The 53068-nt window shown below is 69.4% G+C and carries 61 protein-coding genes (1 of these 61 running past the window's edge); 40 read left to right on the forward strand and 21 right to left on the reverse strand.

From position 1 onward, the window contains the following. Together ACYVF6_RS38620 and ACYVF6_RS38625 are read right to left on the reverse strand one after the other, a co-directional pair. On the reverse strand, positions 1-381 hold a 381-nt coding region (locus tag ACYVF6_RS38620), incomplete at its 3' end, for an alcohol dehydrogenase catalytic domain-containing protein (RefSeq protein ID WP_460529159.1). A 71-nt stretch (positions 382-452) separates the two neighbouring features. Continuing rightward, entirely contained in the window at positions 453-1439 is a 987-nt protein-coding gene (locus tag ACYVF6_RS38625) for a nitroreductase family protein (protein ID WP_460529162.1), read from the reverse strand. Between the two features lie 501 nt (positions 1440-1940). Here ACYVF6_RS38625 and ACYVF6_RS38630 point away from each other — a divergent pair. Continuing rightward, positions 1941-2144, forward strand: a complete 204-nt coding sequence (locus tag ACYVF6_RS38630) for a hypothetical protein (RefSeq protein ID WP_460529165.1) — start codon at positions 1941-1943, stop codon at positions 2142-2144. 21 nt (positions 2145-2165) lie between these two features. Here ACYVF6_RS38630 and ACYVF6_RS38635 read toward each other — a convergent pair whose 3' ends face one another. From ACYVF6_RS38635 to sqr, 3 genes are read right to left on the reverse strand one after another with little or no spacing between them, the layout of a single operon-like run. Beyond that, positions 2166-2690 carry a DsrE/DsrF/DrsH-like family protein gene (locus ACYVF6_RS38635; RefSeq protein ID WP_460529168.1) on the reverse strand — a complete coding sequence of 175 codons (525 nt, stop codon included), beginning with the start codon at positions 2688-2690 and terminating at the stop codon, positions 2166-2168. 28 nt (positions 2691-2718) lie between these two features. Further along, positions 2719-3033 (reverse strand): TusE/DsrC/DsvC family sulfur relay protein, encoded by a 315-nt coding sequence (locus tag ACYVF6_RS38640; protein WP_460529171.1) that lies wholly within the window; start codon positions 3031-3033, stop codon positions 2719-2721. 1 nt (position 3034) lies between these two features. Next, a complete protein-coding gene (gene sqr, locus ACYVF6_RS38645; RefSeq protein WP_460529175.1) occupies positions 3035-4282 on the reverse strand; it encodes a type III sulfide quinone reductase, selenoprotein subtype in 1248 nt (415 codons plus the stop codon). A gap of 232 nt (positions 4283-4514) precedes the next feature. Here sqr and ACYVF6_RS38650 point away from each other — a divergent pair, with 232 nt between their 5' ends. Beyond that, the gene (locus tag ACYVF6_RS38650) at positions 4515-5396 is read left to right on the forward strand and encodes a universal stress protein (RefSeq protein ID WP_460529178.1); all 882 of its coding nucleotides are present in this window, start codon (positions 4515-4517) and stop codon (positions 5394-5396) included. Between the two features lie 6 nt (positions 5397-5402). After that, the gene (locus ACYVF6_RS38655; protein ID WP_460529181.1) at positions 5403-6374 is read left to right on the forward strand and encodes an Acg family FMN-binding oxidoreductase; all 972 of its coding nucleotides are present in this window, start codon (positions 5403-5405) and stop codon (positions 6372-6374) included. Positions 6375-6404: 30 nt separating this feature from the next. Here ACYVF6_RS38655 and ACYVF6_RS38660 read toward each other — a convergent pair whose 3' ends face one another. From ACYVF6_RS38660 to ACYVF6_RS38670, 3 genes are all read right to left on the reverse strand, one after another. Next, positions 6405-6632 (reverse strand): hypothetical protein, encoded by a 228-nt coding sequence (locus tag ACYVF6_RS38660; RefSeq protein ID WP_460529184.1) that lies wholly within the window; start codon positions 6630-6632, stop codon positions 6405-6407. A 110-nt stretch (positions 6633-6742) separates the two neighbouring features. Continuing rightward, positions 6743-7519: a 2-oxo acid dehydrogenase subunit E2 gene (locus ACYVF6_RS38665; protein WP_460529187.1), complete on the reverse strand. Its 777-nt coding sequence runs from the start codon at positions 7517-7519 to the stop codon at positions 6743-6745. After that, positions 7516-8103, reverse strand: coding sequence for an Rv1733c family protein (locus tag ACYVF6_RS38670; protein WP_460529190.1), 588 nt, complete (start codon positions 8101-8103; stop codon positions 7516-7518). The genes ACYVF6_RS38665 and ACYVF6_RS38670 overlap by 4 nt, the downstream gene beginning before the upstream one ends. Before the next feature lie 227 nt (positions 8104-8330). Here ACYVF6_RS38670 and ACYVF6_RS38675 point away from each other — a divergent pair, with 227 nt between their 5' ends. The 4 genes from ACYVF6_RS38675 to ACYVF6_RS38690 are packed head-to-tail and all read left to right on the forward strand — an operon-like array spanning position 8331 to position 12817. Next, positions 8331-8921: a 2-oxoacid:acceptor oxidoreductase family protein gene (locus ACYVF6_RS38675; protein ID WP_460529193.1), complete on the forward strand. Its 591-nt coding sequence runs from the start codon at positions 8331-8333 to the stop codon at positions 8919-8921. After that, positions 8905-10173 (forward strand): transketolase C-terminal domain-containing protein, encoded by a 1269-nt coding sequence (locus ACYVF6_RS38680; RefSeq protein ID WP_460529196.1) that lies wholly within the window; start codon positions 8905-8907, stop codon positions 10171-10173. The genes ACYVF6_RS38675 and ACYVF6_RS38680 overlap by 17 nt, the downstream gene beginning before the upstream one ends. A gap of 11 nt (positions 10174-10184) precedes the next feature. Next, complete coding sequence (locus tag ACYVF6_RS38685; protein ID WP_460529199.1) at positions 10185-11192, forward strand: thiamine pyrophosphate-dependent enzyme; 1008 nt, start codon at positions 10185-10187, stop codon at positions 11190-11192. After that, positions 11189-12817, forward strand: a complete 1629-nt coding sequence (locus ACYVF6_RS38690) for an NAD(P)-binding protein (RefSeq protein WP_460529202.1) — start codon at positions 11189-11191, stop codon at positions 12815-12817. The genes ACYVF6_RS38685 and ACYVF6_RS38690 overlap by 4 nt, the downstream gene beginning before the upstream one ends. A gap of 55 nt (positions 12818-12872) precedes the next feature. On the opposite strand, the gene ACYVF6_RS38695 is transcribed toward ACYVF6_RS38690, so the two are convergent. Beyond that, positions 12873-13208, reverse strand: a complete 336-nt coding sequence (locus ACYVF6_RS38695; protein WP_460529205.1) for a Rieske (2Fe-2S) protein — start codon at positions 13206-13208, stop codon at positions 12873-12875. Here ACYVF6_RS38695 and ACYVF6_RS38700 point away from each other — a divergent pair. Further along, positions 13183-14031 carry a hypothetical protein gene (locus ACYVF6_RS38700; RefSeq protein ID WP_460529208.1) on the forward strand — a complete coding sequence of 283 codons (849 nt, stop codon included), beginning with the start codon at positions 13183-13185 and terminating at the stop codon, positions 14029-14031. The two genes, ACYVF6_RS38695 and ACYVF6_RS38700, sit on opposite strands and share 26 nt — an antisense overlap. 15 nt (positions 14032-14046) lie before the next feature. Here ACYVF6_RS38700 and ACYVF6_RS38705 read toward each other — a convergent pair whose 3' ends face one another. Then, entirely contained in the window at positions 14047-14739 is a 693-nt protein-coding gene (locus tag ACYVF6_RS38705; RefSeq protein WP_460529211.1) for a DUF2207 domain-containing protein, read from the reverse strand. Then, complete coding sequence (locus ACYVF6_RS38710; RefSeq protein ID WP_460529214.1) at positions 14736-15623, reverse strand: universal stress protein; 888 nt, start codon at positions 15621-15623, stop codon at positions 14736-14738. The genes ACYVF6_RS38705 and ACYVF6_RS38710 overlap by 4 nt, the downstream gene beginning before the upstream one ends. Before the next feature lie 214 nt (positions 15624-15837). Between ACYVF6_RS38710 and ACYVF6_RS38715 the strand changes: the two genes are divergently transcribed. From ACYVF6_RS38715 to ACYVF6_RS38785, 15 genes are all read left to right on the forward strand, one after another. Continuing rightward, positions 15838-16728 carry a universal stress protein gene (locus tag ACYVF6_RS38715; protein ID WP_460529217.1) on the forward strand — a complete coding sequence of 297 codons (891 nt, stop codon included), beginning with the start codon at positions 15838-15840 and terminating at the stop codon, positions 16726-16728. 7 nt (positions 16729-16735) lie between these two features. Next, the gene (gene hypF, locus ACYVF6_RS38720; protein ID WP_460529220.1) at positions 16736-19069 is read left to right on the forward strand and encodes a carbamoyltransferase HypF; all 2334 of its coding nucleotides are present in this window, start codon (positions 16736-16738) and stop codon (positions 19067-19069) included. A 2-nt stretch (positions 19070-19071) separates the two neighbouring features. Then, positions 19072-19347, forward strand: a complete 276-nt coding sequence (locus ACYVF6_RS38725) for a HypC/HybG/HupF family hydrogenase formation chaperone (protein WP_460529223.1) — start codon at positions 19072-19074, stop codon at positions 19345-19347. Then, positions 19344-20432 (forward strand): HypD family hydrogenase formation protein, encoded by a 1089-nt coding sequence (gene hypD, locus ACYVF6_RS38730; protein ID WP_460529225.1) that lies wholly within the window; start codon positions 19344-19346, stop codon positions 20430-20432. The genes ACYVF6_RS38725 and hypD overlap by 4 nt, the downstream gene beginning before the upstream one ends. After that, the gene (hypE, locus tag ACYVF6_RS38735) at positions 20429-21496 is read left to right on the forward strand and encodes a HypE family hydrogenase expression/formation protein (RefSeq protein ID WP_460529228.1); all 1068 of its coding nucleotides are present in this window, start codon (positions 20429-20431) and stop codon (positions 21494-21496) included. The genes hypD and hypE overlap by 4 nt, the downstream gene beginning before the upstream one ends. 92 nt (positions 21497-21588) lie before the next feature. Next, complete coding sequence (locus ACYVF6_RS38740) at positions 21589-22713, forward strand: NAD(P)/FAD-dependent oxidoreductase (protein ID WP_460529231.1); 1125 nt, start codon at positions 21589-21591, stop codon at positions 22711-22713. A gap of 5 nt (positions 22714-22718) precedes the next feature. Next, positions 22719-23174, forward strand: coding sequence for an OsmC family protein (locus ACYVF6_RS38745; protein ID WP_460529234.1), 456 nt, complete (start codon positions 22719-22721; stop codon positions 23172-23174). A gap of 10 nt (positions 23175-23184) precedes the next feature. Continuing rightward, on the forward strand, positions 23185-24084 hold the full coding sequence (locus ACYVF6_RS38750) for a universal stress protein (RefSeq protein ID WP_460529237.1): 900 nt from the start codon (positions 23185-23187) through the stop codon (positions 24082-24084). Beyond that, positions 24084-24557, forward strand: coding sequence for a PNPOx family protein (locus tag ACYVF6_RS38755; RefSeq protein ID WP_460529240.1), 474 nt, complete (start codon positions 24084-24086; stop codon positions 24555-24557). The genes ACYVF6_RS38750 and ACYVF6_RS38755 overlap by 1 nt, the downstream gene beginning before the upstream one ends. After that, positions 24554-25684: a 4Fe-4S dicluster domain-containing protein gene (locus ACYVF6_RS38760; RefSeq protein ID WP_460529243.1), complete on the forward strand. Its 1131-nt coding sequence runs from the start codon at positions 24554-24556 to the stop codon at positions 25682-25684. Before ACYVF6_RS38755 ends, ACYVF6_RS38760 begins: the two co-directional genes overlap by 4 nt. Beyond that, positions 25681-26154 (forward strand): cyclic nucleotide-binding domain-containing protein, encoded by a 474-nt coding sequence (locus tag ACYVF6_RS38765; RefSeq protein WP_460529246.1) that lies wholly within the window; start codon positions 25681-25683, stop codon positions 26152-26154. Before ACYVF6_RS38760 ends, ACYVF6_RS38765 begins: the two co-directional genes overlap by 4 nt. A gap of 29 nt (positions 26155-26183) precedes the next feature. Continuing rightward, on the forward strand, positions 26184-26999 hold the full coding sequence (locus ACYVF6_RS38770; RefSeq protein ID WP_460529249.1) for an FAD/NAD(P)-binding protein: 816 nt from the start codon (positions 26184-26186) through the stop codon (positions 26997-26999). Then, entirely contained in the window at positions 26999-27787 is a 789-nt protein-coding gene (locus ACYVF6_RS38775) for an NADH-quinone oxidoreductase subunit B family protein (protein WP_460529252.1), read from the forward strand. The genes ACYVF6_RS38770 and ACYVF6_RS38775 overlap by 1 nt, the downstream gene beginning before the upstream one ends. Then, positions 27784-29082: a Ni/Fe hydrogenase subunit alpha gene (locus tag ACYVF6_RS38780; RefSeq protein ID WP_460529255.1), complete on the forward strand. Its 1299-nt coding sequence runs from the start codon at positions 27784-27786 to the stop codon at positions 29080-29082. The genes ACYVF6_RS38775 and ACYVF6_RS38780 overlap by 4 nt, the downstream gene beginning before the upstream one ends. After that, complete coding sequence (locus ACYVF6_RS38785) at positions 29079-29528, forward strand: hydrogenase maturation protease (protein ID WP_460529258.1); 450 nt, start codon at positions 29079-29081, stop codon at positions 29526-29528. Before ACYVF6_RS38780 ends, ACYVF6_RS38785 begins: the two co-directional genes overlap by 4 nt. On the opposite strand, the gene sulP is transcribed toward ACYVF6_RS38785, so the two are convergent. The 3 genes from sulP to ACYVF6_RS38800 all read right to left on the reverse strand — a co-directional run bounded on the left by sulP (position 29525) and on the right by ACYVF6_RS38800 (position 33031). Then, positions 29525-31204: a sulfate permease gene (gene sulP, locus ACYVF6_RS38790; RefSeq protein WP_460529261.1), complete on the reverse strand. Its 1680-nt coding sequence runs from the start codon at positions 31202-31204 to the stop codon at positions 29525-29527. The two genes, ACYVF6_RS38785 and sulP, sit on opposite strands and share 4 nt — an antisense overlap. A 121-nt stretch (positions 31205-31325) precedes the next feature. Beyond that, positions 31326-32213, reverse strand: a complete 888-nt coding sequence (locus ACYVF6_RS38795; protein ID WP_460529264.1) for a universal stress protein — start codon at positions 32211-32213, stop codon at positions 31326-31328. Further along, positions 32210-33031 carry a universal stress protein gene (locus ACYVF6_RS38800; protein ID WP_460529267.1) on the reverse strand — a complete coding sequence of 274 codons (822 nt, stop codon included), beginning with the start codon at positions 33029-33031 and terminating at the stop codon, positions 32210-32212. Before ACYVF6_RS38800 ends, ACYVF6_RS38795 begins: the two co-directional genes overlap by 4 nt. A gap of 176 nt (positions 33032-33207) precedes the next feature. Between ACYVF6_RS38800 and ACYVF6_RS38805 the strand changes: the two genes are divergently transcribed. Genes ACYVF6_RS38805 through ACYVF6_RS38820 form a run of 4 tightly spaced genes read left to right on the forward strand, consistent with a single transcriptional unit; the run spans position 33208 to position 36469 of the window. Next, entirely contained in the window at positions 33208-34122 is a 915-nt protein-coding gene (locus tag ACYVF6_RS38805; RefSeq protein ID WP_460529270.1) for a nitroreductase family protein, read from the forward strand. Between the two features lie 46 nt (positions 34123-34168). After that, complete coding sequence (locus tag ACYVF6_RS38810; protein WP_460529273.1) at positions 34169-34861, forward strand: CBS domain-containing protein; 693 nt, start codon at positions 34169-34171, stop codon at positions 34859-34861. After that, positions 34858-35550 (forward strand): CBS domain-containing protein, encoded by a 693-nt coding sequence (locus tag ACYVF6_RS38815; RefSeq protein WP_460529276.1) that lies wholly within the window; start codon positions 34858-34860, stop codon positions 35548-35550. Before ACYVF6_RS38810 ends, ACYVF6_RS38815 begins: the two co-directional genes overlap by 4 nt. 40 nt (positions 35551-35590) lie before the next feature. Next, positions 35591-36469, forward strand: coding sequence for a hypothetical protein (locus ACYVF6_RS38820; RefSeq protein WP_460529279.1), 879 nt, complete (start codon positions 35591-35593; stop codon positions 36467-36469). A gap of 45 nt (positions 36470-36514) precedes the next feature. Here the strand turns inward: ACYVF6_RS38820 and ACYVF6_RS38825 are convergent, their stop codons facing one another. Continuing rightward, a complete protein-coding gene (locus tag ACYVF6_RS38825) occupies positions 36515-37126 on the reverse strand; it encodes a TetR/AcrR family transcriptional regulator (protein ID WP_460529282.1) in 612 nt (203 codons plus the stop codon). A 60-nt stretch (positions 37127-37186) separates the two neighbouring features. Here ACYVF6_RS38825 and ACYVF6_RS38830 point away from each other — a divergent pair, with 60 nt between their 5' ends. From ACYVF6_RS38830 to ACYVF6_RS38855, 6 genes are all read left to right on the forward strand, one after another. Next, positions 37187-38053, forward strand: a complete 867-nt coding sequence (locus ACYVF6_RS38830; RefSeq protein ID WP_460530499.1) for an ABC transporter ATP-binding protein — start codon at positions 37187-37189, stop codon at positions 38051-38053. Beyond that, positions 38050-39486 (forward strand): fluoroquinolone export ABC transporter permease subunit, encoded by a 1437-nt coding sequence (locus ACYVF6_RS38835; RefSeq protein ID WP_460529285.1) that lies wholly within the window; start codon positions 38050-38052, stop codon positions 39484-39486. The genes ACYVF6_RS38830 and ACYVF6_RS38835 overlap by 4 nt, the downstream gene beginning before the upstream one ends. Positions 39487-39572: 86 nt before the next feature. Then, positions 39573-39764, forward strand: a complete 192-nt coding sequence (locus ACYVF6_RS38840) for a Sec-independent protein translocase family protein (RefSeq protein WP_460529288.1) — start codon at positions 39573-39575, stop codon at positions 39762-39764. Positions 39765-39892: 128 nt separating this feature from the next. Next, a complete protein-coding gene (locus ACYVF6_RS38845) occupies positions 39893-40594 on the forward strand; it encodes a DUF998 domain-containing protein (protein ID WP_460529291.1) in 702 nt (233 codons plus the stop codon). After that, positions 40569-41060, forward strand: coding sequence for a GbsR/MarR family transcriptional regulator (locus tag ACYVF6_RS38850; RefSeq protein ID WP_460529294.1), 492 nt, complete (start codon positions 40569-40571; stop codon positions 41058-41060). The genes ACYVF6_RS38845 and ACYVF6_RS38850 overlap by 26 nt, the downstream gene beginning before the upstream one ends. Continuing rightward, the gene (locus ACYVF6_RS38855; RefSeq protein WP_460529297.1) at positions 41057-41938 is read left to right on the forward strand and encodes a class I SAM-dependent methyltransferase; all 882 of its coding nucleotides are present in this window, start codon (positions 41057-41059) and stop codon (positions 41936-41938) included. Before ACYVF6_RS38850 ends, ACYVF6_RS38855 begins: the two co-directional genes overlap by 4 nt. A 180-nt stretch (positions 41939-42118) precedes the next feature. On the opposite strand, the gene ACYVF6_RS38860 is transcribed toward ACYVF6_RS38855, so the two are convergent. Further along, positions 42119-42250 carry a hypothetical protein gene (locus ACYVF6_RS38860; protein WP_460529300.1) on the reverse strand — a complete coding sequence of 44 codons (132 nt, stop codon included), beginning with the start codon at positions 42248-42250 and terminating at the stop codon, positions 42119-42121. Positions 42251-42472: 222 nt separating this feature from the next. Between ACYVF6_RS38860 and ACYVF6_RS38865 the strand changes: the two genes are divergently transcribed. Beyond that, positions 42473-43765: an ArsB/NhaD family transporter gene (locus ACYVF6_RS38865; protein WP_460529303.1), complete on the forward strand. Its 1293-nt coding sequence runs from the start codon at positions 42473-42475 to the stop codon at positions 43763-43765. A gap of 158 nt (positions 43766-43923) precedes the next feature. Here the strand turns inward: ACYVF6_RS38865 and ACYVF6_RS38870 are convergent, their stop codons facing one another. The 4 genes from ACYVF6_RS38870 to ACYVF6_RS38885 are packed head-to-tail and all read right to left on the reverse strand — an operon-like array spanning position 43924 to position 46794. Next, positions 43924-44673, reverse strand: a complete 750-nt coding sequence (locus ACYVF6_RS38870; protein ID WP_460529306.1) for a hypothetical protein — start codon at positions 44671-44673, stop codon at positions 43924-43926. Beyond that, positions 44670-45422, reverse strand: a complete 753-nt coding sequence (locus ACYVF6_RS38875) for an ABC transporter permease family protein (RefSeq protein ID WP_460529309.1) — start codon at positions 45420-45422, stop codon at positions 44670-44672. Before ACYVF6_RS38875 ends, ACYVF6_RS38870 begins: the two co-directional genes overlap by 4 nt. Then, positions 45419-46327: an ABC transporter ATP-binding protein gene (locus ACYVF6_RS38880; RefSeq protein WP_460529312.1), complete on the reverse strand. Its 909-nt coding sequence runs from the start codon at positions 46325-46327 to the stop codon at positions 45419-45421. Before ACYVF6_RS38880 ends, ACYVF6_RS38875 begins: the two co-directional genes overlap by 4 nt. After that, complete coding sequence (locus tag ACYVF6_RS38885) at positions 46324-46794, reverse strand: GbsR/MarR family transcriptional regulator (protein ID WP_460529314.1); 471 nt, start codon at positions 46792-46794, stop codon at positions 46324-46326. Before ACYVF6_RS38885 ends, ACYVF6_RS38880 begins: the two co-directional genes overlap by 4 nt. Positions 46795-46974: 180 nt before the next feature. Between ACYVF6_RS38885 and ACYVF6_RS38890 the strand changes: the two genes are divergently transcribed. Genes ACYVF6_RS38890 through ACYVF6_RS38900 form a run of 3 tightly spaced genes read left to right on the forward strand, consistent with a single transcriptional unit; the run spans position 46975 to position 49521 of the window. Further along, positions 46975-47658, forward strand: coding sequence for a response regulator transcription factor (locus ACYVF6_RS38890; RefSeq protein WP_460529317.1), 684 nt, complete (start codon positions 46975-46977; stop codon positions 47656-47658). Further along, positions 47651-48793 (forward strand): sensor histidine kinase, encoded by a 1143-nt coding sequence (locus tag ACYVF6_RS38895; protein ID WP_460529320.1) that lies wholly within the window; start codon positions 47651-47653, stop codon positions 48791-48793. The genes ACYVF6_RS38890 and ACYVF6_RS38895 overlap by 8 nt, the downstream gene beginning before the upstream one ends. A gap of 32 nt (positions 48794-48825) precedes the next feature. Continuing rightward, positions 48826-49521 carry a hypothetical protein gene (locus ACYVF6_RS38900; RefSeq protein ID WP_460529323.1) on the forward strand — a complete coding sequence of 232 codons (696 nt, stop codon included), beginning with the start codon at positions 48826-48828 and terminating at the stop codon, positions 49519-49521. Positions 49522-49548: 27 nt separating this feature from the next. Here the strand turns inward: ACYVF6_RS38900 and ACYVF6_RS38905 are convergent, their stop codons facing one another. Beyond that, the gene (locus ACYVF6_RS38905; RefSeq protein WP_460529326.1) at positions 49549-50115 is read right to left on the reverse strand and encodes a cupin domain-containing protein; all 567 of its coding nucleotides are present in this window, start codon (positions 50113-50115) and stop codon (positions 49549-49551) included. Positions 50116-50218: 103 nt separating this feature from the next. On the opposite strand from ACYVF6_RS38905, the gene ACYVF6_RS38910 reads away from it, so the two are divergent. The 3 genes from ACYVF6_RS38910 to ACYVF6_RS38920 all read left to right on the forward strand — a co-directional run. Next, positions 50219-50779: a TetR/AcrR family transcriptional regulator gene (locus tag ACYVF6_RS38910; protein ID WP_460529329.1), complete on the forward strand. Its 561-nt coding sequence runs from the start codon at positions 50219-50221 to the stop codon at positions 50777-50779. Positions 50780-50863: 84 nt separating this feature from the next. Then, complete coding sequence (locus tag ACYVF6_RS38915) at positions 50864-51988, forward strand: lipid II:glycine glycyltransferase FemX (RefSeq protein WP_460529332.1); 1125 nt, start codon at positions 50864-50866, stop codon at positions 51986-51988. 107 nt (positions 51989-52095) lie between these two features. Continuing rightward, on the forward strand, positions 52096-53068 hold the 5' portion of the coding sequence (locus ACYVF6_RS38920) for a D-isomer specific 2-hydroxyacid dehydrogenase family protein (RefSeq protein WP_460529335.1). Its footprint extends 11 nt past the window's final position; only the first 973 of its 984 coding nucleotides appear in the window; the start codon lies at positions 52096-52098; its stop codon lies off the right edge, out of view.

Below are 53068 nucleotides of genomic sequence, written 5' to 3' on the forward strand. Positions count from 1 at the left end.
ATAGGCGACGGCGTACTCGGCATAGGAACCATCCACCGAGTAACCGGTGTTGAGCTGGCTCTCGCACAACGTCTCCCAGCCGGTGAGGCAGTACCGGCAGCGACCGCACGAGGTGGCGAGCCAGGGGATCGCCACTCGCTTGCCGAGCAGGCGTTCCGGCGTGCCCGTGCCAACGGACTCGACGACGCCCACGCCCTCGTGGCCGGGCACCAGCGGCAGCTTCGGCTTGACGGGCCAGTCACCGTGAGCGGCGTGGATGTCGGTGTGGCAGAGGCCGGAGGCCTCGATCCGGACGAGCAACTGGCCCGGACCAGGAGAGGGGAGGGGAACGTCCTCGAGGTGCAGGGGTTCCCTGAAGGCTCTGACGACTGCTGCTCTCATGGTGTCCTCACTGTTGTCTGTGCTGTCGTGACGAGGTGCGGGCCGTCTCCGGTCGCCGCGGGTAAGGGGAGTCACTGCCGCATCGCCTCGGTAGGCTGCCTGCGCGGCGGTCCGTTCACCAGGCGCCCATAGCCGAGCCGGAACAGCAGTTGCGGATACCCAGCGACGCCGGCCGCGTGCCTCATCCGGGAGCGCAGGACGTCGACTTGGAACGGCTGGTAGAAGTACGACACGCTCAGCCGGCAGATCGTCGCCACGAGCAGCGTCCGTTGCAGGGCTTCCCCGGCGTGCAGCCAGTCGGCCGGCAGATCGCCGTCAGTAGCGACGACGAGCAGCCGCGGCTCGGACTCGAACGGCGCGGTCCAGACCGCCGCTCCAGGCGTTCCCAGTGCGAAGTCGCGCATCGGCAGCGTTCCCTGCTCCGGCCGGCGCCCGAATGCCGAGACCGGGACGCCGTCGGCTCGGGCGTCGTGGCGGCGGGTCCAATAGGTCAACTCGGCCACGTAAAGGGGATCGGACTCCAGGACACGGTTGGCCTGCCGGACCAGCGCCAGTGCTGCCTCTGCCTCGGCCGCACTCAGCGACTTGAGCGAGACACCGTTCACGGCGGTGGCGGACTCCTCCAGCTGCCGCATGACCTTCGCGGGAATCGGCGCCTTACGGAAGGGGAACCGGTTGGTGTGCCGGCGCGTGATCGCGTGGTACAGCACGGCATCGGCGTAAGCGAAGGACACATCGCGGTCGGGGATCAGCCGGATGTCGGCCAGCACGGAAGAGTCGCCCGGCTCGGGCAGCGGCGAGACCTCCGTCGAGTAACCGAGCCGGCGGGCCGCCAGACAGATGTTGTGGACGGCCGCGCCCGTGGCGATGTACAGCGCTCGCCCACCGGGGTCGCTGATCGGCAACAACCGGTTCTGGTCGGCGTAGATGCGCAACCGGTCGTCCGGCAGCATGGCGAACTGCCAGGGCTGCGTGTTGTGCATGGATGGCGCCGCGAGTGCGGCGGCAACGAGTTCTTGCGTCGATGCTGCCGTCAGGACCGAGACTGTAGGACCCATAGCTACTCCCTACCTGTGAGCTCACCTCAAGGCTGCTCGTGGCGGTTGCACGGAACGAGTGCCCATCGTCCTGGTCACCCCGGTCCCATCGAAGGAACCGCGGTTGGGCCGCATGACTCATGTGCCGGCTGCGACCGTCGTGAGACTGTGAAGCTGAACCATCGTGACCAGCACCATCGAGGAGGTAGGCCATGTCGGCGAAGATTGGTCTGCGAGCGCTTCCCGAACTGACGAGCGCGCAGGTCTGGCGCGCGATCGCCAAGGCGTCGTTCGCGATCGTCAGCCATGTCACGCCCGCGGGCGAACCACGATCCAGCGCTGTGGTCTACCGCGCGGCCGGAAGGCGGCTGTACGTCGCCGTCGCGACGGACAGCTGGAAGGCGAGGCACATTGCCGCGACCGGCCGGGTCGCGGTGACCGTGCCTGTACGCCGAGGTGGGATCCTGGCTCTCCTGTTGCCGATCCCACCCCGCCGCCATCAGCTTCCACGGCAGGGCGTTCGTGCACCATGCCGGTTCCGCGGAGGCCCTCGCCCGCCTCGGCGAGCTGGCGAGCCTGCTGCCCGAAGAGCGGCGGACGACCGCTTCGATCGTCGAGATCATCCCGGAAGGTTCCTTCGTGACGTACGGCCTGAACGTGCCGCTCCTCGCGATGCGCGACCCGAGCGTCGCTCGTGGACGCGTGCCGGTCTCGGAGATCACGTGAGGCGGCCGGGAGCCACGCCGGTCAGATGAAGAGGAGCTGGGCTCCCGCGGTCTTCTCGATGAAGTCGGTCGCGCTGATGATGCCTTCGACCTCCTCGTAGAGGTCGGACTCGTCGAGGTGCATCATGTCCGCCGACATCCGGCAGGCCCACAGGTGCCCACCTGATGCGACGATCTGCTCGAGGAACTCCGGAACCTCCGGCACTCCGATGTCGGAGATCTGCTTCTTCATCATGTGTGTGGCCATCGCCGTCATACCGGGCAGACCCCCGAGTCCTTGCGGCATGTGCGTGGCCGTGTTGCCGAGCATGGTGAACTTGAGCTCGCCCATCCTCGACTTGGTGATCATGTCGAAACCCCAGAACGTGAAGAACAGATGGGTTTCGATGCCTTCGCCGAGTGCGGCGTTGGCGAGCACGAGGCCGGGGTAGGCCATGTCGAGGTTGCCCTTGGAACAGATGATGGCGAGCTTGCGGCCGGTCGTCTGGTCGGTGTCGTCGCCGAAGTCAGGCACGAGCGCGGTTTCGCCCGCGAAATCGGTGGTCATCGTCTTCTCCTTCGTCAGGTCTGTCGCGCTACACACAGCCGCGAGGCTTGGGCAGTCCCGCGATGTACGCGAGCTTCTTGGCCGGCTTCTTGGGGAACAGCTGGAAGAGCTGCTTCGTGGGTACGCCACCGACCACCGAAACCCTGCGAAGGGTGGCGGTCTCGCCCTGGGTGCGGAAGTCGTCGCGCAGGAAGCGGATCGCCTTCCAGTGGTCTTCGGTCAGTTTGATGTCGATCCGGGCGGCCAGCTGCTCGGCGAGTGCCTCGCTCCATTCGTCGTACTCCGTGAGGAAGCCCTCGTCGTCGACGTGGATCTGATGGCCCTCGATCGTCGTGGTCGGCATGTCAGCGCTCCTTGCCTTGCTCTTTGCCTTTGAGGGACAGCTTCGCCGGCAACGGGATCGGCCGGCCGGGAAGGAGAACGTTCCAGTAGAGCCAGCGGAACGCCAGCTTTCCCCAGTGGTTCAACGTGGACTCGCGCAGCAGCCTGAACGGCCCGAGTCCGGGCAGCGGATACGTTCCGGGCAGGGGCTCGACGTCGTAGTTGAAGTCGATGAGCAGCGCCTTGCCGTGACCGGACTCGACGAAGCAGTTCGCGTGGCCGTCGAAGCTGGCGGTCATGGGCTGCCCTTGGACGTGCCGCAGGAAGTTCTCGGTGAAGACCTCGACGGAGAAGTGTGCGACGGAACCGGCCTTGGACGCGGGGATGTCGTTGGCGTCGCCGATGGCGAAGATGTTCGCGTGCGCCTTGGACAGGAACGTGTGCCGATCGACCGGTACGTAGTTCAGCTCGTCGCCGAGTCCAGAACGGGCGACGTATTCCGCACCCATGTTGAGTGGCACGGTGACCAGGAGGTCGAACGGAATCTCCCGCTCGTCGTAGGAGACCAGGCGTTTGCCGTCGGCGTCGATGCGCTCCACCACGAAGTCGGGCTCGACCTCGATCTTGCGCTCGTCGAGCATGTCGCCCAACCGCGCGGAGGCGATCGGCTTGGTGAAGGCACCCGACAGCGGCGTGACGTACACGATCTCGGTCCGGTCGCGCAGTCCGCGGTCGCGCAGGTATGCCTCGGCCAGGAACGCGAACTCCAGTGGCGCGACCGGGCACTTGATCGGCATCTCCGTGACATGAACGACCAGGCGCCCGTGGTCGAAGGCGGCCAGCGCGTCGTGGAGCGCGACGGCGCCCTCGAAGCTGTAGAACTCGTGGACGCTCCTGCGCCACTCCGTCCCCAGCATCCCCGGCGTCTGGTCGGGACGCGGGTGCGTTCCGGTGGCGATCACGAGGTAGTCGTAGCCGAGACGACTGTCGTCGGCGAGGATCACCTTGCACTGCTCGGTGTCGACCCGGTCGATCTCTCCCAGCACCAGCTCCACTCCAGGGTGGAGATATCGCCGGCGCGGCTTGGACACCTCTTCCGGCCGGTAGTACCCGAACGGAATGAACAGGAAGCCCGGCTGGTAGAGATGCCGGTCGTCCTGGTCGATGACCGTGATGTGCCAGCGGCGAGGGCTGAGACGCTTGCGGAGCCTGTTCGCCACCATCGTGCCGGCCGTCCCGGCGCCGAGTACCAGCAATCTCTTCTTGTTCACACCTGTGACGCTATTGCGCGGAAAGGCCGGGTTGGAGTGCCTGAGGTCAGGACCTGTCCCTGCCCATGGTGACCGCGTCGGCTGGGCCGATGGCCTCGGTCTCCAGGGCCGGTTGTCAGACCGGCCCTGGCCAAACGAGGGCCGTGCTCCTCCAGCGGTGGGTGACCTCTGCTGGTGCTCAGTTCCGGCCCGTCAGCGAGACCGTGGAGGTACCGACGGCAAGGAGCCCACCATGAGAACCCCGAATTCCTCCGCGATCGTCGTAGGCGTGGACACCGGTCCCGAGAGCCAGCTCGCCCTGCGCTGGGCGACCGACGAGGCGGCTCGCCGTGAGCTCCCGGTGCACGTGGTGACCGCCTACGAGTGGCCGGTCGCGTCGTTGAACGCGAACGCTCCGGTCTACTTCGAGTCGCCAGACGAGGCCCGCCGGGTGTTCGACGAGGCCGTCGCGTTCGTACGCGATCGACTGGGCGCCGATCGGGTCACCGGGAGCTCCCCGGTCTCCGCGCGGCCCGCCGAAGTGCTGGTCCGGGAGTCGGTCGGCGCCGAGCTCCTCGTCGTCGGGTCCAGGTGCAGGTCCACGATGGCGTCGGTCGTCCTCGGCTCGGTGAGCTGTGCGGTGGCCGCCCACGCCAAGTGCCCGGTCGTCGTGGTGCGGAACGTCCGCGGCACCGACCCGCAGGATCGCGTGGTGGTCGGTGCCGACGGTTCCGAGCGGTCGGAGCTCGCGCTGGAGTTCGGGTTCGAGGTGGCCGCGCTGCATGGATGGAAACTGGACGTCGTCTACGCGTGGCAGCCGGTCGAGGCGCTCGACCCCGCCACCTGGACGTTGGAGAAGGCGGAGGCCGGACGCGCCGCCCGGCGTAAGAACCTCAGGGAACGCATCGAGCCGTACCTCGCGAAGTACCCCGCGGTGGACGCCACGACGTACGTCATCGAGGGCCGTCCGAACACCGTGTTGTACGGGCAGTCGCGGACGGCGCGGCTGATCGTTGTCGGCACCAGGGGGCACGGTGGGGTTGCCGGCCTGCTGCTCGGCTCGGTCAGCCAGGGCCTGCTCCACCACGCGCACTGCAGTGTCGCCGTTGTGCGACCCGACGGCAGGAGGGAGTGAGTCAGGATGATCCTCCAACTGCACGGCGAGGAGCTGGAAGCGACGTTGCTTCGCGCCGCGATCAGCGCGCCGTCGATGCACAACACCCAGCCATGGTTGTTCCACGTTCAGGGCTCCGAGGTCGAGGTGTACCGCGATCTGAGCCGCGAGCTGCCGATCGAGGATCCCGAGGGTCGAGCGGTGCTGATCTCCCACGGCGCGGTGTGCCTCAACCTGCGGGTCGCCGCGGCGTACGCCGGCTACGGCGTGTCCGTGCGGACCTTCCCAGACTCCACGCTGCCGACGTTGGTCGCCCGGCTGTCCCTGGAGCAGGCGCTGACAGAGGACACGGCCGCGCTCGCCGCCCTGTACCCGTCGATCCCGCTGCGGAGAACCAACCGCATGCCGTACGCCGACGTCAGGCTGGCCGAGCAGGTGCGAGCCGACCTCCGCGCGGCCGCTCGTTCCGAAGGCGCCGAACTGGAATGGGTTCGGGATCGTTCCCGGGTCAAGTGGCTGCTGCGGCTGGCGTCGGATGCCGAGCTCGAGGATGCGTACGACCCGCTCCGGATCTCCGAACGCAGCCGGTGGATCGGCGGTGAACGCGACATCGAAGGGATTCCGTCGGAGTCGCTGCCCCTGCGCCCCTCCGAGCCGGGCGCCCCTGTCCGCGACTTCCTGACCGGCGCGGGCGAGCACCAGGACATCGGCGAGTACGAGCACGATCCCGCCATCGCCGTGCTCACGACCCGGGCCGACGGTCCGGACGACCGGATCCAGGCCGGCATGGCCTTGCAGCGGATCTGGCTGACCGCGACGACGCTCGGCGTCGCGGTGTCGCCGCTCACCGGAGCGCTCGAGCATCGCAGCCTGCGCTGGCTGATCCGCGACCCGGTGGCGGGCTGGTCGGAACCGCAGTCGATTCTCCGGTTCGGGTACGGCCCGGCCGTGAAGCCGACACCGCGCCGGCCGATCTCGGATTTTCTGCTCGACGGCTGACGACCTGCTGGTCGACCAAGCTGGGAGTCGTCAGGGCACCAAGCGGGGAACACGCTCGCGGACCTGGAGGGCATCGGCGCTGCGGGCCCTGAGCTCGTCAGCTGTGATCTCGTGCTCGGCGAGCATGTGCTGGAGTTCGTTCTCCGCTGGGATCTCGCCCGCACCGTGCCGGCGCGACGTGGTTCTGCTCGCGGCCCAGGCGGCCAGCCCTACCAAGACCAGGGCAACGGCGAGTAGAACCAGCGACAGGACGGTCATCTTCGTCCTCCACCTTTCTTTCCGAGGCTCCGACTCCAGCCTCCTCCGTGTTCGGGCTCCGGTGCAGTGCCGACGAGCCTCTCGCTCGGCGGCAGTTCGACCCGGCTCGATCAGAGCAGCTTGGCGCTCTCGAGCAGCTCGCGCAACGACGCGGCGAACCTCGCCGCCGGCGCGCCGTCGACCAGATCGTGGTCGACGCTGATCGTCAGGTCCAGGACGGTCCTCACCTGAATCGTGCCGTCCACGACCCATGGCCGTTCGCTCATGCCTCCGACGGTGACGGCGACCGTGTGCACGGTGGGGATGCCGATCGCGAGGCCACCACCGCGTCCGAACATGCCGATCGAGCTCACGCCCACTGTTCCGGTCACGGCGTGCAGACGCCGCGTGCCGCGGATCAGCCGGGAGAAGAGCGGCACGACACCGGGGATCCGCGCCAGCGCGTCGGCCTGCCAGAACTTCCGTGCTCCGCTGATCCTGGCCGAGTCCGCTTGTACGAAACGGATCTCGGCGCTCAGGTCGGCCACCTGGCGAACGTCGGCATCGTGGAGGAGATGCCCGACCGGCACGGGACCCGTCGGGGCCGAGGTCTCGAGCAGGATGCCGACGTCGACGTAGCTGGGCGTCGCCAGCCGGCCGCGCTTGTCCTTGTACGCGTGTACCTCGGGGTGGGCAGCCGCTGCCCTCGCCACGCAGGCGACCACGTAGGCAGTAAACGACAGCCTGGGATCGTGCGCGCGGAGCAGGCGCCGGGCTTCGGTGACGTCGACCTGGAGCAGCCCGTGCACGACAGGTCGTCGCCGTCCGAGCCGCATCGCCGCGGACATCATGCGCCGCCCGCCCGGAAGTCGTCTGCTCTCGGTGTGCCTGGGCCTCACTGCGTTCATGGCCAGAGCTCCCCTCGGCGGCGCCAGGCGGGTTCGACCCGCTCCCACTCGTCATGCCACTGCGCCATCCGGGCCCGATCGAGCAGGGCCCGGATCAGCGCGTAGGCCAGGCAGAGGCACACCTCGACCATCACCAGGACGAACACGGCGGTCAGGACCGCGGACAGCGCGATGTCGCCGGGCCGCATCGGCGGCTGGGTGGGAGCGCCCGACTCGTTCAGCCAGACGACCACACGGTCCCCGGCCTTGGCACCCGGTGTCGCGGTGATCGGAGCTGTTCGCGGCGTTCCGTCCGGCTGCGTCCAGGTCGCCTTGACGGCGGGCTGTGGTTCGACGAAGCCGGTCGGGCCGATCTGCTGCTTGGGTACGTCTTCGAGCAGCACCGCGGTGGCGCGTAGGCCGTTGGCCTGCTGCTCGAGTGCGGCCAGCTCGTGCCGGGTCTGGGTCGCGGTTCCGACAGCCGCCGAGACCGGGACCGCGAGGAGCGAGAGCAGGACGATCGTCAGCGCGGCGGCCCATTCGAGGCGGTCGCCGGGACGGCACATCGGGTTCCGTCCCCAGGTCAGGCGCCGGAGTACCCACACGGATCCCACCTCCACAGGTGACCGAGCTCGATGTGTCGACAGCGGTTACGAACACGCTAAGCGGGTTGCCGGAGCGGCCGGCAGGGGCGGCCGTACCCCATGGCAACGGCACTTGGCTCCGATCGGCCCACGGCCTTGCGGACGGTGGCTGTCGGGCCGTTGGGCACTGGGGCTCGCCTGGTAGTCGCGGCACGATGAGGCTGAGCTTCTGAGGAGGTAGGCCGACGATGTTCCAGATCCGGATACATGGCCGTGGCGGCCAGGGCGTGGTGACCGCCGCCGAGCTGCTATCGGTGGCGGCCTTCCTCGAGGGCAAGCACGCGCAGGCCTTTCCGAGCTTCGGATCGGAGCGAACGGGCGCACCCGTCGTCGCGTTCTGCCGGATCGCGGACGTGCCCATCCGTACACACGAACCGATCACCGAACCCGATGCGCTGATCGTGCAGGACGCCACGTTGATGCACCAGGTCGACGTCTTCGACGGGCTGGCGGCAAACGGATATCTCCTGCTCAACTCGCCACGCAGCTTCGAAGAGCTCGGCCTGGGGGAGTACGTCCGCCGGTTTCGCGCGGACCGGCTGACGACGGTTCCGGCGACCCAGCTGGCGATGGCGCATCTGGGCCGTCCCGTCCCGAACGCGGTGCTCCTGGGCGGGTTCGCGGCGCTCAGCGGGCTGATCACGCTGGAGTCGGTGACCAAGGCCATCCACGAACGGTTCGCGGGACCGCTGGCGGAACGAAACGCCGCGGCTGCCGCCGAGGCGTTCCAGCTGATCCACGACCTGAAGTCGGAGTTGGCTCATGTACAAGCAGATTGAGGGCTCCAGGGCAGTCGCCGAGACCGTTGCGATGTGCCGGCCCGAAGTCATCTGCGCGTACCCGATCTCGCCGCAGACGCACATCGTCGAGGCGCTCAGCGCGCTGGTGAAGTCGGGCTCGCTCGCACGATGTGAGTTCGTCAACGTGGAGTCGGAGTTCGCGGCCATGTCCGTGGCCATCGGCGCGTCCGCGGCGGGTGCCCGTTCGTACACCGCCACGGCCAGCCAGGGCCTGCTGTACATGGTCGAGGCGGTCTACAACGCCGCCGGTCTCGGACTTCCGATCGTGATGACCGTGGCGAACCGCGCGATCGGTGCGCCCATCAACATCTGGAACGACCAGAGCGACTCGATGTCGCAGCGCGACTCGGGCTGGATCCAGCTCTATGCCGAGAGCAACCAGGACGCTGTGGACCTGCACATCCAGGCGTTCCGGCTCGCGGAGGAGCTGTCGCTGCCGGTGATGGTCTGCATGGACGGCTTCGTGCTCACGCACGCCGTCGAACGGATCGAGATCCCCGAACAGGCACAGGTTGACACCTATCTTCCGGGCTACGAGCCGCGGCAGGTTCTCGACCCCGCCGAGCCGATCTCTATCGGCGCCATGGTCGGGCCGGAGGCGTTCACCGAGGTGCGTTACCTCTCGCATCTGCGGCAGTTGGAGGCGCTCGACCTGATCCCGGACCTGGCGGACGACTTCGGACGGGTGTTCACCCGGTCCTCGAGCGGGTTGGTCTCGACCTATCGCACCGAGGACGCCGAGACGATCGTGATCGCGATGGGATCGGTGCTGGGCACGCTCAAGGACGCGGTCGACGAGCTGCGCGGTGACGGGCTGAAGCTAGGCGTCGCCGGGATCACGACCTACCGGCCGTTCCCCGCCAACGCGATCCGCGACGTGCTCGCCCGGGCCTCCCGCGTCGTCGTACTCGAGCGTGCCTTCGCGCCCGGGCTGGGTGGAGTCGTCACCTCGGACGTACGCATGGCGCTGTCGGTGCGGACCGGCGAGCACGGGCACCTACACGGCCATACGGTCGTCGCGGGCCTGGGTGGGCGCCCCGTCACCAAGGCGTCGCTGCGCCGGATGCTGCTCGACGCCGTGGCAGGCCGCCTGCAGGCGTTGACGTTCCTGGACCTCGACAACGACCTGATCGAGCGCGAACGCGCGAGGATCAAGGCCACCCGCCGCAGCGGGCCGACCGCGGAGAACCTCCTGCGCGATCTCGGCGCGACCAGCACGCGGATCGGATGAGGGAGTCTGCCATGCCCGTGCAGCGGATCAAGTTCTACCAGACCGGAAGCTTCGCGGTCGGCAACCGGCTGCTGGACCCGGACCAGCGGTCGGTGCAGGCCGACACCGAACGTACGAACGCACTGACGTCTGGGCACCGGGCCTGTCAGGGCTGTGGTGAGGCACTGGGCGCGCGCTACGCACTCGACGCGGCGATGCGTGCGACCGGGCGGCAGCTCCTGGTGGTCAATGCCACAGGTTGCCTCGAGGTGTTCTCGACGCCGTATCCCGAGACGTCGTGGCGGCTCCCGTGGCTCCACTCGCTGTTCGGCAACGCGCCGGCCGTGGCGAGTGGGGTCGCGGCCGCGCTGAAGGCCAAGCGCCGCGACGACGTGCGCGTGGTCGCCCAGGGCGGCGACGGAGGCACTGTCGACATCGGCTTCGCCTGCCTGTCGGGGATGTTCGAGCGCAACGACGACGTGCTCTACATCTGTTACGACAACGAGGCCTACATGAACACCGGTGTGCAGCGTTCGGGCGCCACACCACCTGCCGCGCGGACCGCGACCACGCAGGCGGTGGGGGACGAGCCCGGCAACGTCTTCGGACAGGGCAAGGACGTGCCCCGGATCGCGATGGCCCACGAGATCCCCTACGTCGCGACCGCGACCGTGGCGGAGCTCCGCGACCTGGAATACAAGGTCGAACGGGCGATGGCCGTTCGCGGCGCGCGGTATCTCCACGTACTGGTGCCCTGCCCCCTCGGCTGGGGCTCGGAGTCGTGCGACACGATCCGGATCGCGCGGCTGGCGAAGGAGACCGGGCTGTTCCCCGTCTTCGAGGCCGAGCACGGCGAGGTCGTCAGCGTCTCGAAGATCCGCCGGCGCGCACCGGTCGAGGAGTATCTGAAGCTACAGAAGCGTTTCGCGCATCTCTTCGGTGCCAACCCACGCCCGGACGTGGTGGGGCGGATCCAGGCGATGGCTGACCGCAACATCGAACGCTACGGCCTGCTGGAGGAGTCGGAGGGACAGTCGTGAAGGAGAAGCCTTTCGCTATCACGCTCGACGTGGGTTCGAGCCTCGCGAACAAGACGGGCGCCTGGCGTACCGAACGGCCGGTGTACGTCGACCTGCTGCCGCCGTGCAACCGGGCCTGCCCGGCCGGCGAGAACATCCAGCAGTGGCTGTATCACGCCGAGGCCGGCGACTACGAGGCGGCGTGGCGTGAACTGATGCTGGACAATCCGATGCCCGCGATCATGGGCCGGGTCTGTTATCGGCCGTGCGAGGGCGTGTGCAACCGTGCCCAGCTGGACGACGTCGTTGGCATCAACTCGGTCGAGCGTTTCCTTGGCGACGAGGCGATCCGGAACGGCTGGACCGTACCAGTCGGGGTGGAATCGTCGGGCAAGCATGTGCTCGTGGTGGGTGCCGGACCGTCCGGCCTGTCCGCGGCGTACCACCTCCGGCTGCTCGGTCACGCGGTCACGATCCGCGAGGCCGGCCCCGCGGCTGGTGGCATGATGCGCTTCGGCATCCCGAAGTACCGGCTGCCGCGTGAGGTGCTCGACGCGGAAGTGAGTCGCATCCTCGACATGGGGATCACGCTGGAGCTGAACTGTCCGGTGGACAACGCGGAAGCCGCCATGGCGGACGGCGGCTTCGACGCCGTCTTCCTAGCGGTCGGCGCCCACATCGGACGGCGAGCCTATATTCCGGCCGGCGACTCCGCGCGCATCGTCGACGCGGTGACGTTGCTGCGGAGTATGGAAGGCGAGCAGCCTCCGTTGCTCGGCAGGCGGGTGGCCGTCTACGGCGGCGGGAACACAGCGATGGACGCGGCGCGCACCGCCAGGCGCCTCGGCGCTGCGGACGCCGTCGTGGTCTACCGCCGGACCAGGGAACGGATGCCTGCCCACGACTCCGAGGTCGAGGAAGCACTCGACGAAGGCATCCGGATGAAGTGGCTCTCGACCGTCGCCCATGCCGACGCGGGCAAGCTCGTGATCGAGAAGATGAGCTTGGACGAGAGCGGATTCCCGCAGCCCACGGGCGAGTTCGAGGAGCTGGAGGCCGACTCCCTGGTGCTCGCGCTCGGCCAGGAGGCCGACCTGTCCCTGCTGGGGAACGTCTCGGGTGTCGAGGTGGTCAAGGGCGTCGTCCAGGTCGGTGACAACCTGATGACCGGCCACCCCGGCATCTTCGCCGGCGGCGACATGGTGCCGTCCGAACGTACGGTGACGATCGCGATCGGCCACGGCAAGAAGGCCGCGCGCCACATCGACGCCTGGCTGCGCGAAGCCGAGTATCGCAAGCCGCCACGGCACGCCCTGGCCGCGTTCGAGGGCCTGAACACCTGGTACTACTCCGACGCGCCGGCGACCGTCCGGCCGCAGTTGGAGGCCGCGCGCCGCATCACCACGTTCGACGAGGTGGTCGGCGGACTGGACGAGGCGAACGCGTTGTTCGAAGCTCGCCGGTGCCTCTCGTGCGGAAACTGCTTCGAGTGCGACAACTGCTACGGCGTCTGCCCGGACAACGCGGTCATCAAGCTGGGGGACGGCGAGCGCTACACGATCGATCTCGACTACTGCAAGGGCTGCGGCATCTGCGTAGCCGAGTGCCCGTGCGGCGCGATCGTGATGGAGCCGGAAGAGGACTGACTCATCACGCAGGAGCGTGTCGCGGGCAGCACCGGCAGCCCGCGACACGCTGCTGCTACCGCGTGGCGGCTTTGGCCACCGTTCGGACCTTGCCGCCGACGACTTCGACCTCGACCTTGGACAGACCCTGTTCGGCGGGGCCGCGTTCGACGGCTCCGGTTGTGGCGTTGAACAGGGCGCCGTGGGCGGGGCAGCGCAGCCGCTCGCCGTCCGGGGTGACGACCACGCCCTTGTGCGGGCAGGCCGAGCTGAACGCGACCGCGGTCTGGTCGCCGGTACGGGTGACGACCATCGAACAGGCCGCACCCTTGACCGTCGTGGGCCGGCCGGGTGCGAGGTCGGCCAGCTTGGCGAGGTTCTGCCGCTTGTCCAGCGCGGACCTCCCTCCCACCGGTGTCGCCCGGCGTCGCCGCCGGCTGCCGGACCAGGAGACCGAGCGGCGGATGCTTCGCACCGCGGTCGACATGGTCCATCGCGTGGGGCTGACGGTGAGCCTGGAACACATCAGCTTCGAGGAGGTGATCCACGAGGCCGGTGTGGCACGCAGTGCGGTCTACCGGCGCTGGCCGTACAAGGACCTGTTCTTCAGCGACCTGCTGAAGGAGCTGGCCAAAGCCGCCGCTCCGGCCGCGGTCGTGAACGAGTCGCAGGCGTTGACGGGGATCAGGCGCATCGTCCTGGAACGTCTCGACACGATGCTGACTCCCGAGGGCCGGCACGAGCTCGCGCTGGAGCTGTACCGGCAGGCGGCGCTGGGCGACTTCGAGGCGATGCGAGCATCGACCGAATGGCGCACGTACCTCGCCTTGCACGCGACGTTCGTGAGCCTCGCCGACGAGGCCCTCCGTACGGAGGTGCGGGCCGCGCTGGTGGCGTCGGAGCAGGACTTCATCGCCCGGATCGCGAAGGCGCACGAACTGATGGCCGGCATCCTCGGCTACCGGCTGCGGCCGGAGCTCGGCGCCACGTTCGAGACGCTCGCTGTCGCGGCCAGCGCGACGTTGCGCGGCAAGGTCCTGATGGCGCTGTCGACTCCGGCCATCGCGACCGAACGCCTCCGGGCCAGGCCGTTCGGCGCGGCTGAAGCGGCCGACTGGTCGCTGCCCGCGCTGGTGGCGGCCAGCATCGCGTTCGGCTTCCTCGAGCCCGACCCCGCGATCGAATGGAACACCGAACGGCTGGCCTGGGTCAGGGACCAGCTTCACGAGGTGTGAGCCGGCCGTAGGAGCTCACACACCGCCCCAGATGCCCCCGAGGTCCCCACCACCCATGGGTGGCATTGGAGCGTGGTGCTCGGAGTACGAGCTCGACGGCTCCAGCGTGCCGAGCGGTGTCCGCCATCCCGGCATGTTCTCGCAGTTGGAGTTCCAGGTCAGCGCGAACGTGACCAGCGTGTGGAACAGCGGCGGCACCTGTTCCGGCCGGGTGATCAGCCCGAACACCACGGCGTAGGGGAGCTGCCGGCGCAACGACTCCGTGTCGGCGGGGAGGCCGTCGTCGCGGAGGGTACGCCGGAACGCCTTGATCTCCGTCCGGAGCCGCTCTCCTCGTCTGGTCAGCGCGCCCTTTCGCCAGCGGCTCCGCCAGCCGGAGCGTACGGCGTCCTGCCGCAACGCACTGGCTACGTGATGCATCCGGTCGGTGTGGGTGCAGTTGAACGTCGCGAACCACAGCCGGTCGCCGTGGCCGAAGAGCGTTTTCAGCAGGACTTCCTCGTACGCCACGAGATCGGCTGGCTGTCCGTGCAGGGTGAGCAGCCAGTCGGCCGACGCGCCGTTCGACAGCTGCTCCACGCGCAGTACGTCGCGGAGTGCCAGGTCGACGAGGGTGCCGGCGATCTGGCCGCAGGTGGGCCGCCCGAGCAGGACCAGGCCGGCCTGCGCGGGCCGGACCCCGTGCAAGAGCGCAGGTGGGTCGTTCATCTCTGGTACATCTCCTCGCCGGAAGAGGGTGGCCGCGGTTCCGGCAGCACTCCGTCGCGGATGACGGCGACGGAGCACTGGGCGTGGTGCAGGACGCCCTGGCTGACCGAACCGAGCAGCAGCCGGGCCAGGCCGCCGTGGCCTCGGGAGCCGACGACGACCAGGTCCGCCGTCACCGACTGGTGGGCGAGCACGGTCGCGGCGCGGCCGTCGGACACCAGCACGGTGACGGGTACGCCGGGATACTTCGCGGCGTAGGGCGCCACGTACTGCCGCAGCCAGCTACGCCGGTGCTCGCGTTCGACGTTCTCCCGCTCGCTGGTCCAGATATCAGGGTCGGCCTGCCGGTTCGGCCTCCACACGTGTGACACGCAGACGGAGAGCCCGCGCAGCGCCGCTTCCTCGAACGCGAAGGCGAGTGCCTGCACGCTGGAGTCCGATCCGTCGACGCCGACGACCACGTTGTGCAGCGCTGTCGACTTGCCGGCCCGCACGACAACGACCGGGCAAGCCGCGTGCGCCGCCACCGCCGAGCTGACGGAGCCCAGCGCCATGGAAGCGATCGTGGACAGCGAACGTGAGCCGACCACGAGCATCCCGGCATCCAGCGACTCGCTGAGCAGGACCTCGGCGGGTTGCCCGGCCACGCGCCTGGCCTCGACCCTTCCGGCCGGCAGGCGTTCGGAGGCGTAGCCGGCGGCGGCGTCGAGCATCTCCCCGAGTGAGCTGCCCGATCCTTGGCCGGGCTGACGGTCCACCGTGACCAGGCGGAGGGGCAGATCGTGCAGCCTGGCCTCCTGGACCGCCCATCTGAGCGCTACCTGCGCCGGTGGGTTGTCGTCGACGCCGACGACCACCGCTTGGGTACTCGTTGGGCTCTCCATTCGTTCAGCGTCTCCCGGAACGCCAGGCTGTGCCTGCGGTCCGAGGTCTGCCGTTTCCGGGATCTCTCCGCCGGTCAAACGGGCCGATCGGCCGGATCTCCGCCGGGCCGAACCGGGCCGGGCGGCACCGGCCACAGGGGCCTTCCGGCGCTGCCACGGCAGCGGACCAGGCGAGACGGTGGGAGGGAGACCGAACAAATCAAGGGAGGATCCCATGAGTGCGGCCAAGCGACGTTCGGTTGTCGTTGGCGTGGACGACAGCCCAGGCGGTCAGCTCGCATTGCGATGGGCTACGGACGAAGCCGCCCGGCGTAGCCTGCCGGTCCGGATCGTCACGGCCTTCGAACGACCGGCGGCGTGGATGACCGAGACGCCTCCTCCGGTAGCCGAGGAACCACCGGAGACCATCCGGGGTGTGTACCAGGAGGCCATCGCGTTCGTAAGGGATCGGCTGGGCGCCGAACGCGTGGAGGGCGTGCTGACGTCGACGCGTCCGGCGACGGTCCTGGTCGAGGAGTCGGAGAACGCGGAGCTGGTCGTGGTCGGTTCCCGGTCCAGGGGCACGGTGGCTTCGATCCTGCTCGGCTCCGTCAGTTCGGCGGTCGCCGCGCACGCCAGCTGCCCGGTGATCGTCGTACGGGGCGGCGAGGTGTCGCCAGGCGAGGGACGGATCGTCGTGGGCACGGACGGATCGGCCCGGTCCGAGCAGGCGCTGGCGCTCGCGTTCGAGGAGGCTGCCTCGCGCGGATGGACGCTGGACGTGGTGTACGCCTGGCAGCCCGTCGAGGCAGTCGACCCGGCGGCCTGGACCCAGGAGAAGGCCGACAGCCTGCGGGGGATCCGTCAGCGGGAGCTGACCGAGAAGGTGGCGTTGTACCAGGAAAAGAATCCCACGGTCTCCGCCAAGACGCTCGTCATAGAGGGCCGCCCGGCGGCCGTTCTCACCGCACAGTCCAAGAATGCCAACCTCGTCGTGGTCGGCACCCGCGGCCACGGTGGGATCGCGGGGTTGCTGCTCGGATCGGTGTCCCAGGGACTGCTGCATCACAGCCACTGCTCGGTCGCGGTGGTGCGGGGTAGCGGCGATGCCGAGGCGAGCGAGTAGCCGGTCCGTGCACCGCCTGGAGGTGCACGGAGTCGTGCAGGGCGTGGGATTCCGGCCGTACGTCTACCGGCTGGCGACCGCGCTCGGACTGGACGGATGGGTCCAGAACGTCAGTGGACACGTCGTGATCGACGCGGCAGGGGACCTGCGCGCACTGGCGGCGTTGCTCGAACGGCTTCCGCTCGAGGCGCCGCCACACGCGTCGGTTCGCGCCATCCACGTCTCGCGGCCCGCGCCGGCCGAGCGGGGACTACCCCGCCCTGGCAGCGGGTTCCGGGTCATTCACAGCGTTGGCCGGGCCGGGCCGTCCGGCGAGTTCCCGCCCGACCTGGCAACCTGTGCCGACTGCCTGCGAGAGCTGTTCGATCCGGCCGACCGGCGGTTCCGCTATCCGTTCGTCAACTGCACGAACTGCGGCCCGCGGGCGACGATCATCGACGCGCTGCCGTACGACCGGTCGAGCACCACGATGGCCGCGTTCGAGATGTGCACCGCCTGTGCCGCCGAGTACGCCGATCCGGGAAACCGGCGGTTCCACGCCGAGCCGATCGCGTGTCCGGCTTGTGGCCCACGGCTGGCCTGGTTGCCGCCGTCGCCGCGTCCCCAGTCGCCCCTGTCGCCGGACTGCTTCGGTGAGGCCGCGCTCGCAGCGGCGGTCGAGCTGGTCGGATCCGGAGGAATCCTCGCGCTGAAAGGGCTCGGTGGCTACCAGCTGGTGTGCGACGCAACGGCGTCAGCTTCGGTCGAGACGCTGCGATGGCGCAAGCACCGGCCACGTAAGCCGTTGGCTGTCATGGTGGCCGACCTGGAAGCCGCCGACCGCCTGGCCCGGCTGGTTCCGCCGGAACGCGAGCTCCTGCTGTCCACCGCCCGCCCGATCGTGCTGGCCGAGGCCCGCAGCGGCACGGCACTGGCGGAAGGCATCCACCCCGGCACGGATCGCCTGGGGCTCTTCCTTCCGTACACGCCACTGCATCAGCTGCTCCTGCGCGACCTGGATCGTCCCCTCGTGGTGACCAGCGGGAACCGTTCGGACGAGCCGATCGCGATCGCCGACGACGACGCGCTCGACCGGCTGCGGCCGCTGGCAGACGGTTTTCTCCTGCACGACAGGGAGATCCGGGCGCGCTATGACGACTCCGTGACCCACGTGGTGGCCGGACGGCCGGCGGTGCTGCGCCGGGCCCGCGGGCTCGCGCCGGCACCGTTGCGGCTGCCCGTCGCGGCGAAGCGGCCGCTGCTGGCGGTCGGCGCGCAGCTCAAGAACACGTTCGCGCTCGCCACCGGCGAACGGGTCGTGCTGAGCTCGCACGTCGGAGACCTGTCCGACCAGGTCACCCAGGAGGCGTTCGAGAACGGTCTCGGGCACCTTTCCAGGCTGACCGGGATCTCGCCGGAGGTCGTCGCGCACGACCTGCATCCCGGCTACCTGTCGACCCAGTACGCCATGCGCTGGCCCGCGTCCCGGCGGATCGCCGTGCAGCACCACCACGCGCACGTGGCGTCCTGTGCGGCCGAGCACGGCATCACCGGGAAGTTCATCGGCGTCGCCTACGACGGTCTCGGTCTCGGGGACGACGGCACGTTGTGGGGCGGTGAGATCCTGCTGGCCGACCTGGTGTCGTACCAGAGGTTCGCCAGGTTCGGACGCGCACCGTTGCCAGGCGGCGAGGCGGCCGTACGCCGGCCCGCGCGGATGGCGCTGGGCTACCTGCTCGGCGGCGAGCGGCTCGGCTCCGACGGGGCCGACCCGGAACTGGTGCACTCGTTCACCGACCGGCTTCCCGGCCGGGAGGTCGAGGTCGTGCGGCGGATGGTCGAGCGTGGCTTCAACAGCCCGCAGGCGTCCAGCGCCGGCCGGCTCTTCGATGCGGTCGGCGCCCTGCTCGGGTTGTGCGAGAACGCCTCGTACGAAGCTGAGGCCGCCATTCTGCTCGAGTCCGTGGTGGACCCTGGCGGATGGCGCGAGTTGCCGTGGCGGTTGATCCGCTCGGGCGACCTGTGGGTGTACGACCCGACGCCGACGTTGCGTGCCGTGCTGGCGGGAACGAACGAAGGCGTGCCCGCCGCACAGCTGGCCGCGGGCTTCCATGCCAGCGTGGTGGCGGTGACCCTCGCGCTGTGCGAGCGGGCCGCGGGCGAGTCGGGGCTGCGGTCGGTCTGCCTGTCCGGTGGCGTGTTCCAGAACCGGAGGCTCACAGGAGCGCTGCGAGAAGCCTTGCGGGACGCGGGATTCGACGTGTTCGTCAACGAGGCCGTGCCCGCCAACGACGGCGGCATCAGCTTCGGTCAGGCGGCTGTGGCCGCGGCCAGGACAGCGGCGGCCAAGGAGGAAAGCTGACCATGTGTCTCGGCATCCCAGGCAGGGTCGTGTCCCTGCACGAGACGAACGGCCTGGCGATGGGCCAGGTCGACTTCGGCGGAATCCGCAAGGACGTCTGCCTCGCCTACGTTCCCGCAGTCGAGGCCGGCGACTACGTCATCGTGCATGTCGGCTTCGCGATCGCACAGGTCGACGAGCAGGAGGCGCACCGCACGCTCGACGTGCTGCGCGCCATGGACGGAGCCATCGAGTCGGAGCTCGGACAACCACTACCACAGACGGGTGGGGCCGGATGAAGTATCTCGACGAGTACCGCGATCCGGTGCTGGCCCGGCGGCTGCTCGCCGAGCTCCGGCAGACGGCGACCCGGCCCTGGAGCCTGATGGAGGTGTGCGGCGGCCAGACCCACACCCTGGTCAGGCAGGGAATCGACGAGCTGCTGCCGGCGGGGATGCGGATGATCCACGGCCCGGGCTGTCCGGTGTGCGTGACACCGCTGGAGTTGCTGGACAAGGCGCTGGCGATCGCGGCCCGGCCGGAGGTGACGTTCACCTCGTTCGGCGACATGCTGCGCGTGCCGGGCACCCACACCGATCTGCTGTCGTTGAAGGCGCGCGGCGCGGACGTCCGGGTGGTGTACTCACCGGTCGACGCCGTGCAACTGGCGGTGCGCGAACCCGAACGACAGGTGGTGTTCTTCGCCGTCGGATTCGAGACCACCGCGCCGGCCAACGCGATGGCCGTGCAGCACGCGTCCGATCTCGGGTTGACCAACTTCAGCGTGCTGGTGAGTCACGTGCTCGTACCACCCGCCATGACCGCGATCCTGGAGTCGCCGGCCTGCGAGGTGGAAGGCTTCCTGGCCGCCGGGCACGTCTGCGCGGTGATGGGCTGGACGGAGTACGAGCCGATCGCCGAGAAGTACCACGTGCCGATCGTCGTCACGGGCTTCGAGCCACTGGATCTGCTGGAGGGCATCGTGCTGGCTGTCCGGCAGCTGGAGCAGGGGCGTGCGGAGGTCGAGAACCAGTACGCCCGCGCGGTCAAACGTAGCGGGAACACCTCGGCCCAGGACGCGATCCGGCGTGTGTTCCGGATCGGTGACCGCACCTGGCGGGGAATCGGCGGCATACCGGACAGCGGCCTCCGGCTGGCCGAGGAGTTCGCCGCGTTCGACGCGGAACGCAAGTTCGGTGTCGAGGACGTCCACGCGGTCGAGCACCAGGAGTGCATCGCGGGGCAGATCCTCACCGGCGCGAAGGTGCCGACCGACTGCACGGCCTACGGAACCCGCTGCACGCCTCGCATGCCACTCGGTGCGCCGATGGTGTCGACCGAGGGCACGTGTGCCGCCTACTACAGCGCTGGGAGAACACGATGACATCCACCGCCGCGGACCCGAGTCAGCTGGTCTGCCCGACTCCGCAAGCCGAAGCCGAACGCATCCTGCTCGGCCACGGATCCGGCGGGCAACTGTCGGCCTCGTTGCTGCACGAGCTCATCGTTCCCGCACTTGGAGCGTCGGCGGCTGCCGGTCCGCTGGAGGACGCGGCCCTGCTGTCTGTGAACGGTCTGGACCTGGTGATGAGCACGGACTCGTTCGTGGTGAGCCCGTTGTTCTTCCCCGGTGGCGACATCGGCCGGCTGGCCGTGCACGGCACGGTGAACGACGTGGCGATGCGCGGAGGGTCCCCGAGGGCGCTTTCCCTCGCGTTCGTCATCGAGGAGGGTTTCCCGTTCGCCGACCTGCGCAGGGTCGTGACGTCGGTGGGGGAGGCCGCGCAGGAAGCCGGCGTTCCCGTCGTCACCGGCGACACCAAGGTGGTCGGGCGTGGCGCGGCCGACGGCATGTTCGTGACCACGACGGGCATCGGCGTGCGGTTGCCGCGCGCGCGGCTGTCGGCGTCCTACGCCTGCCCCGGCGACGTCGTCCTGTTGTCCGGGCCGATCGGACTGCACGGCGTCACGGTGCTGAGCACCCGGGAAGGTCTTGGCTTCGAGTCCGACGTGGCCTCGGACACCCGGCCACTGCACCGGCTGGTGCAAGCGATCGTTGACGCCGGTGGGACGGACGTCCACGTCCTGCGTGACCCGACCCGGGGCGGTCTGGCGTCGGCGGTCAACGAGATCGCCCAGGCCTCCGAGGTGGGAGTCGTGCTCGACGAGCCGGCCGTTCCGGTGCCGCAGGCGGTCGCGGCCGCCTGCGAGATGCTCGGTCTCGACCCGCTGCATGTGGCCAACGAGGGTTGCCTGGTGGCGTTCTGCGCACCCGCGGTCGCGGACGAAGTGCTGGCGGCGATGCGGTCCGATCCGGCCGGTGAGCAGGCGACCCGGATCGGTGAGGTGGTGGATCGCCACCCTGGCCGCGTGACGGCTCGCACGCTGGTGGGTGCCGAGCGCGTGGTCGACATGCTGATCGGCGAACAGCTGCCGCGTATCTGCTGAGCTCGGGTCCCTGAACCGCCGGGACATCCGGACGCACCCAGTGCGGATGATCGGCCCTACTGGCACCGGCGCCGATCGGATGGACTGTAGTCATGACGGCAAGACCGAAGGTGCTGATCCTCGGTGGTGGGTTCGCCGGCCTGGAGACGGCATTCACCCTGCGGCATCGCTACGGTGTCGATGCCGACATCACCCTGGTCTCCGATCACGACCGCTTCCTCTACCAGCCCGGCCTGGTGGAGATTCCGTTCGGTGGCGCGGAACGACGTCTGTACGTGCCAATCCGAAGGCCCTTGCTGCGCAGGGACATCACGTTCCTCCAAGGACGGGTGAGCCAGGTGGACCCCGCACTGGACCGGGTCTCCCTGGTCGACGGCACGCGCCTTCCGTTCGACTTCCTGGTGATCGCCACCGGCGCGACGACGTCCCCGGAAGAGCTGCCAGGACTCGGCGACTTCGCCGCGACGATCGACAGTCCGGCTCGCGTCCGTGAGCTCGGCTGGAGGCTACGGACGCTGGCTGCCTGGGCCGACCAGGGCCAGCGCCGGCGGGTGCTGTTCCTCGTCCCGCCGGGACGCACCGACTCCGGGCCGGTCTACGAGACCGCACTGCGAGCCGACACGTTCCTCCGCAAGCGCGACGTTCGCGACCGGGTCGAGCTGCACCTGGCGACCTGGGAGCCGGCCCTCCTCAGCGGAGACGAGCCCGGCGTCCGGGAGCTGGCGGTCCGCGAGCTCGGCTCCCACGGCATCTCCTTCAGCAGACATCGGATCGCCGGCAAGGTGATCGGCCACTGCGTGGAGTTCGAGGACGGCTCGAACCAGGAGTACGACCTCCTCGTCTCGTACCCGCCGGTGGCACCGGCTGTCGTCTACCCGGCGCTGCCGGCGGACGCCCGTGGCTTCGTCCGCACCGATCCGGTCTCCCGGCAGGTCGTCCATCACCCGGGGATCTACGCTCCGGGTGACGCCGGAGACTCGCCGGTCAGGCAGGCACTTCCCGCGCTGGCTCAGGCCGGAGTCGTCGCCGATGGGATCGCGGCACAGCTCGGGCCGGGCGGGCGCGCGGTCGCGAGCCGGCTCGCGCTCGACTCGGTGCGGATGTCTCCGCTGTGGGCGACCGGCAACCACGTGCTGCGGGCCTATGTATCCATGCGATTCCGCGCCGGACGTCCGTTCTGGCCGGGCTCGGTTCGCCACGATCGGACTTCCAGGTGATCGTCATGCTCCGACCAGAAACCAAGCAGACCCTGCGCGACGCGCTCGTGAAGCCTCCGGAGGCCGTCGACGTCACGTTCGCCGAGGGTGAGGCGTACGACATAGAGGTCCGGGGCCACCGGCTCCGGGTGGACCAGCCGCGCTATCAGGGCACCGACTCGGCGCCCACGCCGGTCGAGCTGTTCGTCGCCTCACTGGCATCGTGCGCCGCCTACTACGCCGGCAGATACCTCGTCCGGCACAACTACCCGCGAGCCGGGTTGTCCGTGCGTGGCGAGTTCACGATGGCGGAGACCGGCCCGGCCCGGATCGAGTCCGTTCGGCTCACCGTGAGGCTGGCGCGTGACCTGCCGCCGGAACGGGTGAACGCACTGCGCGCTGTGGTCTCGCACTGCACCGTGCACAACAGCCTGCGGACCACACCGCAGGTCGACATCGAGATCTCAACCTCAACGAGCTGAGGAGCCGGCCATGGCTGAGCAGGCGTACCAACCTGGACCCATAGTCGTCGGTGTGGACGGAAGCGTCGAGAGCGCCACAGCCACCCGATGGGCACTCGACGAGGCCCGCGGCAGGAAGCTTTCTGTTCGCCTGGTGCACGCGTACAGCCTGCCGCCGGGCTACCCGCCGAGCTGGTATCCGACGGAGGGGGAGTACGACACCTCCGGCATCGTCGCCTACGCCAAGGGCGTGATCCAGCGCGCACTGGTCGAGGCGGAGGAGCTCGCGGTCGACGTGGACGTCACCGGCGAGGCCGTCGAAGGCCGCAGCGCACGCGTACTGCTGGCCGAGTCGACGAAGGCTTCGCTGCTGGTGCTCGGATCCCGGCGGCTCGGCGCCGTCGCCGGTGCGCTGCTGGGTTCGGTCAGCTCCGCGGTCGCCGCCCGGGCGAGTTGCCCGGTCGTCGTCGTACGCGGGCCTGGCGGCGAGGCGGACCAGCCTGCGCCCGTGGTCGTCGGCATCGATGACGAACACGCCTCGGACGAGGTGCTGGAGTTCGCGCTGGAGTACGCGTCCAGGCGCGGCCTTCCCGTTCGCGCGGTCCTGTGCTGGAACCCGCATCCGATCGTTCGCGCCCACCGGCTCGACGGCGTGACGGAGGAGGAGTTCCAGCGGGCGCAGGCCGCGCTTTCGGCCGCGGTGTCCGCCTGGCAGGGCAAGTACCCGGCTGTCACCATCGAGCAGCGAGTCGTCGAAGGGCAGCCGACAGCGACGCTGGTGGAGCAGGCCGCGGAAGCCGACCTGCTGGTCGTCGGCGCGCGCGGCCGGCACGCACTGACCGGAACGCTGCTCGGCTCGGTCGGCCAGGGCGTGTTGCACCATGCCCGCTGCCCGGTCACGGTCGTCCACACACCGGATCAGAACCGCTGATGAGGTGGCACGATCGGTACCTTCGGTGGCTGTATCGAGGTGGGCGCCCGAACCGCTTCGCCCGGCTGCAGAATCGCCTCTCCGCTGTCGTGTTCGGCACCGGGCTCAAGCGGGAGCGCGTCGCGGCGCTCCAGGTCGAGGGACGGCGCAGCGGCCGGGTCATCTCGTTCCCCGTCGTGATCGCCGACTACGCCGGCCAGGAGTATCTCGTGGCGATGCTCGGTGAGCACACCAACTGGGTGCGCAATGTCCGGGCCGCGGACGGCAGGGCCGTGCTGCGACGTGGCCGGCCCGAAACGGTGGAGCTGGAGGAGGTGCCGGCTCCGGATCGGCCGGCGATCATCCGGCGGTTCCTGGCAGTGGCTCCGGGCGCCCGGCCGCACATCGCGGTCGACCGGCACGCGGCCCTGGCGGACTTCGAGCCGATCGCCGCCGGCGTTCCAGTGTTCCGGATCGAGCGGGTGAAGACATGAGTGGCGATCACCAAGTGGTGCTGAACCGGCCGGATCTCGATGCTCTGTTCGACGTGCTGCTGGCGCAGGGCTATCAGATCATCGGGCCGACCGTGCGGGACGACGCGATCGTGCTGGCGGAGCTCGACGACGCCTCGCGGCTGCCGTGGGGCTGGGGCGTAGAGCTCGGTCCTGGAAGCTACCGGCTACGCGAGCGGCCAGACGGTGCCGCGTTCGCGAACTCCTGCGGACCGCAGTCCTGGAAGCGGTTCCTGCATCCGCCGCGGGAGCTGATGTGGTCGGCCGACCGGGCCGACGGGTACGCGCCGAAGGAGCCGGAGCGCCCCATCGTCAAGTACGCGTTCGTCGGCGTGCGGCCGTGCGACCTGCGCGCGATCCAGATCCTCGACCGTGTCCTCTCCGGCGGAGACCACACCGACGAGGGCTACCGTTCGCGGCGCATGGACGTGTTCGTGGTGACGGCCGAGTGCACCGTCCCGGGCGAGACCTGCTTCTGCGCGTCGATGGGGACCGGGCCGGCCGCGGACTCCGGCTACGACCTGGCGCTCGTCGAGCTGCCGGGAGCGGACCACCGGTTCGTGGTGAGGGCCGGATCGGACCGGGGTACCGCCGTGCTGGCCGAGCTGCCGGCCCGTCCGGCACCGCAGGACGACGTCGAAGAGGCACGTGGCGCCGTCGCCGACGCGGCGCGGCACATGGGCCGCCTGATGCCCGAGGCCGATCTGCGCCAGCTTCTGGTCGACAGCCGGGAGTCCCCGCGCTGGGACGACGTGGCGTCGCGCTGCCTGACCTGTGGAAACTGCACGCTGGTCTGCCCGACCTGCTTCTGCACGACGACGGAGGAGGTCACCGATCTCACCGGCGACCACACCGAACGCTGGCAGCGCTGGGACTCCTGCTTCGACCTCACGTTCTCCTACCTCCACGGCGGTTCGGTACGCGAGTCGTCCAAGAGCCGTTACCGGCAGTGGATGAGCCACAAGCTCAGCACGTGGTACGACCAGTTCGGCTCGTCCGGCTGTGTGGGCTGTGGGCGATGCATCGCCTGGTGCCCGGTCGGCATCGACATCACGGAGGAAGCGGCGGCGCTGCATGCCGAGCAGAACGCGGAGGAATCATCGCGATGACAGGGACAGTAGCGATCGAGCTGGCGGCGCATCCCTTCCTGCAAGGGCTCAGGCCGCGTTCCATCTCCGCGATCGCGGCGTTCTCGAGCCACGTCACGCTGCGTGCGGGCGAGCGGGTCTTCGACGTCGACGGTGACGCGGACCGGTTCTGGCTGCTCCTCTCCGGCCGGGTCAACCTCGACCTGCACTCACCCGGCCGCGGCGACCTGCTCGTCGAGACGATCGGAGCGGGTGACATCCTCGGCTGGTCCTGGCTGTTCCCGCCGTACCGCTGGCAGTTCGGCGCGGTGGCGGTCGAGGACACCAGGGCGATCGTCGTCGAGGCGAAGTCCCTTCGGGTGCTCTGCACGCTCGACAACATGCTCGGCATGGCGATGTACGAGCGGTTCGCGAAGGTCGCCCTCCACCGGCTGCAGGCCACCCGGATGCGGCTGCTCGACATCTACGCGGCCACGGGCAGTGGAACATGACCGCCGCGACAAGTTCTGGGACGACGCCGGTGCGATACCGAGTGGCGGCGCGCCAGGAGGAGACCGCGGACACCGTGACGCTCGAGTTGGAGCCCGTCGACACCGAGCTGCTGCGCTTCGAGCCCGGCCAGTTCACGATGCTCACCTCGTTCGGCACAGGTGAGGTGCCGATCTCCATCAGCGGCGATCCGGACGAGGGCTCCGCGCTGGTCCACACGCTTCGCGAAGTCGGGCCGGTGACGAAGGCGCTGCGGGCGGCGGAGGTCGGTGACCTGCTGGGCGTGCGTGGGCCGTTCGGCAACGACTGGGGTGTGCCCGAAGCGGCCGGCCAGGACCTGGTGTTCGTCGCCGGCGGCATCGGACTCGCACCACTGCGGCCCGCGATCCTGCAGGCGCTGGCCAAACGGGACGGTTTCGGCCGGATCACCGTCCTGATCGGTGCGCGCACCCCCGACGACCTGATCCTGAGGGACAGTGTCGAGGACTGGAGTCGCCGGGTCGACGTCGACGTGGCGGTGACCGTCGACCGCGCGATGGCGGGCTGGCACGGCGACGTCGGCCTGGTGACGGCACTGCTCGGCAGGGTGGCTTTCGAGGCTCCACCCAACAAGAACGGAACAACGGCGTTCGTCTGCGGGCCCGAGGTCATGATGCGCGCGGTCGCGAGCGAACTGGTTCGGTTCGGACTGCCGTCGACCTCGATCCGGGTCTCGCTGGAGCGCAACATGCGTTGTGGGGTTGGGCTGTGCGGGCACTGCCAGCTCGGCCCATACCTCATCTGCCGCGACGGGCCGGTGTTCGACCTGGCGCACGCGGCGCCCCTGCTGACGGTACGGGAGCTGTGATGACCGAGTCGTCCATTCCCAGCTTGGCGGTCTGGAAGTTCGCCTCCTGCGACGGCTGCCAGCTCACGTTGCTGGACTGTGAAGACGAGCTGCTCACGCTGGCGGGGAACGTGCGCATCGAGCACTTCCTGGAAGCCACCCGGCACGTCGGCGAGGGGCCCTATGACGTCTCGCTGGTGGAGGGTTCGGTCACCACGCCACACGACGTCGAGCGGATCCGCCACGTCCGGGAGATCTCGCGTACGGTCGTGACGATCGGTGCGTGCGCGACGGCCGGCGGCATCCAGGCCCTGCGCAACTTCGCCGACGTCGACGAGTTCGCCTCCGTGGTCTATGCCCGGCCGGACTACATCGCGACGCTGCGGGAGTCCACGCCGATCGCCGCGCACGTCGAGGTCGACTACCAACTCCAGGGCTGCCCGATCGACAAGCACCAGTTGCTCGAGGTGCTGACGGCGCTGCTGACGGGCCGGCCGCCGAACATCCCGGCGCACAGCGTGTGCCACGACTGCAAGGCACGCGGGATCACCTGCGTGCTGGTCGCGGACGGCATCCCGTGTCTCGGGCCTGTGACCCACGCTGGCTGTGGCGCGCTGTGCCCCGCTGTCGGCCGCGGTTGCTACGGCTGCTTCGGGCCGATGGAGTCGCCGAATGCCAGGGCGCTCGGCAGGCGGCTGATCGATCTCGGCATGCCGTCGGTCGACGTGGATCGCGTTTTCCATACGTTCAACGCCGCGGCGCCGGCGTGGGCCGATCTGGATTCGAACCGAGGGGAGGGCGAAGGATGAGTCACCGCAACGACCGTGCGCTGCACGTGGCCGGGCTCGCGCGGGTCGAGGGTGAAGGGGCGATGCACGTCGTCGTCTCGGACGGCCGGGTGGAGCGGGTCGAGCTCAACATCTACGAACCGCCGAGGTTCTTCGAGGCGTTCCTGCGCGGTCGCCGCTACACCGAGCCGCCCGACATCACGGCCCGGATCTGCGGCATCTGCCCCGTGGCATACCAGATGAGTGCGTGCCAGGCGATCGAGGACGCCTGCGGCGTGCCGGTCGAGGGTGCGATCGCGGACCTGCGGAGGCTGTTGTACTGCGGCGAGTGGATCGAGAGCCATGCCCTGCACATCTATCTGCTGCACGCGCCCGACTTCCTCGGCTACGCCGGTGCGGTGGAGATGGCCCGCGACCACCGGGAGCTGGTCGAGCGCGGGCTGGCGCTGAAGAAGGTCGGCAACCAGCTGCTGGAGGTCGTCGGCGGCCGGGCGATCCATCCGGTGAACGTTCGGGTCGGTGGCTTCTACCGGGCGCCGGCGCCGGAGGCGATGCGGGCGCTGCGGGAGCCGTTGCGTCGTGCGCTGGATCTCGCGCTGGAGACCGTGCGGATGGCCGGCGGGCTGGACTTCCCGGACTTCCGGCACGACCACGAGCTGGTCGCACTGAGCGTACCCGAGACGTACGCGATCGAACGCGGCGAGCTGCGTTCGTCCAGCGGGCTGTCGTTCCCGGCGGCCGACTTCGAGGCGTACGTCACGGAGTCGCAGGTGCCGCACTCGACGGCACTGCATGCCCACCTCGAAGGCGGCCGGCGCTACCTCACCGGGCCGGAGGCGCGCTACAACCTCAACCAGGACAGGCTTTCCCCGCTGTGCCGGGAGGCTGCCCGCGAGGCTGGGCTGGGGGAGTCGTGCCACAACCCGTTCCAGAGCATCGTGATCCGCAGCGTCGAGCTGCTCTACGCCATCGAGGAGGCGCTGCGGCTGGTCGAGGCGTACGAGCCCTTCACACCCTCGTTTGTCTCCGTGCCGCCGGCAGCCGGACGGGGCGTCGGCGTCACGGAGGCGCCGCGTGGCGTGCTCTACCATCGCTACGACCTGTCCGCCGACGGCTCGATCGTCGCCGCCCGGATCGTGCCGCCGACGTCGCAGAACCAGGCCAGCATCGAGGCCGACCTGCGCGCGTTCGTCCAGGACCGGCTGACCCTCGACGACGAGGCGCTCACGCTCCAGTGCGAGCAGGCGATCCGCAACTACGACCCCTGCATCTCCTGCGCCACGCACTTCCTGGACCTGACGGTCGAACGCCGATGAGCCCGCGCAGCGTGGTCATCGCCGTCGGAAACCCATACCGGCACGACGACGCCGTGGCCGCGGCGGTGCTCGCGCGGCTGCGGGAGCTGGACCTGCCGCCCGGCACCCACCTCGCCGAGTCCGACGGCGACGTGGCGGAGCTCATCGACCTGTGGGACGGCGCCGCACTCGCGGTCGTGGTCGACGCCGTGCACGCCCACCCACCGTCGCCGGGAAAGGTCCACCGCGTCGAAGCCGGCGACCTGCGACTGCCGGCCGGGCAGGCGAGCAGCCACGGCCTCGGCCTCGGCGAAGCCGTCGACCTGGGCGCCGCCCTCGGCCGCCTGCCGGACCGGCTCGTCATCTACGCGGTGGAGGGCGCGGAGTTCGGCTTCGGCGTAGGACTCTCGGCCCCCGTCGCCGCCGTTGTGCCGTTGGTGGCCGGCAACATCCGGGACGAGCTCTAGCCAGCCTCTTCGGCGGGCTGCTCCCGGACCCATCGCTCGTAGGCCTCGACGGCGGTCGGCAGGGTGGGGAAGAGGCGCTCGGGGCCGATGGCGTCGGCCAGTCCGAACGCCCGGAGGTCGTCGAGGAGGTCCTGCTTGACCCGGGCGAGGGCGAGGACGACGCCGCGCTTGGTGAGCTCGGTTCTCAGCTCGTCGAGCGCCTGGAGTGCGGTGATGTCGACCTCGACGTTGGCTTCGACGTTGAGAACGAACCACGCGACCGGACTCTCGTTGTCGTCGACCGCGGCGAGTGCGCGTCGCTTGAAGTCTTCCGCGTTGGCGAAGAACAGCGGCGAGTCGTAGCGGTAGACCACGAGCCCTGGAATGGTCTTCGCCTCGGGATAGTCGTCGACGTCGTGCATGCCGGCCAGGCCGGGTACGCGGCCGAGGATCGCGTCGTGCGGACGGGCGACCCGCGCCAGCAGCTCGGCGACGGACAGGACGACGGCGGCGAGGATGCCGTACAGGATGTCGAACGCGAGCACGCCCGCGAACGCGGCGAGCGCCAGCACCAGCTCGCTGCGCCGGAACGTCGCCAGGCGACGAAAGCCCGCGAAGTCGATGAGCCGGATCGCCGCGTAGATGACGATCGCGCCGAGCACGGCCGTCGGGAAGCGGGAGAGCAGGGGATAGAGGAACAACAGCACGGCGGCCACGGCGGCTGCCGCGACGAGCGAGTGCAGCTGCGTACGGCTTCCAGCGGCGTCGCCGAGGGTCGTACGGCTGCCGCTGCTGCTGACCGGGAACCCGTGGAACATCCCCGCACCCAGGTTCGCCGCTCCGAGCGCGAGAAGCTCCTGGTTGTGGTCGATCCGGTAGCCGCCACGGGAGGCGAACGCCCTCGCCGTCAGAGCGTTGTCGGTGTAGCCGACCAGGAAGACGCCGACCGCGGGCAGCAACAGGGCGGGCAGGACGTCGAGCGCGGGCAGGCCGAACGAGGGGAGGCCGGCCGGAACGTCGCCAACGACGCGGATGCCGTACTGCTCGAGGTCGGCCGCCACGGTTGCGATCGTGGCGATCAGCACCACGAGGAGCGGTCCGGGAGTCCGCGGCAGCCACACCTGAACGGCGAACAGCAACGCCAGGCTCAGCCCGGCCAGCGCCAGCGTTCCGGCCCGCAGGTCACCGAGCCCACCGGCGAACGACGCCAGCTCGGCGAAGAAGCCGTCACCGTCGACGGGCACACCGGTGACCTTCTCCAGCTGACCCGCGATCATGATCATCGCGACGCCCGCGAGGTATCCGACGAGAATCGGCTGTGACAGCAGGTCTGCCACGAACCCGAGCCGGAGCGCCCACGCGGCTAACGCCAGGACGCCCACGGCGACGGCGAGGGCCGCCGCCAGGACGGCGTAGCGGGCGGCGTTTCCCGCTGCCAGCGGTGCAACGACGATCGCCGTCATCAGCGCGGTCGTCGACTCGGGCCCCACGGACAGCTGGCGGCTGGAGCCGAACACGGCGTAGATCAGCAGGGAGGGCAGGATCGCCCACAGGCCGGCGACGGCGGGCAGGCCGGCCAGCGAGGAGTAGGCCATCACCTGCGGCACGAGGTAGGCCGCGACGGTGAGGCCGGCCAACACGTCTCCGCGCAACCAGCCGCGCTCGTACCGGCGCAACCGGCCGATTCCTGGTGCCAACCTGCGCAACCTCCCGGCCGACCGCGACGATCGGCCGCTCTCACTTGACACATCAGGAACTTACCCTGTCGGTCGTCCGGAGACCTGGCTCCGGACACCACCATCGTCACGCCTCGGACGCTCAGCCACGTACGACCGCGACCGGCGATGCGGAGTGGCGCAGGATCCCGCGAGCCACCGAACCGAGGACGCGGCCGCGGATCGGCCCGGACAGGCGGCCGCCGATCACCACCAGGTCGGCGCCGCGGGAGTGCTCGGCCAGCGCGATCACCGGCGGCAGCAGCGGTGTTGCGGTGCGGACCCGTACACCGGGGTACTTGTCCCGCCACGGTGCGAGCACGGAGTCCAGGCGTAGCTTGGCTGCCACGGCGCCCGCACGCAGCTGGCGGGCGCGCGTCGAAGCGTCGCGGGCGTAGGGGTTTTCTGGCTCCCAGCACGTCACGCCCAGCAGCTCCAGCCCGTGTTGGTACGCGAAGTCGAACGCGTATCCGACCGCGGTCTCGCCGTGTCCCGTGTAATCCACGCCGACCACGACGCGCTCGCCGCGGCCCTGCCCGGCCTTCCAGCCAGGTGGCACGACCACGACCGGGAACCTGCCCCGGGCCGCGCAAGCCACCGACGTCGAGCCGATCGCGATCCTGGCCAGGGGCCCGAGCCCGCGGCTTCCGACGACCAGCGCCCTCGACCTCGAGCTCAGCGCCTCGTCGAACAGGACCTTCGCGGGAATGCCCTCGCAAAGCACGGACGCGACCTCGGCGCTGCGCGGCTGTTCGGCGGCCAGGTGAGACCGGGCGGCGTCCAGGATCTGCCGGCCGTTCGCGTGGGCGAGGACTCTGGTGGAGGCGGGTAGTCCGGGTGCTCTGCTGATGGCCGGCTGGTAGGCATGGACCAGCCGGAGCGGGCAGCCGCTCAGCGAGGCCTCGGCGGCAGCCCAGTCCAGCGCCCGCAGTCCGGTGACGGATCCGTCGACTCCGACGGTGATGGGTTCGGATGGGCCCGAGCCGTTCATGATGTTCGCTCCTTCGGGCTTGGTACGACGGCGACCGGACAGGCCGCGTGCCGCAGCACTGTCTGGGTGCTCGAGCCCAACGGCGATCCGGCACACTCGTGACCTGGGGCTCCGACGACGAGCAGGTCGGCGTGGGCGGCGGCACGGATCAGCGCGGTCGCGGGATAGGTGAGCTCGACCCGTTCGGTGACGGCGACCTCCGGATACTTCTCCCGCCAGCCGGCCAGCGCGTCGGCGAACAGCAGAGCGTCCTGCTCCGGAGGTCCGGCGTGGACGGCCGTCAACGCGACCTGGCGTTGGGCCGCTTCGGAGAAGGCGAACTCGACGGGCGCCTGGCTGTGGGGCGATCCGCCGACGCCGACGACGAGACAACCACCGCCGCCCTCCGGAACGCCACGACGAAACGCCCGCCACTCAGGCGGAACGACGACTGTCGGTCCAGGCGAGTCCGTCGTGCACGCCAGTGCGGTCGAGCCGAGCAGCGCCTCCGGATCCCGGCCATACCCGCGCCTGCCGAGCACGAGCAGCTGCGCCTCCTCGGCCGCGTGCGACAAGACCGCGGCGGCATCGCCTTGGCGTACGGACATCGTGACGTCGAGCAGCCGGGTCCCAAAGCGGGTGAGCCGACGGTCGGCCCAGGCGAGGAGCTTCTGGCTCTGCGCGTCGGTGTCGAACTCCCCGACCCGCACGGCATGCACGACATGCAACGGACATCTCCGCAGGGCGGCGGTTTCCGCTGCCCAGACAAGTGCGGGCGCGCTCGCGGGCGACCCGTCGATGCCGACGACGATCGGTGGGATCAGCACCTGCTCTTCCATGCCATCACCTCGGTCTGGTCTACAGCAAGCCCATCACCACGTCCGCCCAGGCGACAGAGGCGTGCGGACGTGCCGACCCGGGCCGTAGGGCGAACCGATGCGGGTCACTCGCCGGGTGTGGAACGGCCCCAGTCGCGTCAGGCTGGATTCGAAGGCATCTCATGAGGAGAGCTGAAATGACCCGTTTCCAGGCCGAGTTGCGCGACCATCTGCTGAGAGCAGCCGTGCTGGCGCCTTCGATGCACAACACACAACCGTGGTTGTTCGGATTCTCCGGCGACTGCGTCGATGTCTATCGGGATGTCGCCAGGGAGCTTCCGGCCGAGGACCCTGACGGCCGGGCTGCCCTGCTTTCCCTGGGCGCGGTCGTTCTCAATCTCCAGGTGGCCGCCGCGCGTAAAGGGTTGCGCGCCAGACTCGGACCGCTGCCGAGCGGCAGTGAGGAGCTGTCGTCGGTGCGGTTGACGCTGGAGCGGGAGGCCTCACCGGAGGTCGGCCTGCTCGCCAGGCTCTATCCCAGTGTCGCGACGCGTCGCACGAATCGGCAGCCGTTCTACGCGGCGGTCACGACAGCGTTGCTGCGCGAGGATCTGCGTACGGCCGCGGCTGCCGAGGGCGCCGAACTGGAATGGGCCGAGGACAGCGCTCGCGCGCGCTGGCTGCTCCGGCTGGAGTCCGACGCTCTGGCCGACGACGCCTGCGATCCGCGCAAGGTCGTCGAGCGCAGGCGCTGGGTCGGTGGCGAGCGAACCGCCGACGGGGTCCCGTCCAGCTCGCTCGCGCCCGGCCTGCTCGCGAACGCCGGGACCAGCCTCGCGGTGCTCTCGACGAAGACCGACGACCAAGCGGATCGACTGCTGGCAGGCATCGCGTTGCAGCGAGTCTGGCTCACGGCGACCAAACGTCGCGTGGCGATGTCGTTGCTCACGGCGGCGGTCGCGCATCGCGGCCTGCGCTGGATGATCTGCGACCCGTTGTCCGGACGGCCGGAGCCGCAAGCACTCCTCCGGCTCGGGTTCGGACCGTTCGTCCTGCCGACGCCGCGCCGGCCGATCGCCGAGTTCCTGCTTACGGGGACGGAAGAGTCATGAGTACCAACCGGCGTCTGCTCGACCCGGCACTGAGGAGGTGTGCGTCATGCGCAACCGGAAGACCGTCGCGGATGTCATGACCACGGACGTCATCGCGGTTCCGCCGACCATGCGGTTCAAGCGACTGGCCGAGCTGCTGGCGGAGCGGCGGGTCAGCGCTGTACCGGTCGTCGGCGAGACAGGACAGGTCATGGGCGTGGTCTCGGAGTCCGACCTGATCCGCAAGGAGGAGTTGCAGCGCAGGACGCCGGTGCAGCGTTGGCCTCGCGCGCGGCTGCGTGCGTTCCGCTCCAAGGCGGAGGCGAGGACCGCCGCCGGGCTGATGAGCTCGCCGGCGATCACCGTACGCCCGGAAGCCTCGCTGCCAGAAGCCGCGGGCCTGATGGCGGAGCACGACGTCACCCGGCTGATCGTCACGACCCGCGGTGAGCTGGCCGGGATCGTCACTCGCACGGACCTGCTGAGCGTCTTCCGTCAGTCCGACCATGACGTGCACGCGGCCGTCCAGCGCAGCCTGGTCGAGAACGCGCTCTGGGATGACCCCTTCGTCGTCCACGTGAGGGTGCGCGACGGCGTCGTCACGTTGACCGGAGAGCTCGAACGCAGACGCTTCGCCGAGTTCGCGGTCCAGGCCGTGAACGCGGTCGATGGCGTGGTCGGTGTCGTCGACCGGCTCACGTTCCGGACCGACGACAGCGAAGAGGACGCGCACACAACCAAGGAGGGACAGCCGTCATGAGGAGATACACCACCGTCGAAGACGTGATGACCAAGGATGTCGTCACAGTCGACGCCCGGACGCCGTTCAAGGACATCGCCAGATTGCTTGCCAGGCACAGGATCAGCGCGGTTCCCGTCGTCGACAACGCGGGCTGGCCGCTGGGTGTCGTCTCGGAGACGGACCTCGTACGCAAGGAAGAGTTTCGGGCGCCCGGTCCGGCGGGACGGTTCGCACGCTGGCGCCGGACCGCACGGGCGAAGGCCGGCGGGCGTACCGCCGCCGAGGTGATGAGCGCACCGGCGATCACGATCAAGCCGGACGCGTCGCTGCAGTCGGCTGCCCGCACCCTCGCCGGCCACCACATCACCAGACTGGTCGTCGTCGACGAAGGTGGCGTGATCGCCGGTGTCGTCACCCGATCGGACCTGCTGCGTACCTTCCTCGCCTCCGACGAGCAGATCAGGGAACGCGTGGTGCGTGACGTCGTGATGCACGCCCTGTGGGAGGATCCCGCGACGCTGCTGGTCGACGTGCAGGAGGGTGTCGTGACTCTGTCCGGTGAGGTCGAACGCAGGACGCTCGTCCCCATCGCCGCCAACCTCACCCGCTGCGTCGACGGCGTAGTCGACGTCGTGAACCTGCTGGACTACGTCGACGACGACACCAAGCCGGTTCCGAACCCGCTGCCGGAGCAGTACCGAACCTGAGGCCACACAACGATTCCGATGCGCCACAAGGAGGCGCGCGATGAGTACGAACTACGGCCGGGCCGAGCCCGGACGGAGATGGTATCGGATGGCGGCGGCGGTGGCAGCCGCTGTCATTCTCGTGACGGCCGGCATCCTCGCAGGGTCCCTGCTGATGCGCGGTTCCGGCGACCAGCCGCCGGGTTCGGCCGGCGATTCGCCGTCGGCCACGACATCCAGCACACCTGGGTCGACGTGCACACAGTCGCCGCGGACCCGGACACCAACGCCGAAGCAGTGCCCTACGACCCGGCCCACCGTGGTGCCAAGGCCGTTCGGCTACCAGCCGTTGTGGCCGTTCAGCTCGCTGAGCGACGTGGCTGCCTGGCAGTCGGCATACCGTAGGAACGGCAGCCAGCCCTGGCACCTGGACGCCGACCAGTCCGCCTTGGCCTTCACCACAGGGTTCCTGGGCTTCGACGAGATCGACAAGGTCGTCGGGCACACCGTCCGCGGCGACCACGCCTGGGTGTCCGTGGGATTCGTGACCGAGGACATGGACAAGCCGTTCGTGTCGGCGGTCATCCACCTGGTGAAGTACGGCGCCGACAGGGACGCTCCCTGGGAGGTCGTCGGCACCAAGGACAGTGATCTCACGCTGACCAGGCCGAAGTACGGTGCCTGGGTGACGTCGCCGGTCCAGGTCGGTGGCCGGATCACCGGTGTCGACGAGAGCCTCGTCGTCGAGATTCGGCAGATCGCATCCGAAAAGCCACTCGGCAGCAGCCGGCCGGTGCCGGCGGGTGGTGAGAACCAGCCGTGGAAGGCGACCGTCAGCTTCAGTGGCGCGAGCGATCCCGCGCTCACCGTGGTCGCTCGAACCGGTGGACACCTGATGGAGGTCGAACGCTTCGCGATCACAGCGATCCGGGTCCGCTGACGTCGTTCGCGCCGTAGGCCGTGAACGTGCCTCGCGGCGCGATCGTCAGCGCAGGCTGTGCAGCCCGTTCTCCAGCAGGGCGAGGGTCCTGTGGATCTGGGTGCGAATATCTTCGGAGGAGTTACGTTCGGCTTGGCTGAGGACGACGCCGACCAGCGCTCCGACGACGGCGCCGGAGAGGGCGTGGGAGAGCGTGTCGTCCAGGAGGCCGGGGTAGGCCTGGTGCAGTCGTTCGGCGATCAGTCGTTCGGCGGCGAGCAGCCGCTGCAGTCCCTGCGCCTGGAGCTCGGGTTTGCTGAGCAGGTAGGCCATGCGCTGCCCGCGGTCCGGGCCGGCGATTCCTTCCTGCGAGGTGTCGAGGACGTGGTCGACGAGCCGGCGCAGGGCGTCGATCGGGCTGGTGCTTTCGGGTTGTACGGCGTCGAACGCTTCGGCGATGGCGGCCGTGCGCTGGTCGGCGCCGGCGAAGAGGACGTCTTCCTTGGCGCGGAAGTAGCTGAAGAACGTACGGGTGGAGACGTCGGCGGCCGCGGCGATGTCGGCGACGGTGGTCTTGTCGTAGCCGTTCTCGGCGAACAGCCGGAGCGCGGCGTCGGTGAGCGCCTGGCGGGTGTGCTGCTTCTTGCGCTCGCGTAGTCCGGGCCGGCTCTGTTCCACGAACGACATCCTATGCAATCGGGTGCAGAAAAGTGCATCTAGATGTAATCTTGCATCGTGATGCAGAAACGTGCCATTGTCGTTCGTGGGCTCACTGTTCGCTACCGGGGCTCGGCGCGGGATGCGGTGGCCGGCATCGATCTCGAGGTGTCGGCCGGCGAGGTGTTCGGCCTGCTCGGGCCGAACGGCGCGGGCAAGTCCACGACGCAGCGGGTGCTGACCGGTCAGCACCGCCGGTTCGGTGGTGAGGTCGAGGTGCTCGGCAGGCCGGCCGGCAGCTGGGGGCCGGAGTTGTACGAGCGGATCGGTGTGGGGTTCGAGCTGCCCGCGTACTTTCCGCGGCTGACGGCGAGGGAGAACCTCGCCGCGTTCGCCGCGCTCTACCGGCGTCCGGTGCTCGGTCCGGACCAGGCGCTGGCGGCCGTCGGGCTGGCCGAGGCCGCCGACCAGCGTGCCGCCACGTTCTCCAAGGGCATGAAGATGCGGCTCAACCTGGCCCGGGCCATCCTGCACCAGCCCGACATCCTCTTCCTGGACGAGCCGACCTCGGGCCTGGACCCGGCCAACGCCGCCGACATCCGTGCGGTGATCCGGGCGCAGGCAGAGGCGGGCCGCGCCGTGTTCGTGACGACGCACGACATGCCGGCGGTGGAGGAGTTGTGCTCCCGGGTGGCGTTCATGCGGGACGGCGTGATCGTCGCGGCCGGTACGCCACGCAGCCTCCGGCTCGCCCACGGACACCGTTCGGTGGTCGTGGAGTACCTCCAGGGTGGTGAGGCACGGCATGCGGAGTTTCCCACCACCGACCACCCGGACCTGCTGGCCCTGCTCGCCGCCGGCGGGGTGCAGACCGTACACACGCGGGAAGCTCCACTGGCCGAGGTGTTCATCGCGGTCACCGCGGGCGGAACCGAGTCGGCGCGATGAGCGCCGCGACGGCCGGACGCCTGGGCGCGCTGCTGGTCGTGGAGTCGTGCACGCTCTGGCGGCAACGGGTGCCGGCCGCGGTGCTCGGGCTCGCCGGGTTCTGGTCCGTCGTGCTGCTCCTGCTGCCGGTGCCCGTGGCGCGGATCGCCGCGCCGTACCTGCTGTTCCTGGAGATCATGACGGTCGGCACGCTGTTCGTCGGAGCCCAGGTCATCACCGACCGGTCCACGGGTGCGACGGCCGCGCTCGGCGTGAGTCCGATCCGGTCGGGGGAGTACGTCGCGGCGAAGCTGGTGCCGCTCGGCGTGATCACCACTGTCAGCGCGGTTCCTGTCCTGCTGGCCGGCCGGCACCTGGAGCGGCTGGGTGATGGACTGCTCACGGCGGCCCTGTGCGGCCTGCTCCTGCTCGCGGTCGCGGTCGAGATCGCCGGGCGGAAGGCCGAGTTCGTGAGCTTCATGGTGGCCTTGGCAGTACCGATGGTCGTCCTGTTCGCGGTTCCGCTGGCGGTGTCGATCGGATTGCTGGCCGGGCCCCTGTGGTACGCCGTGCCCACCACCGGCGCGCTCGCGGTGCTGCGCGGGACCGAGCCGTACCCCGCCGGCTGGATGCTCGGCTATCTCGCGCTGGCCACCGCGGCGACGACGGCATACGTCGCCGGGTCGCTGCGCAGGCGTTCCGTCACGGTGCCCGGCCGCGTGGTCGCGCGGGTGCGGCCGCTGCCGGCCCGGCCACGCTGGCTGGTGTTCCCGCGCGCCGACCTTCGCAACGTGACCCGGGACTCGATGCTGGCCATGGTGGCGCTGAGCCCGTTGTTGCTGGCGCTCGCGCTCCGCTTCGGCTATCCGCCGCTGGCCGGCTGGCTGCGTGGCCGCGGCCTGGAGCTGGCACCGTACGAGCCGGTACTGGTGATCCTCGCCGTCGTCGTCCATGTCCCGGTGGCGTTCGGTATGTCGGGTGCGCTGCTCGTCCTGGACGACCTCGAGGATCAGGCCCTGGCGGTCGTCCGGACGTCGCCCCTGGGCATCCGGCGGTTCCTGGTCTACCGACTCACGGCCGTGACCGTGCTGAGCGCCGCGGGACTCGCGGTCGCGGCGCCGCTGAGCGGTCTCGTACCGGCGGCCGGACTCTGGACGCTGCCGATCGCCGCGCTGCTCGGGCCGCTGATGATGCTGGCGATGCTCGCGGTGGCGCGCAGCCGGGTGCAGGGTGTCACCGCGGGCAAGCTGCTGGCCCTCCCGATGTACCTCCCGATCGCCGCGTGGTGGCTCGGCGGGCCGCTGGATTGGCTGCTGGCACCGCTTCCGGCGTACTGGATCGTCCGCTACTGGGCCGGCGGCCACGCCATCGCCCTGCCGGCCGGGCTGGTGTGTCTCGCCGCCTGGCTGGTCCCGCTCGGTCGCCGCGTGCTGCGCACGTTCGACGAGACCTAGCCACGGTGTGCACGTGTTCAGGTGGGGTTCCCAGCCAAGCGTCGTACGGTCGCGGCCGAAACTACGTCTGGAAGGGTCGGCAACCCATGGGTGACATCGGACCCAGCGAACTGCTCATCACCGGACTCGTCATCGTCCTGCTGTTCGGTGCCACCCGGCTGCCGAAGGCCGCCAAAGGTCTCGGGCAGGCGATCCGGGTCTTCAGGCAAGAGCTCCGCCACGACGACCCTGCCCCCGCTCCGGTCGCCGCGCCACCGGATCACGCCGGCCCGAGCTAGCGGTCTCCAGCCTGCCGGACGCCTGATCCGGGATGCTTGCGGTCGGATCGGATTTCACTCTATAGTCAAATGACTGTAATGGAGTCCGATGGTGTGCCGGGAAGCCTGGTCGGCGGGAGGGCACTGCCATGCTCGAGTCTTCTCGTCGCGCCCGTCCGCTGCTGTTGGCCGGCGCGGTCGCGGCTCCGCTTCTGCTGCTGGTGATCGGGGTCGACGGCTCGACGCGTTCCGGGTACGACACGTGGCACCACGGAGTGAGCCAGTTGACGCTGGGCGAGCTCGGCTGGCTCGAACGACTGACCTATGTGCTGTGCGGCCTGGTGCTCGCAGCGTTCGCGGTCGGTGTGAAGCGGCGGCTGGTGTCCGGTGCCGGCGCGACCTGGGGGCCGCGGCTGATCGCGGCGGTGGGGCTCGGGCTCGTGGTGGCCGGTGTGTTCCCCACCGATCCGGCGTTTGGATATCCCGTGGCCGCGGTCGAGACGGTCAGCGCAAACGGCCGGCTGCACCAGCTCGGCGGAAGCCTGCTGTTCGCCGGCCTGATCGGCGCCTGCTTCGCGCTGGCGCGGCGGTTCGGCCGAGACGAGCGGCGCGGGTGGACGGTCTACAGCACCGTGACGGGCTGCCTGGTGGCGGCTTCGGCGCTGGCGGCGGGGATCGTGTACCGGCTGGAAACGGTGGGCGTGCTGACGGCGGGTCCGGCCGGCGGGCTGGAACGCATCGCGTTCCTGCTCGGCTTCGGGTGGATCACGTTGCTGGCCGTCCACCTGATGCGCGAGCCCGTCACGAGCACGAAAGGGGTGAGTGATGGCACGCCGCGAGGGACGGCCTGACGAGGCTGACGTACTGGAGTGGGTCGAACGGATCGCCAAGTATGTCTGGGATCAGGACCGGATGCCGATGATCGCGGGACGGATCTTCGGGTGGCTGATGATCTGTGACCCGCCGGAGCAGACCGCCGCGCAGATCGCGGAGGCGATCGGCGCCAGCCGGGCGTCGTTGACGAACAACCTGCGGCTGCTGGGGCAGATCGGTTTTCTCACCCAGCGCACCAGGCCGGGTGACCGTTCGGTCTACTACCGCGCCGACGAAGCAGCCTTCGGCCGGATGATCCGCCAGCAGATCGAGTCGATGGGGGAGCTGCGCGAGATCCTCGCCGGCGGCGCTGACCTCGCAGGTCCGGCCGAGCGCGGCCGGCGGTTGCGCGAGGCGACGGAGGTATTCGGCTGGCTGGAACGGGTGTTCGCCGACGCTCCACCCATGCCCCGTACCACTTCGGAGAAAGGGCGAGCGGGATGAGCAAGCGGACGTTCAAGGCGCGGTCGGCCGACGGGCCGATGATGTTCCCCGCACTGGAGGCGCACTATCCACCAGCGCAACGGATCGCCGACGACCCGGACGCGATCGCGATGCTGTCATCCAGCGTGCGGCTGACCGTGCGGGCCATGCGCTGGCCGTGGCTGCGTGGCGTGATCGTGAGGTCGCTGGACAAGCAGTTGCCCGGCCTGTGGGGCGGCATGGTGGGGCGGAAGCGGTACGCCGACGACGCCGTGACCGACGCGCTGGCAGCCGGCATCGGCCAGTTCGTCATCCTGGGTGCGGGGTTCGACACTCGTTCGTTCCGGCTGATCGGGCCGGCCGGCGCCGAGGCGTACGAGGTCGACCTGCCGGACAATGTCGCGCGCAAGCAGGAACTTCTGCGCAAGCGCTTCGGCGGGACACCGGACCACGTCACGCAGGTGTCCACCGACTTCGAGACCGACGATCTCACCGAACGCCTTACGGCGAACGGGTTCGAGCCGAACCGGTCGGCGATGTTCGTGGTGGAGGCCGTCACGCAATACCTCACCGACGATGCCGCGCAGCGGCTGTTCTCGTTCCTGGCGGACGCGCCGGCTGGCAGCCGCCTGGTCTTCACCTACGTCGACCAGGACTTCCTCGACGGCAAGGCGCTGGACGGCTGGGAGCCAGCCTACCGGAAGTGGGTGGTCGAGGACAAGGTGTGGACCTGGGGCCTCCATCCCACCGCAGTCGCCGATTTCCTGCGAGGCTACGGCTGGACCGAGCGCGAGCAAGTCGGTGCCGAGGACTACCACGAGCGCTACTTCGCACCTGCCGGCCGCGACCTGACCGCTATGAGCATCGAGCGTTTCGTGTTCGCGGTCAAGCCGGCCTGACGGAGGTCTGGCCGGCGCCGGTGAGGGGAACCGGCGCCGGCAAGGTGCGATGCGCGCGCCTCGCAGAATAGGACGTGACACCCGTCCGCTGGTTACAGCGAACGCAAGTCCTGCTTGGCACCGTTACGGTCCGGCATCGTTCGCCGTACAGGGTGAGCCGATCCGCCGTCGCGAACGCGATCATCCGCGCAGCAGGCCGATCTGCCGGTAGACGTGGCGGAGGAATCGCTTCATCGCTGTCCGGTCTGGTGGGTCGGGCTGGAGCACGCGGTACATCACCGCACCGGCCATCATGTCGATGAGCACGTGCATCGCTCGTCGGGCCGGCCGTCCGGACGTGAGCGTTCCGGCGAGCCGGCGCTGCCCGATGCGTTCGAGGTCGCCCGATCCGGCAGTCGGCGATGAACCGCTCGTCCGCTATCGTCGACGGAGGTGTGCCGGGAAGTCTGGTCGGCGGATACTTCAGCGACGCCAGATCAGGAGCCTCCCGATGCAGACGCAGACCCACGCTCGTCCGGCTGGGATCGCGGCTACGTGAGCCTGCTCGCCTGGGTCGCGGTCGGCGTGTTCGTGGCGGCCTATGTTCTGATCGCCACCGAGAAGCTTCCCCGCGTGGCCGTGGTCTGTGGCGGCGCCGCGATCATGCTCGTCGTCGGTGCGACCGACGCCGAGCACGCGTTCTTCTCCGAGCTGGCGGGCATCGACTGGAACGTCATCTTCCTGTTGCTGGGCATGATGCTGATCGTCGCGGTGCTGCGGCGGACCGGGGCGTTCGAGTTCGTCGCCATCTGGGCCGCCAAACGGGCCAGGGGCCGGCCGTTTCGTGTTCTCGTCCTGCTGGTGATCGTGACGGCGGTGGCGTCCGCCGCGCTCGACAACGTCACGACCGTGCTGTTGATCGCGCCCGTCACGTTTCTCGTGTGCGACCGGCTCGCCGCACCGGTGACGCCGTTCCTGATCGCCGAGGTGATGGCGTCCAACATCGGCGGCACGGCCACCCTGATCGGCGATCCGCCCAACATCATCATCGCCAGCCGCGCCGACCTGACGTTCAACGACTTCCTGGTGCACCTCGCACCGATCGTGCTCGTCATGCTCGTGGTGTTCGTCGGGCTGTGCTGGCTGCTGTTCCGCAGGTCGCTCCACTACGACGCCGAGCGAGCCGCTTCGGTGATGGAGCTACGCGAACGCGACGCCATCGACAACCCGCGCCTGCTGGTGATCTCCCTCGTTGTGCTGGGCGTGGTCCTGTCGGCTTTCGTCCTCCACACCGCGCTGCACCTGGAGCCCTCGGTCGTGGCGCTGGTCGGTGGGCTCGCGCTGCTCGCGCTGTCCAGGCTGGACGCCGGCGAAGTCGTACGCGACGTGGAGTGGCCGACGCTGGTCTTCTTCGCGGGCCTGTTCGTCATGGTCGGCGCGCTGGTCAACACCGGCGTCATCGGTGCCCTCGCGAAGGCCGCCACCGACGCGGTCGGCGGTCAGGACCTCACCGCGACGATGGCGCTGCTGTGGGGCTCGGCCGGCCTGTCCGCGATCGTCGACAACATTCCGTACGTGGCGACCATGAGCCCGATCGTCGCCGATCTCGTGCAGGCCGGCGGCGGCGGATCCGGCTCGCACGTGCTGTGGTGGGCGCTCGCCCTCGGAGCCGACCTCGGCGGCAACGCCACCGCCATCGGTGCCTCCGCCAACGTCGTCGCGCTCGGCATCGCCCAGCGCGAAGGCAAGCCCATCTCGTTCTGGCACTTCACCAAGTACGGCCTCGTCGTCACCGCGGCCACCGTCGCCATCGCGACGCCGTACCTCTGGCTTCGCTACCTCGCCTAGACGATCTATTCCAAGGGGTCGCCTGACGCGCGACGCCTGGCATCCACGCCGGCTGCGTTGTCGTCGATCGCCGGAGGCCCCTCCTGGCTCCTCCTCCGCCTTGCCAGCGCGGCGCCATGCGCCGCGCGCTTGACCGGCGACCCCCTGGAATAGATCGTCTAGGTGGACGGCCTGGTCAGCCGGCGAAGCAGGACGAAGGTCAGCAGGGAGTTGTAGGCCAGCCCGCCAAGGATGTACGGCCAGTACGTCGCGCCGGCGGCGGCCAGCCAGTAGGCCTTGGCGGGCCAGTAGGTCGGCAGCAGGCCGAACAGCAGCTGGACGGGGGAGTCGAGCCACCACGGGACGAGTGGCAGGCCGAACAGCAGCATGCCGATCGCGCGCATGACGGCCAGGCCCTCGACCTTGTTGCCGGCGACCGCGGGCATGAGCAGCCCGACCACGGCGGCGCCGGTGCCGCAGACCAGTGCGATCGGTATGGACTTCAGCACGAGCGCGGCGGGTACTTGCCGGGTGAGGGCGAGCGCGGCTGTGATCGAGACGGTGGTGACCGCGGTGATCATGACGGCGCGGTAGAGCGGGTACGTCAGCGGCGGGACGGGCGCGACGCGGAGGGCGGCCAGCGTGTGCTGGTCCTTGTCGTCCAGCAGCATCAGTCCGGCCAGGGCACCCAGCACGGCGATGGGTCCGATGATGACGAACGCGCTCACGATCAGGTGGTGGTACGGCGTGAGGTCGAAGGCGTACCGCTCGTCGAGCATCCGGGTCAGTGGTGGCAGGAACCACATGGCCAGGGCGTAGATGAACGGTCCGAACCCGACCCCGACCAGGATCGTGTCGCGGCGGATGCTCCTCAGGTCGTTGCGCCCGAACGCGCCGACGGCGTTGAACACCGGGTTGAACGTGCTCATTCGGCACCTTCCCTGGCCACGATGTAGCGGTCGAAGACCTTGCGGGCGAGCAGGCACAGCCCTGCGATCCACAGCAACTGGTAGCCCAGTGCGTAGGCCACCTGCCAGGCCTCCAGCTCCCGCTGGCCGAACGCGGACCCCAGCAGCAGCAAGGATCCCTGAGTCGGCAGCAGATAGAACGCCGGGTGCTCCCAGATCCCGGCGTACGCCAGCAGCGGGACGTTCAGCGCGGCGATCACGAGCGTGGAGGGCATCAGCCAGTCCGTCATCGACGGGAACGGTGCGGCGGTGATCAGCCCGCTCAGCAGGAACAGCAGGGTGCACAGGACCACGGCGACGAACAGCGTTGCGGCGTTGCCGGCCGTGCCTATGTCAGGGCCTGCTCCGGTGCCGCTCACCACACCGGCCGCGACCAGGCTGAGCAGGCTCAGCGTGGCGAGCTTGCCGGTGAGGTAGTGCCGGAACCGCACAGGCGTGGACAGCAACGCGAACAGCGTACGTTCGCCCTTCTCGAAGAACACCGCGCCCGCGATGAAGAAGAACCCGATCAGCACCGAGTCGCCGAAGACGACGTACGGCATGGCCGCGAGCTTCAGCTGCCCGGGGATCAGCGCGACGATCACCTCCCACAGCACGATCGAGAACGCCGTGGCGTAGAAGAAGCCGTACCGCCACTGCAGCCGCAGGTCCAGCCTGACGACGGCGCGCAGAGGGCTCGCGGTCGCCGGCGTGCTCATCCCCGTGTTCATCGCAGGGTCCGTCCGGTGAGGTCGATGAACACGTCTTCCAGGCTGGCCTCCTGGCTGTGCACGGTCTGCACCTGCCCGCCGCGTACCAGGCCGGTGAACGCGGCATCGTCGGCGAGCCCGTCGATCGGGAAGTCCTTGTACCGGAGGTCCCCAGGCTCGTGGTTCCCTTCGAGGCCCGGCGCGCGGTAGCTGACCCGGACCGTACGCCGGCTGCGGCGGACCTTGTGCTCCTCCGGAGAGTCGAGCGCGGCGATCCGGCCGTCGACCACGAACGCGACGCGGTCGCAGAGCTGGTCTGCGGTGGCCATGTCGTGGGTGGTGAGGAACACCGTTCGACCGTCGTCCCGCAGCTCGCGGATCATGTCCTTGATGATGCGGGCGTTGGCCGGGTCCATGCCGGACGTCGGCTCGTCCAGGAACAGCAGGCGTGGCTTGTGCAGCAGGGCTCGGACGAACACCAGCCGCATCTGCATGCCCTTGGAGTACTTGCTGACGCGCAGGTTCGCGGCGTCCGCGAGTCCGACGCGTTCCAGCAGGGCCATCGGATCCTCCTGCTCGCCGGGATACCTGCCCGGATACAGGGAGGCGAAGAACTCCAGGTTCTCCAGGCCGGTCAGCTTCTGGTAGTGGTTGGGCAGCTCGAAGGAGACGCCGATGCGCCGGTAGTACTCCGACTTCCAGGCTGCCGGTGGCTTGCCCCACACATCGACCCTGCCGCCATGCCCGGCGAGCAGGCCGATCAGGATCTTCTGTGTGGTGGACTTTCCGGCTCCGCTCGGGCCGAGGAAGCCGAAGACCTCACCCTCCTCGACCTGGAAACTCATACCTCGTACGGCCGGCTCGGCCGACTTCGGATAGGTGAAGGTCAGGTCGTCGACCGCGACGACAGAACCGACAGCACTCATGACCCAGACTTCCTCTCTCGCCACCGGGCGTCGATCCGGGCGTACTCGACCTCGAGGAACGCGTACATGTCACGCATCTCCCGGAGGCGTTGCGCTCGCGTCGTGTCCGGATCGTCGGGGTCGTCGGGGAGCAGCTGCAGGCCGCGATCGGCGAGCTTGCGCCACTCGGCGGCCTGCTTGGCCTTCTCCTCCGCCTCACGCAGCCAGAATCCGGGCCGGATGCGGTAGTAGGTGCGACGCGAGCCGGGCAGCGCGTACCGCTCGACCGCGCCCGCCCGGGTCAGCATCTGCATCGCCATGCTGATCGAACCGCTGCTGACCCGCAGCGCCGCGGCGAGTTCGTCGGCCGACTGGTGCGGCGGGTCGCACACCAGCAGCCACCCCAGCACCCGGCCCGGCATTCGCGGCAGCCCGACCCCTGCGAAGTAGAGCCCGATCTCCTCGACGTACTCGTGCAAGTCGCTCACGGAAGCAGTCAAGCTCAGAGGGCTCAGAGATTTCAATGATTTCTGAAATTATCTCAGGAGCTGGACGACTCCCGTCCGGGCCGGGACAACCGGCCCCGGATGCGGCGGACGGTGTAGTGCCAGGCGGGTCGGAGATTTTCGATATGCCTGCGATATGTCCTGGCTCGTACCATCGGGTGCATGCGTGTGCTGGTCGTGGAGGATGAGCTGTACCTCGCTGAGGCTGTCCGCGATGGGCTGCGCTTGGAGGCGATCGCGGCCGATATCGCCGGTGATGGTGACACCGCGTTGGAGCTGTTGAGCGTCAACTCCTACGACATCGCCATCCTGGACCGCGACATCCCCGGTCCGTCCGGTGATGAGGTCGCCGAACGGATCGTGGCGTCCGGCAGCGGCATGCCGATCCTGATGTTGACCGCGGCCGACCGGCTGGACGACAAGGCGTCGGGGTTCGGGCTGGGTGCCGACGACTATCTGACCAAGCCGTTCGAACTGAAGGAGCTGGTGCTCCGGCTCAGGGCGCTGGACCGCAGGCGCGGTCACAACCGGCCGCCGGTGTGGGAGATCGCGGGCCTGCGGCTGGATCCGTTCCGCCGTGAGGTCTATCGCGACGGCCGCTACGTCGCGCTGACCCGCAAGCAGTTCGCCGTGCTGGAGGTCCTGGTGGCCGCGGACGGCGGAGTCGTCAGCGCCGAAGAGCTCCTCGAACGGGCGTGGGACGCCAACGCCGACCCGTTCACCAACGCCGTGCGGATCACGGTGTCGGCCCTGCGGAAACGGCTCGGTGAGCCCGGCCTCATCGCCACCGTGCCAGGCGTCGGCTACCGCATCGACACCGGAGGGGACGGTGCAGACCGTGGATAGGCAGCCCGGGTTGAGCGTTCGCCTCAAGCTCACCCTCAGCTATGCCGGGTTCCTGATGCTCGCAGGCGTTCTGCTGCTCGCGGTCGTGTGGGTGTTCCTGCTGCGTTACGTACCACCCGATGCGGTCAGGCTCCCGGGTCCTCGCGTACCCGAGGAGGGGATCACCATGCGCGGCCAGTTCTTCCCGGGCCGGTGGGACCTCTGGCGCGCATTCGCTCCGAGGGTGGGTGTGTTGCTGGCGCTCCTGCTGGCGTTCGGCCTGGCGGGAGGGTGGCTGCTGGCCGGTCGCATGCTCGGCCCGCTGAACCGCCTGACAGAGGCCACCCGGATGGCCACCAACGGCTCGCTGTCCCATCGGATCCGGCTGCCCGGCCGCAAGGACGAGTTCCGTGAGCTCGCCGACGCCTTCGACACCATGCTCGCGCGGCTCGAGGCGCACGTCGCAGAACAGCAGCGGTTCGCCGCCAACGCCTCCCACGAGCTACGAACTCCGCTGGCGATCACCCAGACGCTTCTCGAGGTGGCCCGCAACGACCTCAACCGCAACCGTGATCCCGGCGAGCTCGTCGACCGCCTGCACTATGTCAACACTAGAGCCATCAACCTCACCGAGGCACTGCTCCTGCTCAGCCGCGCCGACCAGCGGTCGTTCACCACGGAACCCGTCGACCTGTCCCTGATCGCCGAGGAAGCCAGCGAAACCCTCCTTCCCGTGGCGGAGAAACGCGGTATCACCATCGAGACCTCCGGCGACATCACCCCCACGATCGGCTCGGCTCCGCTCCTGCTGCAGCTGGCCACCAACCTCGTACACAACGCGATCGTCCACAACCTGCCCGAGAACCAGCCCGACCAGGGCGCCGTGTGGGTCACCACCAGCCTCCAGGCCAAGACGGTGGAGCTCACCGTCGAGAACACCGGCCAGAAGCTCAGCCCTCAGCTGGTCTCCACGCTGGTCGAGCCGTTCCAGCGCGGCACCCAACGCATCCGCTCCGACCACGCGGGTGTCGGTCTCGGGCTGGCCATCGTCAGAAGCATCACCCAAGCCCACGACGGAACCCTCACGCTCGCTCCCCGTCCCGCCGGCGGCCTCCGCGTCACAGTGCAGCTTCCTGCCGCGCCACCGAACCCCTGACGTCAGTGATCATGAGGGTGTTCAATCAGGGCATGACCGCTCCGACGCCTCCGCCCTCACAGCCCTCGCCGTACGCCGCCGTGACCGCGCCTGTCGCGGCGCCAGGGAAGAGCTGGCGCGGCCGCCTGCTGGCCGGGTTGGTGGGCCTCGTCCTGGGCGGCCTGATCGTCGGAGCCGCCTGGCTCGCGACGGCCGGCCGGGCCGGGGACCTCGACGGCAGCTCCGACGATGTCGCTCTGCCGGCCAAGGTCGGCAGCTACACGAGGTTCGCCGACGCCAAGCTCAACCAGCAGCCCAACGCGAAGGACACGGTGAAGCGAATCAACACCTGGAACGCCGAGAGCGCGAAACGACTGTCGGCGTCGTACGGCGGTGCTGCCGCGGCCGTCGAGACCTACTCCGACGACACGTACGAAAACGCGTTCACAGTCTACGTCGTGCGGGCGACCTCGCCGTTCCCGGTGTTCGTCCGCTACGAGGATCCCAAGGTCACCCAGCTCGCGCGGCCGCAGAACGAGGAGCGGCGCTTCGGCGAGGTCAGCTGCCAGGTCGTCAACGATCCCACGCAGCGAGGTCAGCGGCCCGGCCCCGAGTCGGCGCACGTGATCGACTGCAGGCGGAGCCTGCCGGGCCTGACAGTCGACATCGTCGGGCCGATCGGCGACGTCGGCACCCAGCCGGACCGGATCGCCGGCCTGGTCGACGAGGTGTGGTCGCAGGTCAGCTGACCGAGCCGGCCGGGCCGGTGTAAGGCGTCAGCGGCTCGGAACATCCGGCCGGACGCGGTCGGCGCCGACGGCGACTCCGACAATGGTGCAGGGCTCGGTGCCGTGGTTGCGCCAGGCGTGCCGGGTGCCGTTCTGGACGACCACATCGCCTGCCCGCACGACCGTCTGCTCGCCGTTGCCGAGCTCGAGGGTGGCCTCGCCCGACACGACGAGGACGTAGTCGATGCTGTCGGTGGTGTGCATTCCCGGCACGTCGGACTCGGGGTCCATGGCGGCCCAGGCGCCCGGCATCCGGCGTTCCAGCTCATCCATCGCCGCGGCCAGGTCGAGATCCGCAGGCGGCACCAGCTCGCCGGGCGGGACAGTGTTGACCATGAAACGCGACCCGTCCCGAGGCGGGTAGTACGTCTCCGCGCGGGGTGGCGAGCCGTCGTCGGGGAAGGTGGGTCGCTCGTCGTGGCCCCAGAGCCGGTAGATCGCGGCTCCGGGCATCAGCTCGGAGGTGATGGGCTCGACCTCGCTGTCATCGACCACGCGGGCCCTGCCCTCGGAGTCGTGCCCGGTGACCACTCGGCGAATCCTCGCGGGTTCCACCTGTCGCTCCTTCGTACGGTGGAGTATGGATACGGCTGCGTATTAATACGCCACCGTATCCTATGCACGTGGGCCCGGCAATACGGTGGCGTATCCTCGTCCCGTGGTGAACGACTCGACCAGGCTGTCCGCCCAGGACTGGGCGCGGGCCGCCCTGAAGGCGATCGCGGACGGCGGACTGGCCGCGGTCGCGGTCGAACCGCTCGCGCGGGCGCTTGGCGTGACCAAGGGCAGCTTCTACGCGCACTACCGTAACCGCGACGAGCTGATCGTGGCGGCGCTCGATGAGTGGGTGCGAGGCCACGGCGCCGAAGCGCTCGCCGAGTTCGCCGCGATCGCCGATCCGGCACGGCGGCTGCGCGAGCTGCTCACCGTCGTCGTGCAGGCCGTCCAGCCGCTGGCACCATCGGTGCACCTGAGCCTGCTCGGCGAGCGCAACGACCCTCGGGTCAGGGACGCGGTTCGCGAGGTCAACCGGGCACGGCTGGACCTACTGGCTCGTACCTACCGCGAGCTCGGCCTGCCACCCGATCGGGCGGCGTCTCGCGCCCGGGTCGCCTACGCGGCGATCCTCGGGCTCTTGCACCTGGCACAAACCGATCCGGACGGTCCGGCCTCCGCCGTCCTCGCCGACGAGGCGACCGCGGTGTTCCTGCCGTCCTGACGGTGCCGGAGCACTCGGAACATATCGTCGGCATATCGAAAACCTGATACGCGCGGGCAACACCACCTCGCCTTGACTAAGGGCGTGAGCCTGACCGTCGAGCCGATCAGCGCCGCCGAGCACCTGGCGTACGTACGTGCGCAGCGATCGGTCAGCTTCCTGCAGACCCCGGCGTGGGGCAGTGTCAAGACCGAGTGGCGCGGCGAGTCCCTCGGCTGGTACGACGGCCGGCACCTGGTCGGTGCCGGGCTCGTCCTGCACCGCCCGGTGCCGCGGCTCGAGCGCTTCACGCTGGCCTACCTGCCCGAGGGCCCGGCCATCGACTGGACCGGCGAGCTCGGCGCGTGGCTCGACCCGCTGGCGGCCCATCTCAAGGCACACGGCGCGTTCGCGATCCGGCTCTGCCCGCCTGTGCGTACGGACACCTGGAGTGCCGCCAAGGTCAAGGAGGGCATCGCCGACCGGGGTGTCAAGCGGCTCTCCGAGCTGCCGAGCCAGCAGTCCGACCTGGTGGGCGCCCGCGTGATCAGTCAGCTCAGGGCTGCGGGCTGGCTGCCGCAGAGCCCGGAGGACGGGTTCGGCGCCGGGCAGCCGCAGTTCAAGTACGAGCTCCCGCTGGCCGGCAGGACCGAGGACGATCTGCTGAAGGGCATGAACCAGCTCTGGCGCCGCAACCTCAAGAGAGCGGCCAAGGAGGGCGTGGAGGTCACGGTCGGCGGGTCCGGGAAAGAGGATCTGAAGGCGTTCCACGACCTCTACGTCCACACCGCCGAGCGCGACCGGTTCATGCCCCGGCCGTTGAGCTACTTCGAAACGATGGTCGAGGCGATGAGCGCCGAGGATCCCGAGCGGATCAGGCTCTACTTCGCCCGCCACCAAGGCGATCTGGTCGCCGCCACCATCATGGTTCGCGTCGGTGCCCACGCGTGGTACTCCTACGGTGCCTCCTCCACCGAGAAGCGTGAGGTGCGGGGCTCCAACGCCTGCCAGTGGGCGATGATCCGCGACTCGCTGGCGGCCGGCTGCGACGTCTATGACTTGCGCGGCATCACTCCCACCCTCGACGCCGAAGACCCGCACGTGGGGCTGATCCAGTTCAAGGTCGGCACCGGTGGTCAGGCCGTGAGGTACGTCGGCGAGTGGGACCTGCCGCTGCGGCCGCTCGCCTACCGCGCGTTCGACTTCTACATGAGGCGGCGCAGGCGGTGAGCTCAGCGGAGCCGGCACGGCCAACGAGTTACCGGCCGGTAGCATATCGTCGGCATATCGAGAAAGCCATACGCCCTGGCAACACCGCGGCTCCTTCAATGGGGTGCATGACCGACAGCGAACCAGCTGCGACTGGCATCACGATATATGGATGCGGGCAGGACGAGGCTGTCCTGTTTCGAGAGCTGGCTGCTCGCTTCGGCGTCGTGCTGATCCTCACCGAGGCGGCGGTATCCGAGGGCAACGTCGACCTGGCGGCCGGGAACCGATGCATCAGCGTCGGCCACAAGACCCAGGTCACCAATCCCACCCTCGTGGCGCTCAGCCGAGCCGGCGTGAGATACGTGTCCACGCGAAGCATCGGATACAACCACATCGATGTCGGGTTCGCGAGCAGCGCCGGAATCACGGTCGAGAACGTCGCCTACTCACCCGACAGCGTCGCCGACTACACGCTGATGCTGATGTTGATGGCGGTGCGACACGCGAAGGCCATGATCAGGCGCGCGGACGTCCATGACTACAGGCTGAACGACGTACGCGGCAAGGAGCTGCGCGACCTGACCGTCGGGGTCGTCGGGACCGGGCGGATCGGCATCGCGGTCATCGAACGGCTACGTGCGTTCGGGAGCCGGATCCTGGCCTACGACAGCCGGCCCAGGGCCGCTGTCGACTACGTTCCGCTGGACCAACTGCTGCAGCAGAGTGACATCGTCACGCTGCACGCGCCACTCACCGCGGACACACACCATCTGCTGAACCGTCGGCGCATCGAGCAGGTGAAGCCCGGCGCGGTCATCGTCAACACCGGGCGTGGCGCGCTGCTGGACACCGCGGCACTGGTTCCGGCGCTGGAAAGCGGCAGGTTGGGCGGGGCGGCGCTGGACGTCCTCGAAGGAGAAGAAGGAATCTTCTACGCCGACTGCAGGAGCAAGCCGATCGAGAGCAAGCTCTGGTTGCGGCTGCAGGAGCTGCCGAACGTGATCATCAGCCCGCACACCGCCTACTACACAGACCACGCCCTCAGCGACACCGTTGAGAACAGTCTCATCAACTGCCTGAAATTCGAATGGAGAACGC

The sequence above is a fragment of the Flindersiella endophytica genome (genome assembly GCF_054779015.1).

What these genes read in the sequence shown, in the direction of transcription:
- ACYVF6_RS38655 (WP_460529181.1), top strand. Translation starts at nt 5,403, where the DNA reads ATGATCCTCCAACTGCACGGCGAGGAGCTGGAAGCGACGTTGCTTCGC.
- ACYVF6_RS38900 (WP_460529323.1), top strand. Translation starts at nt 48,826, where the DNA reads ATGACCGCTCCGACGCCTCCGCCCTCACAGCCCTCGCCGTACGCCGCC.
- ACYVF6_RS38875 (WP_460529309.1), bottom strand. Translation starts at nt 45,422, where the DNA reads ATGAACACGGGGATGAGCACGCCGGCGACCGCGAGCCCTCTGCGCGCC.
- ACYVF6_RS38725 (WP_460529223.1), top strand. Translation starts at nt 19,072, where the DNA reads ATGTGTCTCGGCATCCCAGGCAGGGTCGTGTCCCTGCACGAGACGAAC.
- ACYVF6_RS38765 (WP_460529246.1), top strand. Translation starts at nt 25,681, where the DNA reads ATGACAGGGACAGTAGCGATCGAGCTGGCGGCGCATCCCTTCCTGCAA.
- hypD (WP_460529225.1), top strand. Translation starts at nt 19,344, where the DNA reads ATGAAGTATCTCGACGAGTACCGCGATCCGGTGCTGGCCCGGCGGCTG.
- ACYVF6_RS38705 (WP_460529211.1), bottom strand. Translation starts at nt 14,739, where the DNA reads ATGAACGACCCACCTGCGCTCTTGCACGGGGTCCGGCCCGCGCAGGCC.
- ACYVF6_RS38675 (WP_460529193.1), top strand. Translation starts at nt 8,331, where the DNA reads ATGTTCCAGATCCGGATACATGGCCGTGGCGGCCAGGGCGTGGTGACC.
- ACYVF6_RS38835 (WP_460529285.1), top strand. Translation starts at nt 38,050, where the DNA reads ATGAGCGCCGCGACGGCCGGACGCCTGGGCGCGCTGCTGGTCGTGGAG.
- ACYVF6_RS38635 (WP_460529168.1), bottom strand. Translation starts at nt 2,690, where the DNA reads ATGACCACCGATTTCGCGGGCGAAACCGCGCTCGTGCCTGACTTCGGC.
- ACYVF6_RS38760 (WP_460529243.1), top strand. Translation starts at nt 24,554, where the DNA reads ATGAGTGGCGATCACCAAGTGGTGCTGAACCGGCCGGATCTCGATGCT.
- ACYVF6_RS38650 (WP_460529178.1), top strand. Translation starts at nt 4,515, where the DNA reads ATGAGAACCCCGAATTCCTCCGCGATCGTCGTAGGCGTGGACACCGGT.
- ACYVF6_RS38625 (WP_460529162.1), bottom strand. Translation starts at nt 1,439, where the DNA reads ATGGGTCCTACAGTCTCGGTCCTGACGGCAGCATCGACGCAAGAACTC.
- ACYVF6_RS38665 (WP_460529187.1), bottom strand. Translation starts at nt 7,519, where the DNA reads ATGAACGCAGTGAGGCCCAGGCACACCGAGAGCAGACGACTTCCGGGC.
- ACYVF6_RS38750 (WP_460529237.1), top strand. Translation starts at nt 23,185, where the DNA reads ATGGCTGAGCAGGCGTACCAACCTGGACCCATAGTCGTCGGTGTGGAC.
- ACYVF6_RS38780 (WP_460529255.1), top strand. Translation starts at nt 27,784, where the DNA reads ATGAGTCACCGCAACGACCGTGCGCTGCACGTGGCCGGGCTCGCGCGG.
- ACYVF6_RS38795 (WP_460529264.1), bottom strand. Translation starts at nt 32,213, where the DNA reads ATGAACGGCTCGGGCCCATCCGAACCCATCACCGTCGGAGTCGACGGA.
- ACYVF6_RS38880 (WP_460529312.1), bottom strand. Translation starts at nt 46,327, where the DNA reads ATGAGTGCTGTCGGTTCTGTCGTCGCGGTCGACGACCTGACCTTCACC.
- ACYVF6_RS38820 (WP_460529279.1), top strand. Translation starts at nt 35,591, where the DNA reads ATGAGTACGAACTACGGCCGGGCCGAGCCCGGACGGAGATGGTATCGG.
- ACYVF6_RS38660 (WP_460529184.1), bottom strand. Translation starts at nt 6,632, where the DNA reads ATGACCGTCCTGTCGCTGGTTCTACTCGCCGTTGCCCTGGTCTTGGTA.
- ACYVF6_RS38830 (WP_460530499.1), top strand. Translation starts at nt 37,187, where the DNA reads ATGCAGAAACGTGCCATTGTCGTTCGTGGGCTCACTGTTCGCTACCGG.
- ACYVF6_RS38860 (WP_460529300.1), bottom strand. Translation starts at nt 42,250, where the DNA reads ATGCACGTGCTCATCGACATGATGGCCGGTGCGGTGATGTACCGCGTG.
- ACYVF6_RS38710 (WP_460529214.1), bottom strand. Translation starts at nt 15,623, where the DNA reads ATGGAGAGCCCAACGAGTACCCAAGCGGTGGTCGTCGGCGTCGACGAC.
- ACYVF6_RS38745 (WP_460529234.1), top strand. Translation starts at nt 22,719, where the DNA reads ATGCTCCGACCAGAAACCAAGCAGACCCTGCGCGACGCGCTCGTGAAG.
- ACYVF6_RS38785 (WP_460529258.1), top strand. Translation starts at nt 29,079, where the DNA reads ATGAGCCCGCGCAGCGTGGTCATCGCCGTCGGAAACCCATACCGGCAC.
- ACYVF6_RS38870 (WP_460529306.1), bottom strand. Translation starts at nt 44,673, where the DNA reads ATGAGCACGTTCAACCCGGTGTTCAACGCCGTCGGCGCGTTCGGGCGC.
- ACYVF6_RS38840 (WP_460529288.1), top strand. Translation starts at nt 39,573, where the DNA reads ATGGGTGACATCGGACCCAGCGAACTGCTCATCACCGGACTCGTCATC.
- ACYVF6_RS38810 (WP_460529273.1), top strand. Translation starts at nt 34,169, where the DNA reads ATGCGCAACCGGAAGACCGTCGCGGATGTCATGACCACGGACGTCATC.
- ACYVF6_RS38755 (WP_460529240.1), top strand. Translation starts at nt 24,084, where the DNA reads ATGAGGTGGCACGATCGGTACCTTCGGTGGCTGTATCGAGGTGGGCGC.
- hypE (WP_460529228.1), top strand. Translation starts at nt 20,429, where the DNA reads ATGACATCCACCGCCGCGGACCCGAGTCAGCTGGTCTGCCCGACTCCG.
- ACYVF6_RS38850 (WP_460529294.1), top strand. Translation starts at nt 40,569, where the DNA reads ATGGCACGCCGCGAGGGACGGCCTGACGAGGCTGACGTACTGGAGTGG.
- ACYVF6_RS38640 (WP_460529171.1), bottom strand. Translation starts at nt 3,033, where the DNA reads ATGCCGACCACGACGATCGAGGGCCATCAGATCCACGTCGACGACGAG.
- ACYVF6_RS38775 (WP_460529252.1), top strand. Translation starts at nt 26,999, where the DNA reads ATGACCGAGTCGTCCATTCCCAGCTTGGCGGTCTGGAAGTTCGCCTCC.
- ACYVF6_RS38680 (WP_460529196.1), top strand. Translation starts at nt 8,905, where the DNA reads ATGTACAAGCAGATTGAGGGCTCCAGGGCAGTCGCCGAGACCGTTGCG.
- ACYVF6_RS38685 (WP_460529199.1), top strand. Translation starts at nt 10,185, where the DNA reads ATGCCCGTGCAGCGGATCAAGTTCTACCAGACCGGAAGCTTCGCGGTC.
- ACYVF6_RS38855 (WP_460529297.1), top strand. Translation starts at nt 41,057, where the DNA reads ATGAGCAAGCGGACGTTCAAGGCGCGGTCGGCCGACGGGCCGATGATG.
- ACYVF6_RS38890 (WP_460529317.1), top strand. Translation starts at nt 46,975, where the DNA reads ATGCGTGTGCTGGTCGTGGAGGATGAGCTGTACCTCGCTGAGGCTGTC.
- ACYVF6_RS38740 (WP_460529231.1), top strand. Translation starts at nt 21,589, where the DNA reads ATGACGGCAAGACCGAAGGTGCTGATCCTCGGTGGTGGGTTCGCCGGC.
- ACYVF6_RS38815 (WP_460529276.1), top strand. Translation starts at nt 34,858, where the DNA reads ATGAGGAGATACACCACCGTCGAAGACGTGATGACCAAGGATGTCGTC.
- ACYVF6_RS38805 (WP_460529270.1), top strand. Translation starts at nt 33,208, where the DNA reads ATGACCCGTTTCCAGGCCGAGTTGCGCGACCATCTGCTGAGAGCAGCC.
- ACYVF6_RS38800 (WP_460529267.1), bottom strand. Translation starts at nt 33,031, where the DNA reads ATGGAAGAGCAGGTGCTGATCCCACCGATCGTCGTCGGCATCGACGGG.
- ACYVF6_RS38845 (WP_460529291.1), top strand. Translation starts at nt 39,893, where the DNA reads ATGCTCGAGTCTTCTCGTCGCGCCCGTCCGCTGCTGTTGGCCGGCGCG.
- ACYVF6_RS38715 (WP_460529217.1), top strand. Translation starts at nt 15,838, where the DNA reads ATGAGTGCGGCCAAGCGACGTTCGGTTGTCGTTGGCGTGGACGACAGC.